This window comes from Micromonospora sp. NPDC047187, assembly GCF_040643355.1.
In the GTDB taxonomy this organism is placed as follows: Bacteria; Actinomycetota; Actinomycetes; order Mycobacteriales; family Micromonosporaceae; genus Micromonospora; species Micromonospora salmantinae.
On the sequence record NZ_JBEYUF010000002.1, the window covers coordinates 144,713 to 201,660 of the forward strand.

53 protein-coding genes (1 of these 53 cut by a window edge) are annotated in these 56,948 nt (G+C 71.1%); 39 read left to right on the top strand and 14 right to left on the bottom strand.

Annotated elements, in window-relative coordinates:
* Positions 1-50 precede the first annotated feature (50 nt).
* On the top strand, positions 51-881 hold the full coding sequence (locus tag ABZ794_RS05175; protein ID WP_210785263.1) for an SDR family NAD(P)-dependent oxidoreductase: 831 nt from the start codon (positions 51-53) through the stop codon (positions 879-881).
* 32 nt (positions 882-913) lie between these two features.
* The gene (locus ABZ794_RS05180; protein WP_210785264.1) at positions 914-2,005 is read left to right on the top strand and encodes a PLP-dependent cysteine synthase family protein; all 1,092 of its coding nucleotides are present in this window, start codon (positions 914-916) and stop codon (positions 2,003-2,005) included.
* 86 nt (positions 2,006-2,091) lie between these two features.
* On the opposite strand, the gene ABZ794_RS05185 is transcribed toward ABZ794_RS05180, so the two are convergent.
* The 4 genes from ABZ794_RS05185 to ABZ794_RS05200 form a co-directional block, all read right to left on the bottom strand.
* On the bottom strand, positions 2,092-2,721 hold the full coding sequence (locus ABZ794_RS05185; protein WP_238683247.1) for a putative glycolipid-binding domain-containing protein: 630 nt from the start codon (positions 2,719-2,721) through the stop codon (positions 2,092-2,094).
* A 93-nt stretch (positions 2,722-2,814) separates the two neighbouring features.
* Positions 2,815-4,647: a DEAD/DEAH box helicase gene (locus ABZ794_RS05190; protein ID WP_357514645.1), complete on the bottom strand. Its 1,833-nt coding sequence runs from the start codon at positions 4,645-4,647 to the stop codon at positions 2,815-2,817.
* A 353-nt stretch (positions 4,648-5,000) separates the two neighbouring features.
* Positions 5,001-6,485: a hypothetical protein gene (locus ABZ794_RS05195; protein WP_357514353.1), complete on the bottom strand. Its 1,485-nt coding sequence runs from the start codon at positions 6,483-6,485 to the stop codon at positions 5,001-5,003.
* A gap of 114 nt (positions 6,486-6,599) precedes the next feature.
* Positions 6,600-8,135 carry a C40 family peptidase gene (locus ABZ794_RS05200; RefSeq protein ID WP_357514355.1) on the bottom strand — a complete coding sequence of 512 codons (1,536 nt, stop codon included), beginning with the start codon at positions 8,133-8,135 and terminating at the stop codon, positions 6,600-6,602.
* 239 nt (positions 8,136-8,374) lie between these two features.
* Here ABZ794_RS05200 and mqnE point away from each other — a divergent pair, with 239 nt between their 5' ends.
* From mqnE to ABZ794_RS05215, 3 genes are all read left to right on the top strand, one after another.
* Positions 8,375-9,544, top strand: a complete 1,170-nt coding sequence (gene mqnE, locus ABZ794_RS05205) for an aminofutalosine synthase MqnE (protein ID WP_210785266.1) — start codon at positions 8,375-8,377, stop codon at positions 9,542-9,544.
* A 23-nt stretch (positions 9,545-9,567) separates the two neighbouring features.
* Positions 9,568-10,005, top strand: a complete 438-nt coding sequence (locus ABZ794_RS05210) for a hypothetical protein (protein WP_091395682.1) — start codon at positions 9,568-9,570, stop codon at positions 10,003-10,005.
* Between the two features lie 73 nt (positions 10,006-10,078).
* Positions 10,079-10,354: a DUF4229 domain-containing protein gene (locus tag ABZ794_RS05215; protein WP_210785267.1), complete on the top strand. Its 276-nt coding sequence runs from the start codon at positions 10,079-10,081 to the stop codon at positions 10,352-10,354.
* A 97-nt stretch (positions 10,355-10,451) separates the two neighbouring features.
* On the opposite strand, the gene ABZ794_RS05220 is transcribed toward ABZ794_RS05215, so the two are convergent.
* Positions 10,452-11,789, bottom strand: a complete 1,338-nt coding sequence (locus ABZ794_RS05220; RefSeq protein ID WP_210785268.1) for a C39 family peptidase — start codon at positions 11,787-11,789, stop codon at positions 10,452-10,454.
* A gap of 210 nt (positions 11,790-11,999) precedes the next feature.
* On the opposite strand from ABZ794_RS05220, the gene ABZ794_RS05225 reads away from it, so the two are divergent.
* The 4 genes from ABZ794_RS05225 to ABZ794_RS05240 all read left to right on the top strand — a co-directional run bounded on the left by ABZ794_RS05225 (position 12,000) and on the right by ABZ794_RS05240 (position 17,186).
* Entirely contained in the window at positions 12,000-13,877 is a 1,878-nt protein-coding gene (locus tag ABZ794_RS05225; RefSeq protein ID WP_357514358.1) for a M14 family metallopeptidase, read from the top strand.
* Between the two features lie 366 nt (positions 13,878-14,243).
* Positions 14,244-15,173: an ABC transporter substrate-binding protein gene (locus tag ABZ794_RS05230; RefSeq protein ID WP_210785270.1), complete on the top strand. Its 930-nt coding sequence runs from the start codon at positions 14,244-14,246 to the stop codon at positions 15,171-15,173.
* A 184-nt stretch (positions 15,174-15,357) separates the two neighbouring features.
* Positions 15,358-16,386 (top strand): iron ABC transporter permease, encoded by a 1,029-nt coding sequence (locus ABZ794_RS05235; RefSeq protein WP_238687154.1) that lies wholly within the window; start codon positions 15,358-15,360, stop codon positions 16,384-16,386.
* Positions 16,383-17,186: an ABC transporter ATP-binding protein gene (locus ABZ794_RS05240; protein WP_210785271.1), complete on the top strand. Its 804-nt coding sequence runs from the start codon at positions 16,383-16,385 to the stop codon at positions 17,184-17,186. The genes ABZ794_RS05235 and ABZ794_RS05240 overlap by 4 nt, the downstream gene beginning before the upstream one ends.
* 16 nt (positions 17,187-17,202) lie before the next feature.
* Here the strand turns inward: ABZ794_RS05240 and ABZ794_RS05245 are convergent, their stop codons facing one another.
* The 5 genes from ABZ794_RS05245 to ABZ794_RS05265 form a co-directional block, all read right to left on the bottom strand.
* A complete protein-coding gene (locus tag ABZ794_RS05245; RefSeq protein WP_091395664.1) occupies positions 17,203-17,967 on the bottom strand; it encodes a VOC family protein in 765 nt (254 codons plus the stop codon).
* Between the two features lie 94 nt (positions 17,968-18,061).
* A complete protein-coding gene (locus tag ABZ794_RS05250) occupies positions 18,062-18,799 on the bottom strand; it encodes an ABC transporter permease (protein ID WP_210785272.1) in 738 nt (245 codons plus the stop codon).
* 10 nt (positions 18,800-18,809) lie between these two features.
* Entirely contained in the window at positions 18,810-19,751 is a 942-nt protein-coding gene (locus ABZ794_RS05255; protein ID WP_238689194.1) for an ABC transporter ATP-binding protein, read from the bottom strand.
* Entirely contained in the window at positions 19,748-20,059 is a 312-nt protein-coding gene (locus ABZ794_RS05260; protein WP_091395655.1) for a transcriptional regulator, read from the bottom strand. The genes ABZ794_RS05255 and ABZ794_RS05260 overlap by 4 nt, the downstream gene beginning before the upstream one ends.
* Entirely contained in the window at positions 20,056-20,700 is a 645-nt protein-coding gene (locus tag ABZ794_RS05265; protein WP_210785469.1) for a transporter, read from the bottom strand. Before ABZ794_RS05265 ends, ABZ794_RS05260 begins: the two co-directional genes overlap by 4 nt.
* A 135-nt stretch (positions 20,701-20,835) precedes the next feature.
* Here ABZ794_RS05265 and ABZ794_RS05270 point away from each other — a divergent pair, with 135 nt between their 5' ends.
* From ABZ794_RS05270 to ABZ794_RS05285, 4 genes are read left to right on the top strand one after another with little or no spacing between them, the layout of a single operon-like run.
* Entirely contained in the window at positions 20,836-21,231 is a 396-nt protein-coding gene (locus ABZ794_RS05270) for a type VII secretion target (protein ID WP_210785470.1), read from the top strand.
* The gene (locus tag ABZ794_RS05275) at positions 21,228-22,154 is read left to right on the top strand and encodes a WXG100 family type VII secretion target (RefSeq protein ID WP_238689193.1); all 927 of its coding nucleotides are present in this window, start codon (positions 21,228-21,230) and stop codon (positions 22,152-22,154) included. The genes ABZ794_RS05270 and ABZ794_RS05275 overlap by 4 nt, the downstream gene beginning before the upstream one ends.
* 9 nt (positions 22,155-22,163) lie before the next feature.
* Positions 22,164-22,508 carry a YbaB/EbfC family nucleoid-associated protein gene (locus tag ABZ794_RS05280; RefSeq protein ID WP_210785472.1) on the top strand — a complete coding sequence of 115 codons (345 nt, stop codon included), beginning with the start codon at positions 22,164-22,166 and terminating at the stop codon, positions 22,506-22,508.
* The gene (locus ABZ794_RS05285) at positions 22,508-23,119 is read left to right on the top strand and encodes a hypothetical protein (RefSeq protein ID WP_210785473.1); all 612 of its coding nucleotides are present in this window, start codon (positions 22,508-22,510) and stop codon (positions 23,117-23,119) included. Before ABZ794_RS05280 ends, ABZ794_RS05285 begins: the two co-directional genes overlap by 1 nt.
* On the opposite strand, the gene ABZ794_RS05290 is transcribed toward ABZ794_RS05285, so the two are convergent.
* A complete protein-coding gene (locus ABZ794_RS05290) occupies positions 23,108-25,312 on the bottom strand; it encodes an AAA family ATPase (RefSeq protein WP_357514363.1) in 2,205 nt (734 codons plus the stop codon). The genes ABZ794_RS05285 and ABZ794_RS05290 overlap by 12 nt on opposite strands.
* Positions 25,313-26,011: 699 nt before the next feature.
* The gene (locus ABZ794_RS05295; RefSeq protein WP_210785474.1) at positions 26,012-27,262 is read right to left on the bottom strand and encodes an HNH endonuclease signature motif containing protein; all 1,251 of its coding nucleotides are present in this window, start codon (positions 27,260-27,262) and stop codon (positions 26,012-26,014) included.
* A 430-nt stretch (positions 27,263-27,692) separates the two neighbouring features.
* On the opposite strand from ABZ794_RS05295, the gene ABZ794_RS05300 reads away from it, so the two are divergent.
* The 3 genes from ABZ794_RS05300 to ABZ794_RS05310 are packed head-to-tail and all read left to right on the top strand — an operon-like array spanning position 27,693 to position 30,577.
* Positions 27,693-28,277 (top strand): winged helix-turn-helix domain-containing protein, encoded by a 585-nt coding sequence (locus ABZ794_RS05300; protein WP_357514365.1) that lies wholly within the window; start codon positions 27,693-27,695, stop codon positions 28,275-28,277.
* A gap of 42 nt (positions 28,278-28,319) precedes the next feature.
* On the top strand, positions 28,320-29,774 hold the full coding sequence (locus ABZ794_RS05305; RefSeq protein ID WP_357514367.1) for an MFS transporter: 1,455 nt from the start codon (positions 28,320-28,322) through the stop codon (positions 29,772-29,774).
* Positions 29,726-30,577, top strand: a complete 852-nt coding sequence (locus tag ABZ794_RS05310) for a menaquinone biosynthesis protein (protein WP_210785476.1) — start codon at positions 29,726-29,728, stop codon at positions 30,575-30,577. Before ABZ794_RS05305 ends, ABZ794_RS05310 begins: the two co-directional genes overlap by 49 nt.
* 60 nt (positions 30,578-30,637) lie before the next feature.
* On the opposite strand, the gene ABZ794_RS05315 is transcribed toward ABZ794_RS05310, so the two are convergent.
* Both ABZ794_RS05315 and ABZ794_RS05320 read right to left on the bottom strand, forming a co-directional pair.
* Positions 30,638-31,600, bottom strand: a complete 963-nt coding sequence (locus tag ABZ794_RS05315) for a hypothetical protein (protein ID WP_357514369.1) — start codon at positions 31,598-31,600, stop codon at positions 30,638-30,640.
* Positions 31,600-32,589 (bottom strand): hypothetical protein, encoded by a 990-nt coding sequence (locus ABZ794_RS05320; RefSeq protein ID WP_210785478.1) that lies wholly within the window; start codon positions 32,587-32,589, stop codon positions 31,600-31,602. The genes ABZ794_RS05315 and ABZ794_RS05320 overlap by 1 nt, the downstream gene beginning before the upstream one ends.
* 371 nt (positions 32,590-32,960) lie before the next feature.
* On the opposite strand from ABZ794_RS05320, the gene paaA reads away from it, so the two are divergent.
* The 23 genes from paaA to ABZ794_RS05435 form a co-directional block, all read left to right on the top strand.
* Positions 32,961-34,037, top strand: coding sequence for a 1,2-phenylacetyl-CoA epoxidase subunit PaaA (gene paaA / locus ABZ794_RS05325; protein WP_357514372.1), 1,077 nt, complete (start codon positions 32,961-32,963; stop codon positions 34,035-34,037).
* Positions 34,034-34,318: a 1,2-phenylacetyl-CoA epoxidase subunit PaaB gene (gene paaB, locus ABZ794_RS05330; RefSeq protein ID WP_238689472.1), complete on the top strand. Its 285-nt coding sequence runs from the start codon at positions 34,034-34,036 to the stop codon at positions 34,316-34,318. Before paaA ends, paaB begins: the two co-directional genes overlap by 4 nt.
* Positions 34,315-35,040, top strand: a complete 726-nt coding sequence (paaC, locus tag ABZ794_RS05335) for a 1,2-phenylacetyl-CoA epoxidase subunit PaaC (RefSeq protein WP_357514375.1) — start codon at positions 34,315-34,317, stop codon at positions 35,038-35,040. The genes paaB and paaC overlap by 4 nt, the downstream gene beginning before the upstream one ends.
* A complete protein-coding gene (paaD, locus tag ABZ794_RS05340) occupies positions 35,034-35,510 on the top strand; it encodes a 1,2-phenylacetyl-CoA epoxidase subunit PaaD (protein ID WP_357514377.1) in 477 nt (158 codons plus the stop codon). Before paaC ends, paaD begins: the two co-directional genes overlap by 7 nt.
* The gene (paaE, locus tag ABZ794_RS05345) at positions 35,507-36,616 is read left to right on the top strand and encodes a 1,2-phenylacetyl-CoA epoxidase subunit PaaE (protein WP_357514379.1); all 1,110 of its coding nucleotides are present in this window, start codon (positions 35,507-35,509) and stop codon (positions 36,614-36,616) included. The genes paaD and paaE overlap by 4 nt, the downstream gene beginning before the upstream one ends.
* 150 nt (positions 36,617-36,766) lie before the next feature.
* On the top strand, positions 36,767-37,957 hold the full coding sequence (gene mqnC, locus ABZ794_RS05350; RefSeq protein WP_196928716.1) for a cyclic dehypoxanthinyl futalosine synthase: 1,191 nt from the start codon (positions 36,767-36,769) through the stop codon (positions 37,955-37,957).
* 374 nt (positions 37,958-38,331) lie between these two features.
* Entirely contained in the window at positions 38,332-39,975 is a 1,644-nt protein-coding gene (locus ABZ794_RS05355; RefSeq protein ID WP_357514381.1) for a hypothetical protein, read from the top strand.
* A gap of 198 nt (positions 39,976-40,173) precedes the next feature.
* Positions 40,174-40,884 carry a demethylmenaquinone methyltransferase gene (locus ABZ794_RS05360; RefSeq protein ID WP_210785484.1) on the top strand — a complete coding sequence of 237 codons (711 nt, stop codon included), beginning with the start codon at positions 40,174-40,176 and terminating at the stop codon, positions 40,882-40,884.
* A gap of 86 nt (positions 40,885-40,970) precedes the next feature.
* Entirely contained in the window at positions 40,971-41,195 is a 225-nt protein-coding gene (locus tag ABZ794_RS05365; RefSeq protein ID WP_210785485.1) for a hypothetical protein, read from the top strand.
* Positions 41,196-41,334: 139 nt separating this feature from the next.
* A complete protein-coding gene (locus ABZ794_RS05370; protein ID WP_210785486.1) occupies positions 41,335-42,612 on the top strand; it encodes a geranylgeranyl reductase family protein in 1,278 nt (425 codons plus the stop codon).
* A 135-nt stretch (positions 42,613-42,747) separates the two neighbouring features.
* Positions 42,748-43,113: an NADH-quinone oxidoreductase subunit A gene (locus ABZ794_RS05375; protein ID WP_007454588.1), complete on the top strand. Its 366-nt coding sequence runs from the start codon at positions 42,748-42,750 to the stop codon at positions 43,111-43,113.
* Between the two features lie 14 nt (positions 43,114-43,127).
* Complete coding sequence (locus ABZ794_RS05380) at positions 43,128-43,805, top strand: NADH-quinone oxidoreductase subunit B (protein WP_124821345.1); 678 nt, start codon at positions 43,128-43,130, stop codon at positions 43,803-43,805.
* On the top strand, positions 43,802-44,539 hold the full coding sequence (locus tag ABZ794_RS05385; protein ID WP_112620361.1) for an NADH-quinone oxidoreductase subunit C: 738 nt from the start codon (positions 43,802-43,804) through the stop codon (positions 44,537-44,539). Before ABZ794_RS05380 ends, ABZ794_RS05385 begins: the two co-directional genes overlap by 4 nt.
* A gap of 55 nt (positions 44,540-44,594) precedes the next feature.
* Positions 44,595-45,920: an NADH-quinone oxidoreductase subunit D gene (locus ABZ794_RS05390; RefSeq protein ID WP_210785487.1), complete on the top strand. Its 1,326-nt coding sequence runs from the start codon at positions 44,595-44,597 to the stop codon at positions 45,918-45,920.
* Positions 45,917-47,116, top strand: coding sequence for an NADH-quinone oxidoreductase subunit NuoE (nuoE, locus tag ABZ794_RS05395; RefSeq protein ID WP_357514384.1), 1,200 nt, complete (start codon positions 45,917-45,919; stop codon positions 47,114-47,116). Before ABZ794_RS05390 ends, nuoE begins: the two co-directional genes overlap by 4 nt.
* Complete coding sequence (nuoF, locus tag ABZ794_RS05400; RefSeq protein WP_357514386.1) at positions 47,113-48,429, top strand: NADH-quinone oxidoreductase subunit NuoF; 1,317 nt, start codon at positions 47,113-47,115, stop codon at positions 48,427-48,429. Before nuoE ends, nuoF begins: the two co-directional genes overlap by 4 nt.
* Positions 48,429-50,936: an NADH-quinone oxidoreductase subunit G gene (locus ABZ794_RS05405; protein ID WP_210785489.1), complete on the top strand. Its 2,508-nt coding sequence runs from the start codon at positions 48,429-48,431 to the stop codon at positions 50,934-50,936. The genes nuoF and ABZ794_RS05405 overlap by 1 nt, the downstream gene beginning before the upstream one ends.
* Complete coding sequence (nuoH, locus tag ABZ794_RS05410; RefSeq protein ID WP_210785490.1) at positions 50,933-52,285, top strand: NADH-quinone oxidoreductase subunit NuoH; 1,353 nt, start codon at positions 50,933-50,935, stop codon at positions 52,283-52,285. The genes ABZ794_RS05405 and nuoH overlap by 4 nt, the downstream gene beginning before the upstream one ends.
* A gap of 1 nt (position 52,286) precedes the next feature.
* Positions 52,287-52,928 carry an NADH-quinone oxidoreductase subunit NuoI gene (gene nuoI / locus ABZ794_RS05415; protein WP_210785491.1) on the top strand — a complete coding sequence of 214 codons (642 nt, stop codon included), beginning with the start codon at positions 52,287-52,289 and terminating at the stop codon, positions 52,926-52,928.
* Positions 52,925-53,695, top strand: coding sequence for an NADH-quinone oxidoreductase subunit J (locus tag ABZ794_RS05420; protein ID WP_210785492.1), 771 nt, complete (start codon positions 52,925-52,927; stop codon positions 53,693-53,695). Before nuoI ends, ABZ794_RS05420 begins: the two co-directional genes overlap by 4 nt.
* Positions 53,695-54,012 carry an NADH-quinone oxidoreductase subunit NuoK gene (gene nuoK / locus ABZ794_RS05425; protein ID WP_210785493.1) on the top strand — a complete coding sequence of 106 codons (318 nt, stop codon included), beginning with the start codon at positions 53,695-53,697 and terminating at the stop codon, positions 54,010-54,012. Before ABZ794_RS05420 ends, nuoK begins: the two co-directional genes overlap by 1 nt.
* A gap of 12 nt (positions 54,013-54,024) precedes the next feature.
* A complete protein-coding gene (nuoL, locus tag ABZ794_RS05430) occupies positions 54,025-55,950 on the top strand; it encodes an NADH-quinone oxidoreductase subunit L (RefSeq protein ID WP_357514390.1) in 1,926 nt (641 codons plus the stop codon).
* Between the two features lie 64 nt (positions 55,951-56,014).
* A protein-coding gene (locus tag ABZ794_RS05435) for an NADH-quinone oxidoreductase subunit M (protein WP_112585696.1) crosses the window boundary here: on the top strand, positions 56,015-56,948 show its 5' portion. 602 nt of this gene lie beyond the right edge of the window; the window shows 934 of its 1,536 coding nt (coding positions 1-934); the start codon lies at positions 56,015-56,017; the stop codon falls past the right edge of the window.

Here is a 56,948-nt window from a genome sequence, read left to right on the forward strand (position 1 = left end):
CCGCCGCGTACCCCTGGTGTCGCCCGGGCGGCCGGCGGTAGCGTGCGCCGATGACCCCGCCGGCGCGTCCCGTGGCCGTGGTGACCGGCGCTGCCGGCGGCCTGGGCCGCGCCATCGCCACCGCGCTGCACACCGACGGTTGGTCGGTGCTGCTCACCGACCTCGACCCGGTGGCGGTGCGGAGCGCCGCTGCGCCGCTCGGCGGCTGGTCGGCCGCCCTGGACGTCCGGGACGAGGACGCCTGCGCCGCCGTCGCCGCGAACGCGGCAGGTCGGGGCGACCTCGCCCTCTGGGTCAACAACGCCGGAATCCTGGTCACCGGGGCGTCGTGGGAGCACGACGCCGCGACCCGCCGTCGGGTGCTCGACGTGAACACCCACGGTGCCATGAACGGCACCCTGGCCGCGCTGACAGTGATGCGCGGGCAGGGCCACGGCCACGTGCTCAACGTCGTCTCGTTGGCCGGGCTGGTCGCCGCGCCCGGCGAGACGGTGTACGCGGCCAGCAAGCACGCCCTGCTGGCGTTCAGCCTCGGCACCCTGTCCGACCTGCGGATGGCCGGGTACCGGCGGGTGCACGTCTCCTGCCTCTGCCCGGACGGCATCTGGACACCGATGCTGCACGACCGGCTGGACGACCCGGGGGCGGTGGCCTCGTTCACCGGATCGATGCTGACCGCGCAGCAGGTGGCGGCCCGGGCGGTCCGGCTGGCCCGCCGGCCACGTCCGGTGGTCAGCCTGCCCCGCTGGCGGGGAGCCCAGGTACGCCTGTTGGACGCACTGCCAAGGCTGGCTGTCGCACTCACCCCGCTCGTCCGGGCCGCCGGCCGCGCCGGTCAGCGCCGCCAACGCCGCAGGTCAACGCCACCGGACCCGCGCTGACCACCGCTGGCCCGCTTGCTAGGTTTCCGAGCGTGACTCATCTCGACCGGTGCGACGAATCCAGCCGAACCTGGGTGACCGAGGCGATCGCCGCTGTCGAGGCAGACGCGAACCGGTCCGCCGACACCCACCTGCTGCCGTTCCCGCTGCCCCGGGAATGGGGGATCGACCTCTACCTCAAGGACGAGTCGTCACATCCCACCGGCTCGCTGAAGCACCGGCTGGCCCGCTCGCTGTTCCTCTACGGGCTCTGCAACGGCTGGATCGGGCCGCGCACCACGATCGTCGAGGCGTCGTCGGGTTCCACTGCGGTCTCCGAGGCGTACTTCGCCCGGATGCTGGGCCTGCCGTTCATCGCGGTGATGCCCGCCTCCACCTCGCCCGAGAAGATTACGCAGATCGAGTTCCAGGGCGGTCGGTGCCACCTGGTGGACGACCCGGCGAGCGTGGTGGTCGAGGCCCGGTGGCTCGCCGAGGACTCCGGTGGGCACTTCATGGACCAGTTCACCTACGCCGAGCGGGCGACCGACTGGCGGGGCAACAACAACATCGCCGAGTCGATCTACGCGCAGTTGGAGCTGGAGCGGCACCCGATTCCCGCCTGGGTAGTGGTGGGCGCCGGCACCGGGGGCACCAGCGCGACCATCGGCCGCTACGCCCGGTACCGCAGGCTCGCCACCAAGCTCTGCGTCGTCGACCCGGAGAACTCGGCGTTCTACCCGGCCTGGCTGGCCGCCGACTGGTCGGTACGCACCGGGAAGGGGTCCCGCATCGAGGGGATCGGCCGGCCCACGGTGGAGGCGTCGTTCCTGCCCTCGGTGGTGGACCGGATGGTCCAGGTGCCGGACGCGGCGTCACTGGCCGCCATGCGCGCCGGATCGGCGCTGCTCGGCCGCCGGGTGGGCGGGTCCACCGGAACCAACCTGTGGGGCGCGTTCGGCCTGATCGCCGGGATGCTCGCCGAGCGTCGGACCGGCTCGGTGGTCACCCTGATCTGCGACCCGGGCGACCGGTACGCGGACACGTACTACGCCGACGACTGGGTGGCCGCCCAGGGCCTCGACCTGACCCCGCACCTGGCCACCATCGACCGCTTCCTGGCCAGCGGTGCCTGGCCCGCCTGAGGCGGCCAGCGGGACCTGCCTGGGGCCGTCAGCGGGGCCTGGTCCTCTGAGGCCGATCGGCCGGGCCTGGCCCGCCGGCCCGGTGATCAGCGCGGGTCGATCCGTTCGGCCAGCCCGGGGTAGCGCACCACGTAGCCGCTGTCGTCCAGGTCGATGTCGGCAGTGAAGGTGCCGCTGGCGAAGCGCACCCGACCCGGCCCGAGCCCGGTGTAGATCTGCTCGGCCGGCACCACCTCCAGGCCGGGCAGCAGCACCCAGGCGACGGTGATCCGGTGCGCCACGTCGGCCGGCTCGGCCGCCATCCGAAGCCGGTGGACCGGCAGGGTGTTGAACAGCGGCGAACCGCTCAGGTCGACGTCGAGCGCGTCGGCCAGCCGGTCCGGGTCGTCCGTACCCGGCAGACCGGCCCGGCGGTGACCGGCCGCGACCAGGGCCGCGTCCAGGTCGCCCTGCTCGGCGGTGGTCACCCGCCAGCGGCCGGCGGCCCGCTCCAGGGTCACCCGGCGCAGCCAGCCGAGACCCTCTGCCTCGACCTCGACCCGGGTGGTGGCCCAGTCCGGCGTGGTGGTCAGCTGGTAGCGGGCGGTCCACGGGATCGGGTCCACGGCGAGCAGAGTGCCCCGGGCCGCCAACCCGTGGCCGTCGTCGAGCAGGACCTGCTCGCTGCCGGCGGTGTCAGTCCGGGACCAGAAGATTGACTTCGGCATGGTCGGCATGAGCCGGACGTTACGCGACCTGCTCGGTATCGGCAGGGCATGCGCGAACGCCGCCGCGAAGCCTGGGCTTCACGACGGCGTTCGGTGGATCAATCAGTGGGTACGCGCTGCCGGTCGCCCGCCGAAACCGCGCCGATCGTCACGTGGGCGGTCCTCGCGGGGCCGGTCGTCGCGGGGCCGGTCGTCGCGGGGCCGGTCGTCCCGGACCCGGCTCTCCGGGCGGAACCCACCCCGAGCGTCCCGGTCGCCGAAGCGCCGCTCACCCTGCGGCCGGTCGCCGAAGCGCCGCTCGCCGGTGGGCCGGTCGCCCCGACCGTCGCGGTCACCGAACTGCGGCCGGTCGCCGAACCGCCGCTCGCCCTGCGGCCGGTCGCCGTGTCCCCGGGTGTCCCGATCGGCGTAACGCCGCTCGCCCTGCGGCCGGTCGCTGTAGCTCCGGTCGCCCTGCGGCCGGTCGCCGAAGCGGCGCTCGCCGGTGGGCCGGTCGCCGTAGCGGCGCTCGCCCTGCGGCCGGTCACCGTAGCTCCGGTCGCCCTGCGGCCGGTCACCGTAGCCCCGCTCGCCCTGCGGGCGGTCGCCGAAGCGGCGCTCGCCGGTGGGCCGGTCGCCGAAGCGCCGGTCGCCCTGCGGACGGTCGCCGTAGCGGCGCTCGCCTCCCGTGCGGTCACCGAACCGACGCGGGCCGCCGGAGCGGTCGTCGAACCGGCGCGACCCGCCGGAGCGGTCGCCGTAGCCCCGGGGCTCCGCCTCGACGCGGACCGGGACGCCACTGGGCTCGCGGGCGCCGACCAGCTCGGCCAACGCCGCGTCCCCGACCCGGACCCGGGTCTCGGCCGGCGCGACGCCGGCCTTCTCCATCATCGCCAGGGTGGTGCGGCGCTGCTTGGGCAGCACCAGCGTGGCGACAGCGCCCGACTCGCCGGCCCGGGCGGTACGCCCCGCGCGGTGCAGGTAGTCCTTGGGGTCCTTCGGCGGGTCGACGTGCAGCACCAGGGTGACCCCGTCGACGTGGATGCCTCGCGCCGCCACGTCCGTGGCGACCAGCACGTTCATCCGGCCCTCACGGAACTCGGCGAGCGTCTTGGTGCGCATCCGCTGGGTCTTGCCGCCGTGCAACCCACCGGCGCGTACGCCGACGGCCGCGAGCTGCTCGACCAGCCGGTCCACCCCGAGCTGGGTACGGGCGAAGACCATTGTCCGACCGTCCCGGGCGGCGATCGAGGCCGCCACCGGGAACTTCTCGTGCGGCGGGATCAACAGCATGTGGTGGTCCATGGTGGACACCGAGGCGGTGGACGGCGCCGTGGAGTGGGTGACCGGGTCGGTCATGAACCGCCTGACCAACGCGTCGACGTCACCGTCCAGGGTGGCCGAGAACAGCAGCCGCTGACCGTTCGCTGGCGTCTTAGCCAGCAGATCGGTCACCTCGGGCAGGAAGCCCATGTCGGCCATCTGGTCGGCCTCGTCGAGCACCGTGACCTCGACGTCGTCGAGCTGGCAGATGCCCCGCTCGATGAGGTCGCCGAGCCGGCCCGGGGTGGCCACGATGATCTCCACGCCGCGGCGCAGCGCGTCGATCTGACGGTCGTACGGAACGCCGCCGACGGCGGTCTTGAGGAAGATGCCGACGGACTTGCCCAGCGGCACCAGGGCGTCGTTGACCTGCATGGCCAGCTCGCGGGTGGGCACCAGGACCAGGGCGCGCGGACGCATCGGCCGGGCCCGGTTGCGGTTGGCCAGCCGGGCGATCATCGGCAGCCCGAAGGCGAGCGTCTTGCCCGAACCGGTCTGCCCGCGGCCCAGCACGTCGCGGCCGGCGAGCGCGTCCGGAACGGTGGCCCGCTGGATCTCGAACGGGCTGGTGATGCCCTGCTGCGCCAGCGCGCGGACCAGCGGCTCGGGCAGGCCGAGAGCGGCGAAGCTCATCGGCTCGGCGGTCTCGGTCGGCTCGGCCTGCGCGGTCGCCACCGGCGCGGTGCCGGCCTCGCTCGGGGGGACGTCGAGCTGCTCCCGGGCGGCGTCGGCCGCCGGGACTGAGTTGAAAACGGACGTAACGGTGCTGGGGTCAGCAGAGGTGGTCAACAAAAACCTTTCGAGCGGGGCGCATCTTCGCGATGGCCTGCCGCGGCTTTACCGCCGGATCGCCCGCAAGATCGCCCAGGGGCGCACACCACGCGCGCCGGGTCAGTGATCTCAGCCAGTGTACGGCGGTCTGGCGAAGCCGCCAGCCGGTTGACCGACCGTAGTGGGCGGACTCACCATCGCTGGCGCTCGCTGGCTCACCCCTTGAGCACGCTGCCCACCAGACCGTCCAGGGCGTCGCCGGCCAGCAGGACGACCATGACACTGATCGCCACCAGCAGCCCCAGAGCGGCGGCCAGGACGATCATCACCCGGGCGTTACTGGACCGCTCGGCCGGCGTGTCGGACCAACCCTGGGCCAGGATGTGCCCGGTCAGCGAGCCGGAGGTCTCCACCGCGTTGGCGGGTATCGCGACAGTGGTGAAGCCGGCGCCCTCGCCGTTGCCGTAGACGGTGCCGGCCAAATCGGTGCGACTGTCGTGCCGTCCACCACGGGCGCCGGCAGCGTCCCGTCCGGCGGAACCACCCGGTGGGCCGCTCGCCGGCGCTGTCATGCGGGAGTTTCCGGTGTTCCCGGTCGACGAAGAGGCCCCGGCGGCGGACGGTGGCCAGCTCGGCAGCGCTGGCGCGGGCACCACCGGTGGCGCGGAGGGAGCTGACCCGGCCCATCCGGCACCGGACGTCGGGCGGGTCGCCCCACCGGGGGACGGCCACCCGGCCGGCGGTGCGGAGACCGAAGCGCTGGCTCGTACGCCGGGCGTGTCGGTCATCGCGGGCGGCGGCGGAAACGGCGGTGCCGGCATCGGGCCGGGCGGCGCCGGTGGTGCCGGCACCGGCGGACCGGGTGGCGGCAGCGGCGGGCTCGGGACGGGCGGCGTCGGCGGGCCGGGGATGGGCGGCACCGGCGAGGGCGGCGGGGTCGGCGGGCCCGGAACGGGCGGAACCGGACCGGGCGGCGGCGTGGGTCGAGGACCCGGCGTCGGCACCGGGTCGGGCGGGTACGGACCCGGGGCCGGCGCGGGCTCCGGTTCCGGTGGCGACGGCTGGGTCGGCCCGGAGCCGGGTGGCGTGGGGTCCGGTTCCGGCTCCGGAGTCGACGGCGTCGGAGGCTGGGCCGGCTCGGCGCCCACCGGCGTGGCTCGATAGACGGCGGGCGCGCTCTCGCGACGGTCCGGGGTGCCCAGGGCGCTGGCAGTGCCCCGGCTGCTGCTCGGAACCGTGGCGCTGGCCCGGGCCGACGCGGAGGAGTCGCTTCGCTGGCCCGGCAACGACACGTCGGCCGGGCTGGCCGAGCCGGTCGCACGGTAGGTGGTCGCGGTGACCGGAGCGCTGGCCGGCAGGTCACTGCGGGAAGCCCCGGCGGTCCCGACGCTGGCACGTGCGCGGACCGGTGCGGCGGCCGGGCTCTGTCGCTCGTCGCCCGCCGATGCGTCGTCATCGGCGTCGGTCGAGGCGTCCGCGCCGACCACTGCCGTGCCGCTGCCGACCGTGCCGCTGACAGCCGGGGCGGCGTCGCTGTCAGCGGAGCCGGCGGCCGTCGAGCCGGTGTCGCTGCCTGTCGAGCTGGTGGCAGCCGGGCTGGCGTCGCTGGCGGCCACCGGGTCGGCGGTGTCCGGCCCTGGTGGACCGGCCTGGTCGACCACGGGGTCGACAGTCTCCGCCGGATCTCTCTGCTCGGCCATTTCCGCCCTCCGCGCCATGCTCGCACCCGGACCCGTGACGTCGGGTCGGATGTGCCTGGTTGTCACGGTGCCACAGATCTTCCCGAGCGGACAGCCGGAGCCGGTCGTGGCGGATCAGCCCGTGGCGCTGGGGCTGCCCGTCGCGCTGCCACTGGCCGTCGCGCTCGTGCTGGCCTTCGGCGTGGTCGTCGGAGACGCGCTGGCCGTCGCGCTCGTGCTGGCCTTCGGCGTCGTCGTCGGAGTGGTGGTCGGGGTGTTCGACGGCTTCGGCGTGGTGGTGAGGGTGGGGGTGGGCGTCGGCGTCGGGGTGGTCGTCAGCGTGGGCGTCGGCGTCGGCGTCGGCTTGGTGGGCTTCGTGGGCGTCGGCTTGGTGGTCTTCGTGGGCGACGGCGTCGGCTTCGGGGTCGAGACGGGCGGGGTCGGGTTGGTCACGACCGGTGCCGGCACCGCGCCGATCACCCGGGTGGCGGCGTACAACCGGGACCAGCGGACGACCGAGATCTTGACGACGTCGCCAGTGGTGGGCGCCTGCACCATCTTGCCGTTGCCGATGTACATGCCGACGTGGTGGATCGTCGTCCAGCTGCTGCCCGAGGCGAAGAAGAGCAGATCGCCGGGGAGTAGCGCGCTCTGCGGGACGGTACGGCCCCGGGTGGCGGCGTACTGGTCGCGGGAGACCCGGGGCAGGTCGAAGTAGTCGGCGCCAGGGGACCGGTACGCCGCCCACATCAGGCCGGAGCAGTCGAACTGGTTCGGCCCCTCCTCGGACCACTTGTACGGGTCGCCGAGCTGGGCGAGCGCGTACCGGACCGCGGCCAGTGCCCGGGGGTGCGCGGCCATGCCGCTGATGCTCTGGTTGGAGACGTAGCCGGCGCCGATCTGCTGCTCGGCGGCTTCCTGCTGACGTTCGATCTCGATCAGCGCGGCGGCGTTGTCCCGGCGCAGCTTGAGCAGGCTCGCCTCGGCGGTGCGGAGCGCCGTCTCACCGGCGGTGAACTCCGCCTCGGCGGCGACGAGCAGATCCTTGGCCTGGCTGTGCTTCTGGTACGCGGCCTGCTCGCCGGCGCGGGCCCGGGACAGCTCCCCGGCCACGCCTGTGGTGCCGCCGTCGACCTTCTCGCCACGGGTGATCGCCTGGAGGCGGCTGAGCCCGCGGATGTCCTGGGCGAAGTCGCCCGGCGGCAGCGCGGCGGCGGCCTTGACGGCCTCGGCGGCGGCGGTGTCGGCCGTCTGCTGGGCCCGGAGCAGGGCATCCTGTGCGGTTGCCAGGGCCTTGCCGGCCGCGTCGAGCTGCGCCTGGGCGTCGACGCGTTTCTGCCGACTCACCAGCAACGCCTCGCCGAGCGCGCCGACCTGGACCTCACCGGCGGAGATCGCGGTGGCCAGCGGACCGTTGCCGATGTTGACCACCGGAGGGGCGGGCACGCCGGCGACCGGCGCGCCGCCGGGCAGCTGAATCGAGCCGGTGACCGCCGGGCGCGAACCGGTGTCCGGCACTGTGGTCGGCACGCCGGGCTCCGCGTACGCGGGGGTGGCCAGCACGGCCGCGGCGATCGCGCCGAGCAGGGCGGCCCAGAGCTTCGGACGTAGGACCGGCGAGATCACCGGGCTCCGTCGTCGCTGCCGTCGCCCGCGCCCGCTGTAGACCATGCCGCTCCCCGTCCAACCGCTCGTCGCCGCGCTCGGTGGGCGCGACCGCCGGGACGGTACCAGTGTGTGTGTTCCGCCCCACCTTGTTACTACCGCACCGCGCCACTCATGTCGATGCGTTGTCGGGTTACGGGAGGCTGAGAGTCTGGTGAAGTGGGTCGCTGCCGGTGACCGTGCCGCCGGGCCCGTCGGCGCCGCGACGTACGCTCGATCCGGACCGCAGGTGGAAGGGACGTGCCATGGACGCCGGACTCAAGCGTGAGCTCGAAGCGAAGGTGTACGCCGGTGAGCGGCTGACCCGGGAGGACGGGGTCGCCCTCTACGAGAGCGACGACCTGACCTGGCTGGGGCGGCTGGCGCACCACAAGCGCACCGAGCTGAACGGCGACCGGGTGATGTTCAACGTCAACCGGCACCTCAACCTGACGAACGTCTGTTCGGCGTCGTGCGCGTACTGCTCGTTCCAGCGCAAGCCGGGCGAGAAGGACGCGTACACGATGCGCATCGACGAGGCGGTCCGCAAGGCCAAGGAGATGGAGGACGAGCAGCTCACCGAGTTGCACATCGTCAACGGCCTGCACCCCACGCTGCCCTGGCGTTACTACCCGAAGGTGCTGCGCGAGCTGAAGGCGGCGCTGCCGAACGTCAAGCTCAAGTGCTTCACGGCGACCGAGGTGCAGTGGTTCGAGAAGATCAGCGGCCTGAGCGCCGACGAGATCCTCGACGAGCTGATGGACGCCGGCCTGGAGTCGCTGACCGGTGGCGGCGCGGAGATCTTCGACTGGGAGGTCCGGCAGCACATCGTCGACCACGCCTGCCACTGGGAAGACTGGTCACGCATCCACGCCCTGGCGCACAGCAAGGGCATGAAGACCCCGGCGACGATGCTGTACGGCCACATCGAGGAGCCCCGGCACCGCGTCGACCACGTGCTGCGGCTGCGCGAGCTGCAGGACGAGACCGGCGGCTTCGCGGTCTTCATCCCGCTGCGCTACCAGCACGACTTCGTCGACTCGGCGGACGGCAAGATCCGTAACCGGATCCAGGCGCGCACCACGATGGCCTCGCCGGCCGAGTCGCTGAAGACGTTCGCCGTCTCCCGGCTGCTCTTCGACAACGTGCCGCACCTGAAGAACTTCTGGGTGATGCACGGGCTGTCGGTGGCGCAGCTCTCGCTGAACTTCGGCGTGGACGACCTGGACGGCTCCGTCGTCGAATACAAGATCACCCACGACGCCGACTCGTACGGCACCCCGAACACGATGCACCGGGACGACCTGCTGCACCTGATCTGGGACGCCGGCTTCCAGCCCGTCGAGCGGGACACCCGCTACAACGTGGTCCGGGAGTACGACAAGGCCCCGTCGCTGGCGCAGCGGCGCGCCGAGCCGCAGCAGGTCTGGGCCTGAGCCACCACGTACCCTCGCAGTCGATGACCGAGCAACGAGGACCTGAGCAGCAGAGCGGCTTTCCCCGCCGGGACGCCGAGGGCCGCATCCGTACCCTGGGCGATCTGCTCGGGGTGTGCCTGGCCGGCCTGGTCATCGGCGTGCTCGCGCTGGTGCTGTTCGACTGGGCGTTCGCCTCGATCGGCGCCGGCGACTTCGGGCACACGAACGGTTGGCTGGCGGTGATCCTGCCGGCCTGGCTGTTCTGGGACGACTTCCGGGCCTGGGAGTTCGGCGCGGCCCGGGTGGTGGCCGCGGTGGTCGCCGCCGCCGTCGGGGTGTTCGCCGGGCTGCTGATCGCCGGTCTGGGCGCGGGGTTGCCGCCGCTGCTCTCCGGCGCGTTGGCGGCCGGGGCGTTCACAGTGGCGTACGCGGCCCTCTGGTTCCCGGGTGTCCGCTGGCTGGCCCGCCGGACCGGCTGACCACGACCGCCCGTCGGGCGGTTCGACCCTTCCGCCGGCAGCGGCGGGCGACGGAGAGAACGGAGTGGTGCAGGTGAGCGCCGCGCTGAAGTACACGCTGGGCCGGATCGGGCTGTTCGTCGCCGTGCTCGCGGGCCTCTGGCTGATCGACATGAACGTGTTCCTGAAGCTGATGCTGGCGCTGGTGTTCTCCGCCGCGCTCTCCTTCTTCCTGCTGCGCGGGTGGCGGGACGAGATGGCCGGGGAGATCGCCGAAGCAGCCGAGCGCCGCCGCACCGAGAAGGAACGCCTCCGCTCCGCCCTAGCCGGCGAAGACGACCAGCCCCCCACCGACCAGCCCTCCCGTTGACCAAGAGGTTTGCGTCACGGAATCGGCTTCCGGTGACGCAAACCTCTTGATCACCCGCGTTCGGCGGGGCCGAGCGGGTGGGGCCGGGCCGGGTGGCCTACCAGTTGGTGGAGCCGGGGACCTTGGGCCAGGGCTTCGCGGTGGGCTTGATCAGGTACGCGATGCCGCCGGAGCCGCCGGAGACGCCGCCGCTGGCGTTGGTGCGCTTGGTGCGCAGCCAGATCTGCTCGAACTGCGCACGCTTGTAGACGTTGCGCACCACGTCGTTGCTGGACGAGGCCGGGTCGTTGACGATCACGTCGCCGTCGGCGGTGAAGCCGACCACCACGAAGAGGTGCCCGGAGGTGCCGTAGTTCGCCCCGTCCAGCTCACTGGCGAGGAAGGACTGGCTGGTCACGACGGGGATGCCGGCGGCGATGAAACGCTCCAGCTCGTCCAGCGAGTGCAGCCGGGTCACCCGGCCCTCCAGCCCGGGGAAGCTGGCCGCGTACGCGGTGTTGAACGGCCAGTTGCCCGCGCCGTCGTACGCGTAGTCGTAGGTCATCCGGGCGGCGTGGTTGACCGTCGGGTCGGGGTAGGTCGGGTCCACCCAGGAGGTGTCGGCCGCCGACGGTTTGCGTCCCCAGTACTCGACCACCATCTCCGTCGAGGTGGGTGAGCACCACGCCTCGCCGCCGCCGTCGTACTCGGGGTAGTGCCCGGAGTGCACGTTCTGCGAGTAGCGCGGCACCGGCAGTTCCCGACCCCAGGCGATGTGCCCGGCGCTCGGCGGCACCGTGAACCGGTCCGGCACCGTGGAGCTCATCGCGCCCAACATCCGGACCACCGGGGCGGCGCTCTGCCCGGGTGTGCGGTAGAGGGTCAGCTTGAGCTGGTACGAACGCAGCAGCACCCCGGCGGCGGCGTCGTCGATGCTGAAGGTGTCGGTCCAGATCGTCGACCAGGGGTCGCCCTGCCGGTTGACGCTGGTCCGCAAGATGTCGGTGTCGCCGGACGCCCAGCGACCCAGGACGTACCACGGGGTCTGGTCGCCGCTGGTGTAGCTGCCCTGCATCTCCACCTGGATCCAGGTGCCGGCGGGGGTCTCCGCGTTCCAGGAGGCGATCAGCTCGGTGGCGTCGAACCCGACCCGGGTCACCGGCGAGGTCCAGGTGCCGTACTCCCAGGTGCGGGTGGCGCCGGTGTGCGGGTCCGCGTACTCGATGGTGCCGGCCGGACGGGCCAGGGTGACGCCCGCTCGGGCGCCGGGCACGACGCGGGTGCCGTCCCGGCTGCCCCGGTGCCAGTCGGCGGGCCCGGACCAGTCCTGGTAGGTGATCTGCTCGTCGTGGGCGGGGGCGGGCGGGTGGACCGCCAGCGCGGGCGCGGCGCTGGTGAGCAGGGTGAGCGTGGTGACGCCGGCGAGGGCGGCCGCGCGCAGGCGGGATCTGGCCATTGGTGCTCCGCGGTGTCGAGGGGGCATCGTCGCTGGTCAGTTTTCCGCTTGGAGAGAAGTTTCGCCAGACGTTGACTGATGGAAAATCATTGCCGCCACGATGATCCACCTGGGATGGCCAACGCAGCGACCAATATTGATATGACCATGTGACAGGTGGTGAAGTGTCCTTCACCGAGCGGGATCTCCCGCCCATCGAGGAGGTAGTCCATGGCCCTCCGCACGCCCACCCCCCTCCGCCGTGTCCTGGTGCTCGCTGTCATCACCGGGCTGGGCATCGTCACCGTCGCCGCCGGCCCGGTCGCCGCCCGACCGGCACCGGACCGCACCGCTGAGCAGGCCGCCGCCGGCTACCGGGTGCTCGGGCCCCGGACCCTCGCCGACCGCAACGCGGTGGCCCGCACCGGAGCCGCCATCGACTACTCCGAACACGGCGTGCTGCACATCTCGGCCACCGCGGGCGAGGCCGCCGCGATCGGCAAGCTCGGCTTCCGGCTGGAACCGCTCGCCCCGCCACCCAACGCCGAGCGCGGTGCCGGCGACTTCGGCGCGCTGGCCTTTCCGCCGGCCGACTCGAACTACCACGACTACGCGGAACTGACCGCCGTCGTGAACCAGGTCGTCGCCGACCACCCGGCGATCGCCCGCAAGATCAGCATCGGTTCGTCGTACGAGGGCCGCGACCTGATGGCCGTGAAGATCTCCGACAACGTCGGCACCGACGAGAACGAGCCGGAGATCCTGTTCAACTCCCAGCAGCACGCCCGTGAGCACCTGACCGTCGAGATGGCGATCTACCTGCTCAACCTCTTCACCGACGGCTACGGCAGCGACTCCCGGATCACCAACATCGTCAACGGCCGGGAGCTCTGGATCGTCCCGACGGTCAACCCGGACGGCAGCGAGTACGACATCGCCACCGGGTCGTACCGCTCCTGGCGCAAGAACCGGCAGCCCAACAGCGGCTCGTCAAACGTCGGCACCGACCTGAACCGCAACTGGTCCTACAACTGGGGATGCTGCGGCGGCTCGTCCGGCAGCACCTCGTCGGAGACCTACCGGGGGCCGTCGGCGTTCTCCGCGCCCGAGACGCAGGCGCTGCGCACCTTCGTCAACGGCCGGGTGGTCGGCGGTGTCCAGCAGATCAAGGCCAACATCGACTTCCACACGTACTCGCAGTTGGTGCTCTGGCCGTACGGCTACACCACAGCGAACACCGCGACCGGGATGAACGCGGACCAGTACAACACCTTCGCCACCATCGGTCAGCAGATGGCGGCCACCAACGGCTACACGCCGGAACAGTCCAGCGACCTCTACATCACCGACGGGGACAGCATCGACTGGATGTGGGCCACCCACAACATCTGGGCGTACACGTTCGAGATGTACCCGGGTTCGTCCGGTGGTGGCGGCTTCTACCCGCCCGACGAGGTGATCCCGGCGCAGACCTCGCGCAACCGGGAGGCGGTGCTGCTCCTCAGCGAGTACGCCGACTGCCCGTACCGGGCCATCGGCAAGCAGTCGCAGTACTGCGGCGGCGGTGGCGGCACCACTGTCTGGTCGGACACCTTCGAGACCGCCACCGGCTGGACCATCAACCCGGCCGGCACCGACACCGCCACCCTCGGCGGGTTCGAGCGGGGCGCCGCCCAGGCGACCACGTCCTCCGGGGCCAAGCAGCTCACCCCGTACGCCGGGTCCAACGACCTGGTCACCGGCCGGCTCGCCGGCGCGGCGGCCGGCGACTACGACGTGGACGGCGGCGTGACCAGCGCCCGGTCCCCGGCGGTGAGCCTGCCGTCGTCCGGCACGCTGACCCTGTCGCTCGCCTGGTACCTGGCGCACGGCTCGAACGCCTCGTCAGCGGACTACCTGCGGGTGAGCGTGGTGCACAACGGCGGCACCACGGCGCTGCTCACCCAGGCCGGCGCGGCCAGCAACCGCAACGGGAGTTGGGCGGTAGCCAACCTCAACCTCACCCCGTACGCCGGCCAGTCGGTCCGCGTGCTCGTCGAGGCGGCGGACGCGTCCGGAGCCAGCCTGGTGGAGGCGGCTGTGGACAACGTCACCATCACGTCCTCCTGATCGGGTGGGGCCCCGTCCCGCCCCGGCGGGGCCCCACCACCCGCTCCGAAACCCCAGGATCTCGGACATAAGCCTCCCGGCCCCGCCTGGTGCGGGTGTCCGAGGTATCGACGACTGCCGACCGGCCCTTGATCGATCCGGCACGTCCTGGCGGTGCGCTACCGTCATAGCGACCAGTCCGCAGCGAAGCCGGTGCGAAACCCGGCGCTGTCCCGCAACTGTGATGCCCCACCGGTAGGTGGGGACGAGCCAGGTCGCCTACGGATCGGTCGCGAAACGCGCTCTCGAGGAAGGGCGCCTCGTGGGCGGGCGTACGAAAGTCCCTGTCGGCGAAGCACCACACTCCTCGACCGACAGGAGGCCCCCATGTTCAGACGTACCCCTCGGCTCTTCGCGGCGACCCTCGCGGTCACCGCACTCGCCCTCGGCGCCTGCGCCGAGAAGGCCGACGACCAGCCGAAAGCCGGCACCGCTGCCGCCGCCTACCCGGTCACCGTCGGCGCGCTCACCCTCGACAAGCGCCCCGAGAAGATCGTCGTGCTGTCGCCCACCGCCACCGAGATGCTCTTCGCGATCGGTGCCGGCCCGCAGGTGACCGCCGTCGACGACCAGTCGAACTACCCGGCCGACGTGCCCAAGACCGACCTCTCCGCCTTCCAGCCGAACGCCGAGGCGATCGCCGGTAAGAACCCCGACCTGGTGGTGCTCTCCGACGACCGCAACAAGATCGTCGAACAGCTCGGCAAGCTGAAGATTCCGGTGTACCAGACCCCGGCGGCGGTCACGCTCGACGACTCGTACCGGCAGATCACCGAGCTGGGCACGCTGACCGGGCACGCCGACCAGGCCACCGACGTCGCCACCCGGATGAAGGACGACATCGCCAAGCTGGTCAAGGACCTGCCGCAGCGCGCCGAGAAGCTCACCTACTTCCACGAACTGGGCCCGGAGCTGTACAGCGCCACCAGCAAGACCTTCATCGGCTCGCTCTACAGCCAGGCCGGTCTGACCAACATCGCCGACCCGGCCGACGCGGACGGTAAGAACTTCGGCTACCCGCAGCTGTCCCAGGAGTTCATCGTCAAGGCCGACCCGGACTTCGTCTTCCTGGCCGATGCCAAGTGCTGCCAGCAGAGCGCCGACACGGTCAAGGCGCGCAGTGGCTGGGCCGGCCTCACCGCGGTGAAGAACAACCAGGTCGTCGCCCTCGACGATGACATCGCCTCCCGCTGGGGCCCACGGGTCGTGGACCTGCTCCGGGTCATCATCGGCGCGGTCGCCAAGGTGCCCGCGTGACCGTCGTCCGTCGGTGACCGGGCCGCGACAGGTGTCCGATCCGGCACCAACCGGTCGGCCGGCCGAGCCGCCGCCGTCGTCCCCGCGGGCCGAGCCACGTTCCGCGGCCCGGCCCGCCGGGCTGCCGTCCTCCGGGGCCCGGCGGGCTGGGCTGCCGTCCGGGGCCAGGCCCGCCGGGCTGCGCATGCGGTGGCTGGTCGCCGGGTTGGTCGCGGTGCTCGTCGCGCTCGTCGTCGGGGTGTCCCTCGGCCCGGTGAGCCTGCCCCCGGGCAGCGTCGCCGCCGAGCTGCTCAACCTGTTTCCCGGGGTGCACCTCGACAGCGGGCTGACCGAGCGTGAGATCGCGATCGTCACCGAGCTGCGCCTGCCCCGGGTGGTGCTGGGCCTGCTCGTCGGCGGTCTGCTCGCCCTCGCCGGTGGTTGCTACCAGGGCGTGTTCCGCAACCCGCTGGCCGACCCGTACCTGCTCGGTGTGGCCGCCGGCGCCGGCCTCGCGGTCACCGCGGCGATCGCTCTCGGCGGCGCCGGCCGGCAGGGCACGCTCTCCGGGTTGCCGATGACCATTCCGCTGGCCGCGTTCGCCGGTTCGCTGCTCGCCGTCACCATGACCTACGTGCTCGGCGCGGCCGGTGGGCGACGCGGGTCACCGGCCATGCTGATCCTGGCCGGGGTGGCGGTTTCCGCGTTCCTCTCCGCCGGGCAGACGTACCTCCTGCAACGACACGCCGACAGCATCCAGCCGGTCTACTCCTGGTTGCTCGGTCGGCTGGCCACCGCCGGATGGCACGACGTGCTGCTGGTGCTGCCGTACGCCGCGCTGACCACAGTCGTGGTGCTGCTGCACCGCCGCGAGCTGGACGTCCTCGCGGTCGGCGACGACGAGGCGAGAAGTCTGGGCCTGCACCCGCAGCGCACCCGATACCTGTTGATCGCCGCCGCCTCGCTGGGCACCGCCGCGGCGGTCTCCGCGACCGGTCTGATCGGCTTCGTCGGCATCATCGTGCCGCACACCGTCCGGCTGCTCGCCGGGTCCAGCTACCGGGTGATCCTGCCGATGTCACTGCTGTTCGGCGGCGCGTTCCTGGCGCTGACCGACGTGGTGGCCCGCACCGTCGCCGCTCCGTCCGAGCTGCCGATCGGAGTGGTGACCGCCCTGCTGGGCGGCCCGTTCTTCGTCCTCGTGCTGCGGACCGCCCGGCGAGTGCTCACGTGAGCCGCGAACCCGCCGCCGGCACGCCGGCCGTCGAGGTGCGTGGGCTGCACGTCGCCCTCGGTGGCACGCCGATCCTGACCGGCGTCGACCTCACCGTCGCCGTCGGCGAGTGGGTCACAGTGATCGGCCCGAACGGCGCCGGCAAATCCACCCTGTTGCGGGCCGTCGGCGGCCTGCTGCCCGCGCCGAAGGCGATCACTCTCTTCGGTACGCCGAGTGCCGCGCTGCGCCGTCGGGACCGCGCCCGGATAGTGGCCACTGTGGCACAGTCCCCGGTGGTGCCGCCCGGCATGTCGGTGCTGGACTACGTGCTGCTCGGCCGCACCCCGTACATTCCGACCCTGGGCCGGGAGTCGACAGCCGACGTCGACGCCGTGCACGAGGTGCTGGGGCGGTTGGACCTCGCCGGCTTCCACCGTCGCGAGCTGGCCACCCTCTCCGGCGGCGAACGGCAGCGGGTGTTCCTCGCCCGCGCGCTCGCCCAGGGCGCGACGCTGCTGCTGCTCGACGAGCCGACCAGCGCGCTCGACATCGGCCACCAGCAGGACGTGCTCGAAGTCGTCGACCAGCTACGCCGCGAGCACGGCCTGACCGTGCTGGCCACGATGCACGACCTCTCGCTGGCCGGTGAGTACGCCGACCGGATGGTGATGCTCGCCGCCGGTCAGGTGGTGGCCGCCGGGACTCCGCCCGAGGTGCTGACCGAGGAACTGCTCGCCACCCACTACCGGGCCAGCGTCCGGGTGGTCCCCGGCGCCCACGGCCCCCTGGTGGTCCCCGTGCGTCCCACCCGCCCCTGAGCATGCAGACGCTGGGTCAGGGGCCCAGGTCGATGACGGAGAAGAGGGCACCCTGGGGGTCGCGGAGGGCGGCGAAGCGGCCCGCCGGGATGTCGCGGGGCGGGACCAGGATCGTTCCGCCCAGCTCGGCGGCGCGGGCCGCGGCGGCGTCCGCGTCGGCCACCGCGAAGTACACCGTCCAGTACGCGGGCAGGTCGGCCGGGAAGTCGTCGGCCAGCGGCGGCATCATCCCGGCGACGATCTGGGTCCCGAGCCGCCACCCGGTGTACGTCATCGCGCCCACCGCCTGGTCGTCGGGCTGCCAGCCGAACACCAGCTCGTAGAAGACCTTCGCGCCCTCGGGGTCGGGGGTGACCAGCTCGTTCCAGCTCATCGCGCCCGGCACGTTGAACACCTCGGCACCGGCCATGGCCAGTGGCTGCCAGACGCTGAACGTGGCGCCGGCCGGATCGGCGAAGACTGCCATCCAGCCCCGGTCGAAGACCTCGAACGGGGGTACGACGACCTGCCCGCCGGCCCGCTCGACCCGGCCGGCGACCAGTTCTGCGTCGTCGGTGGCGAGGTACGTCGACCAGATCGGAATCTGGTCCGGTATCGCGGGCGGGCCGGCGCCGGCCACCGGCTTACCGTCGAGCAGGAAGACCGTGTAACCGCCCGCCTCGGGCTCCGGGGTGACCTGGCCGGTCCACCCGAACAGCTCCGGGTAGAAGCGCCGCGCGTCGGTCAGGTCCGGGGTGGCCAGGTCGGCCCAGCAGGGCGTACCCGGCGGGACGGTGCTCACGTCAAGACCCCTCTCGGCCCGGGCGGCCACGGCGGCCCCCTGCCGGAATCCTGGCACCGTCCCGCCGCGGCCCGGGGCGGAAACGGACGAATCGTCAGCTGAACCGGCGACCCTCGTCCCGCCGGTAGGCCCAGCCGGCGAGTGCGGCGAGCAGCACCACCCAGACACCGAGCATGATCAGTGCCAGCGGCTCCACGTCGTAGTCGGCCACCGACGCCCACATCAGTTCGGCAGCGCCCCGGGTGGGCAGGTACGGCGCGATCGTCTCGATGAAACCGGGCGCGTCGCCCGGCGCGGAGAGCAGGCCGCCGCCGAACGCGAGCGGCAGGAAGAGCACCTGCGCCACCACGATCGCCGCCTTGCTCGGCAGCGAGTAGCCGATGGCGAGCCCCATCAGCGTGAACGGCACCGAGATGACCGCCACGGTGCCGAGAGCCAGCAGGAACGCTGCCGGGGTGACCTGGGCCGCGGTCAGCGTCGCGCCGATCACCACGACCGGGATCAGCGAGAGGTAGGTCAGCGCCAGACCGGCCAGCACCCGGCCGGCGAACCGCGGCGCGGGCCCGGCCGGCAGGGTCCGGGTGTACGGGTTCCAGGGCTGGTCGCGGTCCTCGGCGACACCGACGCCGTACTGGAAGATGTTGGCGCTCATCACCGAGAAGGTGATCATCGACGCGGTGGCGTAGGTGGCACCGACCGCGTCGTCACCGGCGAACGGCACCACGAAGAAGATCATGGCGGCGGCCGGAAAGAACGCGCTGCCGAACACTGCCACCGGGATCCGGATGATCTCCAGGAGTTGGTAGCGGGCGTGGACCAGGGCGAGCTGCACTGTCGCCTCCTCAGACTGTGGTGGGTCGGCCGCCGGCAGCGGCGGTGGTGGGTCGGTCGGTGCCGGCGGGCACGTCTCCGCTGGTCGCTTCTCCGCTGGTGATGGCGAGGAACGCCTCCTCCAGCGAGGTCGGCCGTACCTCCAGGTCGGTGAACGGGGTCTGGGTGGTGACCAGCGCGCGGACCAGCTCGTCGGCGTCGGTGGTGAGCAGGTGCAGCCGACCGTCGACCCGTTCGGTGCGCACCACCCCGGGCAGGTCGGGCAGGCTGTCGGCGATCAGGCTGACCCGGCGGACGCCCACGATGCCGCGCACCGCGTCCACTGTGTCGTCGGCGAGCACCCGGCCCTGCCCGATGACCACCACCCGGTGGGCGAGCGCCTCCACCTCCTCCAGGTAGTGGCTGCTCAACAGCACGGTGCCGCCGTCGTCGTGGAATGCCCGGATCGCCGCCCACAGGGTGTGCCGGGCGGCCACGTCCAGGCCCGTGGTGGGTTCGTCGAGCAGCACCAGCCGGGGCCGGCCGACGAACGCCAACGCCACCGCCAACCGGCGGCGTTGCCCGCCGGAGAGCCCACCGGTCTGCCGCCGGGCCAGGTCGGCGAGACCGAAACGGTCGAGCAGCTCAGCCCGGGGCACCGGGTCGGGGTAGTGCGCGGAGACGAAGTCGACCACCTCGCCGACGCGCAGCGTGCCGGGCAGGCCGGTCTCCTGCGGGGTGACCCCGATCTGCCGACGGCTCGCCGGGTCGCGGGGGTCGCGACCGAACAGCTCGACCCGTCCGGAGCTGGGGCGGCGCAGGCCCACCAGCAGGTTCATCAGGGTGCTCTTGCCGGCGCCGTTCGGCCCGAGCAGGCCGACCAGCTCACCGGCCCGGACCTCCAGGTCGACACGATCGAGGGCGAGGACGTCGCCGTACCGGCGGCTGGCCTGTTCGGCGCGGGCGAGGGTCATGGCTGCTCCTTCGACGGGGCGGGGTCGAGCAGGGCGCGGATCGCTTCGGTGTACTCCTCGAACGCCAGCCGACCTCGCCGGCTGAGCCCGACCAGGGTCGCCGGGGTGCGCCCACGATGGGTCTTGCTGATTTCCACGTAGCCGGCGTCCTCGAGTTTGCGCAGGTGCACCGAGAGGTTGCCGGCGGTCATCGCGAGCAGTTCCTGTAGGCGGGGGAAAGCGATCTTGTCGCCGACGTTGAGTGCGGAGAGGCTGGCGACCACCCGCAGCCGGGCCTGCGCGTGGATGACCGGATCCAGCTCGGTCACGGCTGCTGCCGCTGTCGCTGTCGCCGCCGGGCGAGCGCGCCGGCCACCAGCATTCCGCCGCCGCCGGCCACCGCCACGACGAGCGCGTGCCAGCCCGGCCCGGCGATCGCACCGATCAGGTTGATCACACTGATCCAGACGCCGAGGCGGAACAGGTCCTGGTCCAGCCAGACCGCCCCGCCGGCCATGTGCAGCGCACCGGTCAGCCCGACGGCGGTCGCCGACCAGAGCAGCGCCGCCAGGTCGTGCGGCAGGTGCTCGGAGATCCGGCCCAGCCCCGCGTAGACGCTCACCGAACCGAGGGCCCAGGCGTACCCGTACCACTGCCCCCGACGGGCGGAATCGCCGCTCACCTGGTCGTAGGCCCGCACGCTGACCACCGCCTGGGTCGCTCCGGCGGCCGCGAGCAGTACGAAGAGGACGGTCAGCGGCAGCCAGCTCGGCAGGTGGACCAGCGCCCGGTCACCCGGGGGGAATCGCAGGAAGAACAGCCCGAAACCGACCAGCCAGGCGACACTCCACGGCCAGTAGAGCAGGCGGGCGTCGGGGTCGAGCCGGCGTGCCGTCGCCGACCGCTGGTCCTGGATCAGCCGGAGCGCCGCCGCGGCGTCAGTGGGTGGTGAGTCATCGTCGGGGTCCACGCAAACTACTTTAAGACACAAAGTCGAGGTGGGTGACCCCGCCATCACCGACGGGACCCCCCGATAACGGCGAGCAGTGCCTATGGTGGTCAGTCGTGACGGCTGATCCGTCGCACAGGCCACAGGGGAGGGTTCGTGTCAAGCCCGAGCAATGAGCTGGAGGTCCAGCCGGAGGCTCTGACGGCGTTCGCCGCCGGGGCCAAGGATCGGGCGGCCCGTTTCCGCGAGCTGCACCGCGCCTTCGGTGACGGGCACGTGCCACGGCACGCCTTCGGAGTGATGCCGGCGTCCTTCAACCTCGCGGCGACGTACGCCGAGCAGTTCGAGGCGTGCCTGCAAGGGCTCGCCGACGGCGCCGAGATGATGGCGGACATCGCCGAGGGGCTCACCGACACCGCCGCCGCCTACACCGGCACCGACGCGGCCAACACCGACCTGTTCGTGCCCGGCCGCCCGCCCGCTCCCGACGTCATCGCGCCCGGCCCCTGGTCGGGTGGCATCGGCGCTCCGAACGGTTCGGTGCCGGCGTGAGCACCGAGGCGTTGCAGCGCAACAAGACCTACTTCGAGCAGATCGTCTCGGGCACGCCCGAACCCTTCAAGCCGCTCTCCAACGCGGTGCTCTGGCCGTTCGAGCAGCTGCTGGAGCTGGTCGCCGGCGAACCGGACGACCTGATGCGGGCGGCGCAGCTCTGCCTGGACACCGGCGCGGCGGTACGGGAGATCGCCGGTGACCAGATCGCCGACCGGGCCCGGTTGCGCGGCGCGTGGACCGGCGACGCCGCAGAGGGCTTCCATGCCTCGATGGAGTCGGTGGAGGCGGCGATCGAGGAGCTGGCCCAAGGGCTCGACGGCACCAAGGACGTGCTGGTCGAGGCGGCGAACGCGGCGGTGGACGCGTTCAATCTGCTGGTCGAGCTGATCCTCGAGTTCCTGCTCTGGTTCCTCACCGAGGTGATCATCGCGGCGGTGGCCGCGGCGCTGAGCGCCGGCGTCTCGTTGGCCGCCACCGTGGTCCGGGTGCTGGCCCGGCTGGCCACCACAGTGGGTCGGATGGTCAAGATCGTCGCCCGGTTCGCCGAGGTGCTCACCCGCCTCGCCGCCCGGCTGGGCAAGGTCGCCGGCCAGCTTCGCAAGTACGCGGACACCGTCATGGAGCTCAAGCAGCGGAAGAAGCAGTACAAGCTGCTCAGCAAGGGCGGCTGGACGCCCGAGGGGCGTGCCTTCCAGGTCGAGAAGTTCAAGACCCTCTTTCCGGGCAAGTTCGTCATCAACCAGGTCTCGCCGGTCAACATCCCCGGTTTCGGCGGCGCTCTGCTGGACACCGGCGTGGGCCTGCACGACATCTCCGACGGGCAGAAGGACCGCAACTACCTGGTCGACGGCACGTACAGCGAGGACCTGGGCCCGTACACAGCGGGTGTGCAGAATGTCTTCGACTCCATCCTGAACTGAGAGGCAGCCATGACCTTCCCCGCCCTGGACCGAATCGAGGCGCTGGCTCGCAACCTGGACGGATGGCAGCGGCAACTCGCCGACCGGATGGCGGAGTTGGAGCAGACCAGCGCCGAGGGCGTGAGCGACTCCGGCCTGGTACGGGTCACCGCCGCGGCCGACGGCAAGATCGTTTCTACCGAGCTGAACGCGCGGGCGATGCGACTGGACTCCTACAGCCTGGCCGAGGAGTTCACCGCAGCCGCCAACCGGGCGCAGGAGGCCGCCGCGGCCCAGGTCCGGGAGTTGGTCGGCGAGGTCATCGGCGATCCAGGAGCCGGTCCGCGTCGGTCCGCCGACCACGAGGGGCGCTGATGACGGCCGACGAAAGTCAGGCACGGTACGTCGAGGGGATCACTCGACTGCTGGGGGCCGGCGAACAGGTGCGCGCGGTGGCCCAGGTGCGAGCGGGCGGCGGGCTGACGCCGGCGCCGCCCTCGCAGCCGTCGGCCCCGCCCGCCACCGGTGGCCCGGGCGTCCTGGGTGTCCTGCTCAACGTGCTGTCACCGAACATCACCTTCGGTCGGGCGGACAACGCCGTCGACTGGCTCTTCTTCGGTGTCGGAGGTCGAGGCGAGCCAGATTCCCAGGCATCCGTGCTGCACCATGCCCTGACGGTGGCGACGAAGGGCTCCGGCCTCCGAACCCTCGTGCTGGGGGTCACCGACCAGCGGCTGCTGCTCGGTGCGACCGCACCAGTCGGGCTGCTCTCCGGCTCCGCGGCGGACGAACAGGCGCAGGCCGACGTCGAACTGCTCGGGTCCGTCCCGCGAACGACCGTCGCCGCCCGGGTCGGCAGGTACCGGTTGAACTGGAAGCGGCTGAGGATCGACTTCACCGACGGGTCGTGGCTGTCGTTCCACGTGCCGCTGGCCGACTCCAGCCGCCCGCTGCGGGAGGTCGCGGCAGCCCTGTCAGCCGGCTGACCCGCCGACGAGCGGGGCAGGCAGCGGCGCGACGTGCAGCACCGCCAGCCGGGACACCGCCCGGGTGAGCACCACGTACAACCGGTGCAGCCCCCGCGGCTCGGCCGCGACGATCGCGGCCGGCTCAACCACCACCACATGGTCGTACTCAAGGCCCTTGACCAGCGTCGCCGGCACCACGGTGACCCGCTCCGCGGCCGCCACGTCGTCGGCGGTCGCGGTCTCGACACCGGCCTCGGCCAGCGCCGCGCGCAGGCCGTCGACCGCGTCGTCCGCGGCGATCACACCGACCGAGCCGTCGTGCGCGAGCGCCGCGCGCACCTCGGCCACCGTCGCCGAGGTCAGGTCGGTCACCGTACGCACGTCCAGGCCGCCGTCGTGGCGCAGCGACTCGGCCGGCGGTACGTCCACCGCGAGCGCCGGAAGCAGCAGGTTCGCGAATGCGACGACTGCCGCGGGTACCCGGAAACCGACTGTCAACGGGACCACCACCGCGTCCGGCTTGCCCAGGTGGGCGAGGGATTCCCTCCAGTCCGTCGCCGCCCACGGCGCGGTGCCCTGGGCGAGGTCACCGAGGAGCGTGACCGAGCCGTGCTCGCTGCGCCGAGCGATGGCCCGACACTGCATCGGGGAGAGATCCTGCGCCTCGTCCACCACCACGTGCCCGAATCCGGAGAGCCGTTCCAGCAACCCGGTCGCCTCGTCGATCAGCACCGCGTCGGCGGCGGTCCAACGGGTCGCCTTCGGCGTTCGGGCTGGCTTCACCCAGCTCAACTGCGCCTGCTCGGCGTCGCTGAGCAGCCCGTCCGCCGCCGCGGCGAGCCGGGCCGGATCGGAGAACAAGCCGTGCACCAGCCCTTCCGGGGTGAGCGCCGGCCAGACCGCGTCCAGGAAGTCGAGCACGGGCCGGCAGCGGCTCATCCGGCGCAGCCAGGCATCGCTGGGCGACTCCGCACGCCGCGCCTCGGCCTGCCGTTGCAGCAGACTCACCACCCGCGCCTGGACACGTTCCCGACCCGTGCCGTACGGCAGCCCCTCCCGGCGGGTCTCCTCGACGATCCGGTGCAACGGCTCCACCCCGATCCGCCAACGGAACGAGCCGTCCGACACGGTGATCGACTCGGTCGGGGTGCCGATCTGCCCCTGCACCGCGCGCCGCAGCACGCTCGCCATCCGTACGTCGTGTTTGAGCGCGGCCACCGCCGGCGCCTCGACCGCCCGAACCGCCACCCGGGAGATCAACTCCTCTACCGTGGCCTGCTCGACCTCGACCTCGCCGAGCGCCGGCAGCACTGCCGCGATGTACGACAGGAACGCCCGGTTCGGCCCGACGATCAGCACACCCGCCCGCCGCAACCGCTCCCGATGCAGGTAGAGCAGGTACGCGGCCCGGTGCAGACCCACCGCCGTCTTTCCCGTACCCGGCGCGCCCTGCACACAGATCGAGTCGGCGAGGTCAGCCCGGACCAGCTCGTCCTGCTCCGGCTGGATCGTGGCGACGATGTCCCGCATCGGCCCGACGCGTGGGCGCTCGATCTCGGCGGTGAGGATCCGACTGGTCGTACCGAGCTCTTCGCCCCGGTCCAACCGCTCATCCTCGAAGCTGGTCAGCACACCATTGCTGAAACCGAACCGCCGCCGAACCGCCACCCCCTGCGGATCCCGCACACTCGCCCGGTAGAACGAGCGGGAGACCGGTGCCCGCCAGTCCAGCACCAACGGCTCACCACGCTCATCGGTGACATGCCGCCGCCCCACGTGATACCGCCGACCGTGATGATCGCCGCTGGCGTCGGGCGCGGTCGTGTCGTTGGCGGGCCTGTTGGCTGTGGGCCTGTCGCTCGTGCTGCTGTCGTCCGTGGGCCTGCGGTTGGGGCTGCCGCTGTCCGTGGCGCTGCTGTCGGTGGTGCTGCTGTTGTTTGGGGCGGCGGCGAAGTCGAGGCGGCCGAAGAAGAGCGGAGTGGTCGGGTCGTCGGCCAGCTCGGCGACCCGGCGGGCCAGGGTGCGGCCGAGCGTCTCGGCCGCGTACGCGTCGCCGGCCACCTGGTCACCGGTGGCGAAGAGAGACTCGGCCCGCTCCCGCATCCGACCCAGCGCCGCCCGCGAGGTGGTGAGGTGTGCGCGTTCGGCGGCCAGGTCCGCGTCGAGGTCGGTGTCGGTGTCGAGCTGGGTGTCGAGGTCAAGTGCGGGCATGCTGACGTCCCATCGTTCACATCTGCTGCGCGCTCGCGTGTCCGGGGGCGGATGGCCGGCCGCCCGGCGCGAAGACGTCCGTTCCGGTGCAGCTCACCTCGGCCGTCAAGCGGGCTGCAACCCTACGCTCCTCAAACCGGCGCATCCAGCGAATTACCGACGCGACCACCCGTCCGAGACGGCGTGTCGCCCGGTCGGGTGTCGCTGGGCGACCACGCCCTGCCCCGCGCCGTGCTTTTTCATACCGCGACCGCCGCGACGCCGGTGACCGACTCGGCTTTCAGGGAGTCGCGGTGTCTGGGCCGGTGCAACGCCCCGGTTCTCAGGAAGCCGAGTTGATCACCGGGAGACACAGCTTGGACGGCAGGGACAGCAGGGTTGTCGCGGTGGCCGGTGGCAAGCCGCGGTAGCAAGGCACGGTGGTGAGGCTGAGGTGGTGAGGCGGTCGCGGTGGCGGTGGCGGTGGCAAGCCGCGGTAGCAAGGCACGGTGGTGAGGCTGAGGTGGTGAGGCGGTGGCGGTGGCGGTGGCGACTGCGGTGGCGGTGGCTGGCAAGGCGCGGTGGCGAGGCCGTGGCGGTGGTGAGGCCGTGGCGGTCGCGGTGGCGACTGCGGTCGCGGCGGCAAGGCGCGGTGACGGTGGCGACCGCGGCGGCGGTCGCCAGACGCAGGCGCGGGCGGCGTGGGCGTGGTTGGCGGCATCAGCAGCGCAGGTGGTAGAGGTTGCGACGAGGGGTGCGCAGTGGGTCGAGCCAGCTGGGCGGGAGGAATTCAGGTCGACCGTCCGCCGAGAGACGGACCGTCCAGTCGCCGCGGTGGATGAACCGGTGGTGGTAGCCGCAGAGCAGCACCGCATTGCCCAGCGCCGTCCCCCCACCGTCGGCCCAGTGTCGGATGTGGTGACCGTCGCACCATCTCGGCGGCCGATCACAACCAGGAAAGGCGCAACCGCCGTCCCGCAGGACCAGCGCGCGCCGCAACGGGCCGGTGAAGAGCCGGCGCTGCCGGCCGACGTCCAGGACCTGACTGTTGCCGTCCAGCACGACCGGCAGCACGCCCGCATCGCAGGCCAGGCGGCGGACCGCCCCGGGGGTGAGGCGCGTGCCGGTCTCCAGTGTTCCGGCGCGTACGCCGTTGACCAGTTCCTCCAGCGAAACGGTCACCACCAGCTGAGGACGGTCGCCGCCGTTGTCGGGCAGCTGGCCGGTGCGTAGCGCCAGTCGGCAGATCTCGCCCAACGCGTCGGCGCGGCGCTGACCAGGACTGCGGTCATCCTGCTCACCGGTTGGGGTGCAGAGCGGATCGATGGCCTCGCGCAGCAGGCTCGCGGTTTCGGTGTCGAGGTTGCCGCTGAGGCGTACCTGGCCGTTTCGTTGCTCGGAGAGCGTGACGTGCCGGCGGGCCTCGGCTCGCTCGGTGGCCCGCTCCAGAGCCTTCAACTCAGCCTGGTCGGCCAACTCCGGGGCGACGTGCGCGAGGACGCGCTCGCCGAGCCGGCTCAGGCTTGTCGGATCGAAACGGTCGGCCCAGGTGACCAGTAGTTGGGTGGCCTTGTCCGCCACCTCGGGACCGGCTTCGACCGGGAGGGCGGCGATCGTCTCGGCCACCACCCGACCCTGCTCGACGGTGATGGCACCGCTGAGCAGCGCGTCGCGCACCGCTGGCGGGGCGGCGTCGATGGTGGCGGCGAGCTGGACCAGCTGGCGGGCGCTGCGACCCGAGAGCCGCAGCCGCTCCCGAAGCCAGACCGCAGTGGACGAGGCGCCCTGGGTGACCGCCAGCCCGCGACCGTCCAACTCATGGACCAGACCGAGTTGAACGGCGGCCAACCGCTGCGCCAACACCTGAGTCGCGTCGAGAGAAGCAAGCAACTCGTCATCGGAGAGCGCCCAGAACGCGGTCTCGGCGCAGTCGTCAACTGCCCCATCCACCTGCGCCAACGCCTCCAACATGAGAGCAGAATAGAACTGGTGTACGACACTTTGGAGTCGTCCTGATCAATGAGTGCAATTAATTTCGTCGATCATCGTGAGCTGCCCGCTTGTCGTGCCGCCAAGCCGCGCCGCCAATCCGCTCCGCGCTCGCCGCGCTCGCCGAGCCGCCGCGCCGCCGAACCGCCGCGCCGCCGAACCGCCGTGCCGCGAAGTCTCCCCGCCGTGCCCTGCCGTGCCCTGCCGCGCCCTGCCGCGCCCCGCCGCGCCGCGCCGCGCCGCGCCGCAGAGACGCAAACCCGCGCTCGCCACTCAGGCCACCCCGCCAAGCCGTGCCCGCCGGCAAATCCGCCTGCCCGCGGCCGAAGGTAAAAGCGTGGCCGACGCGCGGTGGTCCGAGCGGGACGCGGGGGTGATGGCAGGTTGGCGGGGCTGCCGGGATCATGGGCGTATGACCGAGGCCCGCTCCGATTCACGCCGGATGACGATCAGCGACCCCCAGGTGATGCGGGCGATGGCTCATCCGGCTCGAATCGCGATCATGGAGCACCTGAACAGTCGCGAGAGTGGTGGGACTGCCACCGAGTGTGCCGAGATCGTTGGGTTGTCGCCGAGCGCAACCAGTTACCACCTTCGGGCGCTGGCGAAGTTCGGCCTGGTTGAGCAGGCGCCGAGCCGGGGGGACGCGCGCGAGCGGTTGTGGCGTGTGCCGAGTGTGAGTGTGCTGGTCGAGGCGGGTCGTGATGCCGGGCCTGAGGCGCGTGCGGCCGAGCAGGCGCTGGTGGAGGCGCATGCGGTCCGGGCCATGGAGCGGACCCGGGACTGGTTGCGGCGCGCCGGGGACGAGCCGGCCGAATGGTACGACACCGCTCTGTTCACCGACACGCTGTTGCTCCTCACCGCCGACGAGTTGGCCGAGTTGAACGAGGCGGTGCTGGCGCTGCTCCGGCCGTATCACCCGCGGCGGCGGCAGGGTGCCCCACCGGCGGGGGCGCGCACGGTCGCGGTGCAGTACCGGACGGTGCCGTTGGCATAGCCAGGCTTGCATCAATCAGTTGTGAAGCATTATTTTCGAAGTATGTCCTTCACAACGGACGAGTCGCGCTGGTCGGACGTCTGGCTCGCCGCCGCTGCTCGAGGCACCACGATCTGCGGCGACTTCCTCGCCGCGACCGCGCTGGCGCTGGCGCTACAGGGTGCCGGTGCCGGCGGTCTGGCCGTATCGGGGCTGCTGTTGTCCGCCACCCTGCCCCTGGTGGTACTCGCCCCACTCGCGGGCCGACTCGCCGACCGGACGGACAGCCGTACCCTGCTGGTGACCATCGGGTTCGGGCAGGCCGCAATCTGCGCGCTCCTCGCCGTCATCGAGCAACCGGTACTGATGGTAGGGCTCGTCGCCCTGCTGGCCTGCGGGCTCGCGGTCACCCAACCCTGCCTCGCCGCGCTGCTGCCGGCGATGGTCCGCCCGGCCGACCTGCCGCGAGCCAGCGCGATCAGTCAGACCGCCGTCTCGCTCGGTGCGCTCGGCGGCCCGGTGCTGGCCGGCCTGCTGGTGGGACAGTTCGGCACCCGCGTACCGCTGCTTCTCGATGCCGCGACCTACCTGGCGCTCGTGGTCGCGGGCCTACTGCTGCGGACCCGACGCGGCGGCCGGCGGCCCGCCGCCGTGGGCAGCGAGGCCGCCGTGGGCAGCGAGGCCGCCGTGGGCAGCGAGGCCGCCGTGGGCAGCGAGGCCGCCGTGGGCAGCGAGGCCGCCGCCAGCCCGGCCACCACCGTGAGCAGCCCGGCCGTTTTGGGCGGCGTGGCAACCCCTGGGGGTACGGAGATCGGCTGGCGGCTGCGCCGCGATCCGCTGATGCTCGTCATGGTGGTGAGCACCGCCGTGGTGATCGCGGCGATCGGCGGCATCAACGTGATCGAGGTCTTCTTCATCCGGGAGACGCTGGGGGGCTCGGCGACCACGTACGGCCTGGTGAGTGCCGCATGGATGGCTGGCATGCTGCCGGGGACCTGGCTCGCCGTACGACTTGCCGGGCGGCTCGACGACGACGGCGCGTTGGTACGGGGGGTGCTGGCCACTCTGGCCGTGTGCAGCCTGATGGTGTTGCTGGCGGCGACGGTGCCGGCCGCAGGTGTGTTGGTGCCGCTCTGGCTGGTGGGGGGTGCGGCCAACGGTGGCGAGAACGTCTTCGCCAACCTGCTCACCGCTCGGCGGGTACCGGAGGCGATGCGCGCCCGGGCGTACGCCAGCTACGGCGCTGCGGTGCAGGGTGGCTCGATGGCCGGCTTCCTGATCGGCGGGGCGTTGCTCGCGGTCGTTCCGCCTCGGCCGCTGATCGCCGGTGCCGGTGTGGTCGGGCTGCTGGTGGTGCTGGTGTTCGTGCCGGTCGTGACCCGGGCGGTACGACGGTCGTCAAATGCGGGCTTGGCCACTCCGCGCCGGCCCGCCGAGCCGGAGCCAGCCGCCGGCGATACGGTCGGGCCATGGCTGAGCGCATCGCACGCCCGCGGGTCGGGCACATCCAGTTCCTGAACTGCCTGCCGATCTACTGGGGTCTGATGCGTTCCGGTGCCCTGCTCGACGTGGACCTGCACAAGGACTCGCCGGACCGGTTGAGCGCGGCGCTGGTCGCCGGCGACCTCGACATCGGCCCGATCACGCTCTTGGAGTATCTGAAGCACGCCGACGAGCTGCTGCTCCTGCCGGACCTGGCGGTGGGCAGCGACGGGCCGGTGCTCTCGGTCAACATGGTCTCCACCCGGCCGCTCGCCGAGTTGGACGGCGCCCGGGTGGCGCTCGGTTCGACCTCGCGGACCGGGGTCATGCTGGCTCAATTGCTGCTCGCCGAGCAGTACAACGTGCGGCCCGAGTACTTCCGCTGCCCGCCGGATCTGACCCAGATGCTGCTGGAGGCCGACGCCGCCGTGCTGATCGGGGACGTGGCGCTGCGGGCGTACTACGAGGCACCGCAGAAGGGCCTCACTGTCACCGACCTCGGGCAGGCGTGGCGGGAGTGGACCGGGCTGCCGATGGTCTTCGCCGTCTGGGCGGTTCGCCGCGATTTCGCCGCCGCCCACCCGGGCCTGGTGAAGGAGGTGCACGAGGCTTTCCTGCGCTCGCGGGATCTCTGCCTGGCGGAGTTGGACCAGGTCGCCGAGGCGGCTGCCCGGTGGGAGACCTTCGACGCGGAGACGCTGGCCACGTACTTCCGGACCCTCGACTTCTCCCTTGGCGACCGGCAGGTCGCCGGGCTGCGCGAGTGGGCCCGACGGGCGGCGGCGATCGGCGAGGCCCCGGCGTTGCCGGACGGCGGCCCGGAGTTCTTCGCCGGCTGACCGCTGCCAGCCGGGCCGGCAAAGCCAACCGGCCCGGCGAAGCGCCGAGGCGCCAGGGGCTCAGGTGCCGGGGCGGAGCAGTGCCTCGGTGATCTTCTGGCAGTTCTTCATGCCGTAGTCGTAGCCCATGTTGATCGGGTACTTGACCATCACGCCCATCGTCCAGGTGTCACCGATGGCCAGGCAGTTGATGTGCATCTCCTGCTCCCTAATCCGGTCGATCCACCCGTTCTTGATGGCGATCTTCTTCTGCTCGGCCGCCGGGAAGGCCTTGCGGATACCGAAGTCGCCGGCACCGCGAACCAGTTTCATCTCGTTGAGCAGCCACTTGGTCCACTTCGGCCCGGCGGCGGTGCCGGTGACGATGCAGTTGCCCATCCGAGCCGTGTCCCGGGGGGAGAGCGCCGTCCGGCTCCAGCCGCCGTCGGGGGCGACGCTGCTGTCGGTCAGTTTGCACATGGAGATGAGCCGCTTGATCGAGGCGTCCCGGTCGACCTGGTTGTAGAACTGTTCGGCCCGGGTGTTGTCGCTGTCCCGGATGATCCGCGTCGCGTCGGCGAGCTTCGCGTCGCTCGGGGTCTGGCCGGCGTCGGCCGCGCGACGCAGGTAGTCGGCGACGATCCATGCCTTGATCATCGAGGCGGTGGTGCTGGTCTCGCCCATGTTCTTCGAACCGATGATCTTCCCGGTTCGGCGGTCGAGGACGCTCCAGGAGTACCAGCCCTCGATGTTCAGATCGAGGTCCTTGGCCACGAAGGGCAGCGGCTCCAGCGACGGGCTGGGCTTCGGTGACGGCGAGGACGGCTGGCGGGCGCTGCGGTCGGTGCCGGCGCCGGTGGGGCGGTCGCTGGTGCCGGAGCCCGCGTCGCCCCACTTGGCTGCGGCGGACGACTCGAACGGCGAACCGGGCAGCAGCCGCAGCGACACCAGGACCAGCCCGATGAGGATGACCGCGACGGCGATCAGCCGAATCGGTGAAGCCTCGCCGCCGTTGCGCCGGTCGACCCGACGGTTACCGGCCATCAGAGCTTTCCGACCGGCTGCTGCGGCACCTTGAGCGCGGCGCCCGGCTGCGGGGTGACCAGTTGGGTGGCCACACTGGCGCAGACCTTCGCGCCGTAGTCCAGGCCGGTCCTGATCGGGTAGCGCAGCATCACCGCGAGGCTCCACTTGCTGGTGACGGCGAGGCAGTTGACGTGCCAGTTGCCGTCGCCGTAGATCGGGGTCCAGCCGTTCTTCATGCTGACCGGCCCCTGAGCGGTGATCGACTTCGGTAGGCCGTCGATGATCCCCCAGCGGCCACCGCCGGACTCGGTCTTCTGGTCCTTGGTCGCGGTGGTGCCCCTGACCTTGCTCATCTGATCCAACACCCACTTGGTCCACTTCGGGCCGGCAGCCTTACCGTCGGCGATGCAGTCGCCGACCCGGACCGCGTCGCGGGGAGACATCCGGGTATAGCTCCAGTAGCCGGTGTACGGCTTGGTGTTGCCGCGCTTGGTGTCGGTCAGCCCGCAGATCTTGATCGCCCGCTGGATCACCGCGTCGGGAATGCTGCTGGTCGAGGGCTTGTATGAGCCACCCGCGGCGGCGTGGACCTTGTTCGCCGCCCCGTCGTTGCTGTCGACGATGGCGAGTCGAGCCGCCTCCTTCAGCGCTGCGGGCGGCTCCTTGTCGCCGAGCTGCCGCAGGTAGTCGGAGACGATCCACGCTTTGATCATCGATTCGGTGGAGCTGGTCGCAGTCATGTTCGGCGACCCGGAGATCTTGCCCGTCTTCCGGTCCAGCAGAGCCCACGAGAAGAACTCACCCTTGAAGCTCACCGACACCGGGCCGGCCGCCAGGGTGGGTGGCGGCGGTGGGGTGGGTGCGGGCGCGGCGACGCTCGCCGTGCTTCCGCCGCCGCCTCCGCCGCTGCCGTCGCTGGCGAGTCGGGCGTACGCGGTGGGGACCAGTAGGACGCCGCCGAGCACGACCGCCGTGATGGCGAGCACCAGGGTCACGCGAGATCGCATGAGTGGCTGAACTCCAGGTGTCAGGGCCGGGGGGACCGGCTTGCCGTCGGGACGTATCGGGTGCGATCGCCGAGGCCGGGGGAGGTGGCCTCTGTGGAGATGTCGATGTCGGCAGCCGATCGGTTGACCGGCAGAAGTCTACGTCCGGACCGGCAGACCGCCAGGGTTCGACACTAGGCAACCTGCGATAAAGGCGGGATATGGGGCCGGTATGAGGTTTTTGCAGGGATTCACCTTTGTTTCGTGGCCTAAGTCACGACGACAGGGCGACCTCCAGGTAGCACAAAGCAGTCATTCGATTACGGATGGGATGCTCGGATTCCTGTTACACCCCCTGGCGCAACGTGGCGCAAGCTGTAACACTTAGCCTCATGTATGGCAACGACTTCTCCGCCCCGAACGGCACCCCGGACGAGGCGCCCGGCGGCCTGCTGGGCGAGGTCGAGGCCGCCGAGGCCGAGCTGCGGGCGGCGGCGGCGCGCGGGCGGCGTGGCGGGCCCGCGCCGGACGAGGACCTGGCGGCGTACTTCGCCGAGGTGGTCGACGCCGAGCAGAAGATCGAACCCCGCGACTGGATGCCCGACGCGTACCGGCGGACGCTGATCCGGCAGATCGCCCAGCACGCCCACTCCGAGATCATCGGCATGCAGCCGGAGGGCAACTGGATCAGTCGGGCGCCGTCGCTCAAGCGCAAGGCGATCCTGCTGGCCAAGGTGCAGGACGAGGCGGGCCACGGCCTCTACCTCTACGCCGCCGCCGAGACCCTCGGCATCAGCCGCGACGAGCTGGTCCAACTGCTGCTCGACGGCCGCCAGAAGTACAGCTCGATCTTCAACTACCCCACCCTGAGCTGGGCCGACGTTGGCGCCATCGGCTGGCTGGTGGACGGCGCGGCGATCGTCAACCAGGTCCCGCTCTGCCGCTGCTCCTACGGCCCGTACGCCCGCGCGATGATCCGGGTCTGCAAGGAGGAGTCGTTCCACCAGCGGCAGGGCTACGAGATCCTGCACACCCTGGCGCACGGCACCCCCGCGCAGCAGGCGATGGCCCAGGACGCGGTGGACCGTTGGTGGTACCCGTCGCTGGCCATGTTCGGCCCGCCGGACGGCGACTCCACGCACTCCGCCCAGTCGATGGCCTGGAAGATCAAGCGCTTCTCGAACGACGATCTGCGCCAACGCTTCGTCGACATGTGCGTCCAGCAGGCCGAGATCCTCGGGCTTCGCATCCCCGACGCGGACCTGCGCTGGAACGACGAGCGGCAGGCGTACGACTACACCCAGCCGGACTATGACGAGCTGATGCAGGTGATCTCGGGCGACGGGCCGTGCAACCGGGAGCGGATGGCCCACCGCCGGGCCGCGCACACCGACGGCACCTGGGTACGCGAGGCCGCCGCGGCATACGCCGCGAAGCGGGCAGGACAGAAGGAGACGGTCGCAGCATGACGCAACACACTCCGCTCTGGGAGGTCTTCGTGCGGGCCCGGCGCGGGCTGTCGCACACGCACGTCGGCAGCCTGCACGCGCCCGACGCCGCGCTTGCCCTGCGCAACGCCCGCGACCTCTACACCCGCCGCCAGGAGGGCGTGTCGATCTGGGTGGTGCCGGCCGGTGCGATCACCGCGTCCAGCCCGGACGAGAAGGACTCCTTCTTCGACCCGGCCGCCGACAAGGTCTACCGCCACCCCACCTTCTACGAGGTGCCGGACGGGGTGGCCCACCTGTGAACGGGCCCTTCGACTTCACCCTCGCGCTCGCCGACGACGCGTTGGTCACGGCCCAGCGGTTGGCCGAGTGGACCACCCGTGCCCCGGAGATGGAAGAGGACATCGCGCTGGCCAACATCGCCCTCGACCAGCTCGGCGCGGCGCGCCTGCTGCTGTCGTACGCGGGCGAGCTGGAGGGCGCCGGCCGCGACGAGGACGCGCTGGCGTACCTGCGCGACGACCGCGAGTTCCGCAACGCGCTACTGGTCGAGTTGCCCAACGACGACTTCGCGGTGACGATGGCGAAGCTGTTCTTCCTGGCGGCGTACCAACTGCCGCTCTACACGGCGCTGGCCGGCTGCGCGGACGAGCGGTTGGCCGCTATCGGCGCGAAGGCACGCAAGGAGTCGGCGTACCACCTGGACCATGGCGCGCTGTGGGTGAAGCGGCTCGGTGACGGCACCGAGGAGTCGCATCGCCGGATGCAGGCGGCCGTCGACAAGGTGTGGCCGTACACCCACGAGTTGTTCGCCGCGGACCCGGCGGCACCGGTCGACCCGGCCACCCTGCGGCCGGCGTTCGACGAGGTCGTCGGCCCGGTGCTGGCCGAGGCGACGCTCATCCAGCCGGACAGCGCCTGGGCCCCGGCCGGTGGGCGGGCCGGTGTGCACACCGAGCACCTGGCCTACCTGCTCGCCGAGATGCAGGTGCTGCACCGCGCCCACCCCGGAGCGAAGTGGTGAACCCCAGGGAGGCGGCCGCGTCGGTGGTGGACCCGGAGATCCGGGTCATCACCATCGACGAGCTGGGCATCCTGCGGGCGGTCGAGGAGGATCCGGCCAGTGGCCGGGTCACCGTCACCATCACCCCGACCTACACCGGCTGCCCGGCGATGGATGTGATCCGGGCCGACATCCGCCGCGCGCTCACCGCCGCCGGCCACCCGGACGCGCAGGTCCAGACCGTCTACAGCCCACCGTGGAGCACCGACTGGATCTCCGAGCGTGGGCGGACCAAGCTCGCCGCCGCCGGGATCGCCCCGCCGACCCCGGTGCCCGCCGCTGGCGTCGTGTCGCTGACGCTCACGGTCCGCTGCCCGCAGTGCGGCTCGCCGGAGACCGAGCAGGTCAGCCGGTTCGGCTCCACCGCGTGCAAGGCGTTGTGGCGGTGCCGTTCCTGCTCCGAACCCTTCGACCACCTGAAGGCGCTGTGACTGTCACCATCACCCGCCCGGTTCGCCGCCGGCCGGTCTTCCACCCGTTGTCCGTCGCCGCCGTCGACCGGCTCACCGACGACTCCGTGGCGGTGACCTTCGCCGTACCCGAGGAACTGCGGGAGACCTTCGCGTTCCGCGCCGGTCAGCACCTCACCGTGCGGCGAGCCGCGGAGGACGGCGCGGACGTGCGCCGGTCGTACTCGATCTGTTCCACCCCCGACGACCTGGCCCGGCGCGGCCGGTTGCGGATCGGGGTGCGGGAGATCCCCGGCGGCGCCTTCTCGGCGTTCGCCTGCGGGGCGCTGCGCGGCGGCGACACCGTCGAGGTGCTGCCGCCGCTGGGCACCTTCACCACGGCGTTCGCGCCGGACCGGGTGCGGCACTACGGCGCTGTCGTCGCCGGCTCCGGCATCACCCCGGTGCTCGGGCTGGTCGCGACCGCCCTGGCCGTCGAGCCGGCCAGCACCTTCACACTGGTGTACGGCAACCGCACGGCGAACACTGTGATGTTCGCCGAGGAGTTGGCCGACCTGAAGGACCGTTACCCCACCCGGCTGCACCTGGTGCACGTCCTCTCCCGGGAACAGGGCGAGTCGCCGCTGCTCTCCGGTCGGATCGACGCCGAACGGCTGGGCCGGTTGCTGGGCACCATCGTGCCGGACGACCTGATCGAGGAGTGGTTCCTCTGCGGCCCGTACGGCATGGTGGTCGACGTCCGGGACGTGCTGACCGCACGTGGGCTGCCCGAGTCGGCGGTGCACACCGAGCTGTTCCACGTCGACACGCCGCCGGAGCCGGTGCGCCGGCCGGTCGACCAGGCGGGCGCCGGGGCCGAGGTGACCATCGTGCTGGACGGCCGGTCGTCGAGCTTCACCATGGGTCGCGAGGAACGGGTGCTGGACGCCGCGCTGAAGGTGCGGGGTGAGTTGCCGTACGCCTGCAAGGGTGGCGTCTGCTCGACCTGCAAGGCGAAGGTCGTCGACGGCGCGGTCACGATGGCCCGCAACTACGCGTTGGAGCCCGACGAGCTGGCCGCCGGCTACGTGCTGACCTGCCAGTCCAGCCCGACAACCGACAAGCTCACCGTCGACTACGACGCGTGACGACGCCGCCCGCGCCGATCTTGCAGTTTTGGTTGTCGAGATGAGTGGGATGCCCCTTATGTCGCGACAGAAAGTGCAAGATCGCGGAGACGGTGCCAGCCCTGAGCACCCCTCCGGGCCAGGGCGCGGGACCGGCGTAGGCTCGGGGGCGTGACGGTGAGCCGGGAGATCGACGACATCCTGCAGCGCGGCGCGGACGGCGGGCGGATCACGCCCGAGGAGGCGCTGCTGCTCTACACCGAGGCGCCCTTCCACGCGTTGGGCGAGGCGGCGGACGCGGTGCGTCGGCGACGCTACCCGGACAACGTCGTCACCTACCTGATCGACCGCAACATCAACTACACGAACGTCTGCGTGACGGCGTGCAAGTTCTGCGCCTTCTACCGCGCGCCCAAGCACAAGGAAGGGTGGACCCACCCGACCGAGGAGATCCTTCGCCGGTGCGGCGAGGCGGTCGAGCTGGGCGCCACCCAGGTGATGCTCCAGGGCGGGCACCACCCGGACTACGGAGTGGAGTACTACGAGGAGCTGTTCTCCTCGGTCAAGCAGGCGTACCCACAGCTGGTCATCCACTCGATCGGCCCCAGCGAGATCCTGCACATGGCCAAGGTCTCCGGGGTGAGCCTGGACGAGGCCATCGCCCGGATCAAGACCGCCGGCCTGGACTCGATCGCCGGCGCCGGCGCGGAGATGCTGCCCGAGCGGCCCCGCAAGGCCATCGCCCCCCTCAAGGAGTCGGGCGAGCGCTGGCTGGAGGTCATGGAGCTGGCCCACCGGCAGGGCATCGAGTCGACCGCCACCATGATGATGGGCACCGGCGAGACGCACGCCGAGCGGATCGAGCACCTGCGCATGATCCGCGACGTGCAGGACCGCACCCGCGGTTTCCGGTCGTTCATCCCGTGGACGTACCAGCCGGAGAACAACCACCTCAAGGGCCGCACCCAGGCGACCACCTTGGAATACCTGCGCCTGGTCGCGGTGGCCCGGCTCTTCTTCGAGACCGTGCCGCACCTGCAGGCGTCCTGGTTGACCACCGGCAAGGACGTCGGGCAGCTCTCGCTGCACATGGGCGTCGACGACCTCGGCTCGATCATGCTGGAGGAGAACGTCATCTCCTCCGCCGGTGCCCGGCACCGCTCCAACCTGCACGAGCTGATCGGCATGATCCGCTCCGCGGACCGGATCCCGGCGCAGCGTGACACTCTCTACAACCGGCTCGCCGTGCACCACACGCCGGCCGACGACCCGACCGACGAGCGGGTGGTCTCGCACTTCTCCTCGATCGCGCTGCCCGGCGGCGGCGCGGGCCGATCCCTGCCCCTGGTGGACGTCAGCTGACTGTCGACACCCGGCCGTTCGGCTGATCGACGCTCATGCTCCCGCCGGATCACCCCGGCGGTACGGGTGGTCCCCGCCGCCGCAGCGTCAGCCTGTCCGCTGCGGGGCTGGTGGAGATGATCGTCGGCCGCTAGCGTCCCGGCTCATATCCGTCACCACCGTCGACGGACGAGGCTGTCCTCCATCGGCCCGCTGCGGGTCGTTCATATAACGCACGGCAGTACGGGCGGGATGGGTGACCATCCCGCCCGTACTGTCTGCCCAGCTCGGACCGGACGGATGAAAACGGCTCCGCCTGCTGGTGTGGAAGATCGGCCTCCGATAACGTCCGCTCGTTCCGCAACCATTCTTTCTTCCCTACCCCCGGGGGACTGATGACAGCGTTCCACCGCTCGACGCTGGTGCGCGCCAGTGTCGTGGCGCTGCTCGCGGCCGGCGGCATCGCCGCCGCGGCCGCACCAGTGCTTGCGGCCGAGGAGGCCGATCTGGCCCTGGTGCCGCTCAGCTACAACCTGGCCAAGGGTGTGACGGAGGCCAAGAGCAAGCCGTTCAAGTTCTCGGTCGACAACACCCGGAGCAAGGAAGACGCCAAGGGCGTCAGTTACACAGTGGACACCAGCAAACTGAAGACGAACAAGGTTCGGGTAGTGGTACCCGACGGCTGCCGGGTGAACGGCAAGAAGTTCACCTGCCGCCTCGGCGACCTGGCCGCCGGCACCAGCGAGGACTTCGGTATCCCGGTCTTCTCCACCGGTGGTAAGGGCGCCGCCGGCACTCTGGTGGTCACCATCCGCTCGGCCACCGAGGACCCCAACGAGGAAGACAACAAGGTCGAGCACGACATCACCGTCACCGAGCCCGGGTACGACCTGACCAGTTGGGTGCAGGACGTCAACGCGAACGTCGTGGTGAACGGCGTCAACGGCGACGACCCCGACCTTCGGCCGGTGCGGCCGGGCGAGACGGTGCCGGTCGACTGGGCGGTCTACAACGACGGCAGCCGCAAGGCCACCGGCCTCGCCTACGTGCTGACCCTCCCGGCGGGCGTCACCTTCGACACCCTGCCGGACACGTGCACCACGCAGACCTTCGGCGTCACTCAGGCGCTCTGCCAGGACGACGGCGCGGTGATCCGGCCCGGTGACTACTACACCGCGGACATCAAGGTGACCGTCGGCAAGGACGTCACCGAGCCGGTGCTGCGGGTCGGCGAGCTTGTGGCACACGGCCTGGACGCGGCGGCCGGCAAGCCCGAGGAGCAGCCGCGGCGGGCCAACACCGCCCAGCGGAAGGCCTTCACCGAGATCGACGAGGGCGACAACCAGGCGATCTTCGACGTCTTCGTCGACCTGGCCGTCGACCCGACGCCGACGCCCACGCCGACGGCCACCCCGACGGGATCGCCGACCCCGACGCCGACGGTCACCCCGACCCCGACGCCCACGGTCACCCCGATGCCGACGCCGACGGTCACTCCGACCGAGTCGCCGACGCCGACGCCGACGGTCACCCCGACCGAGTCGCCGACGCCGACGGCCACTCCGACGGAGTCGCCGACCCCGACCCCGACGCCGACGGTCACCCCGACGGAGACGCCGACCCCGACCCCGACGCCGACGGCCACTCCGACCGAGTCGCCGACGCCGACGGTCACCCCGACCGCGACGGTCAGCCCGACCGTGACGCCGACCGCGACGGTCAGCCCGACCGCGACGCCGACCGGGACGGCCAGCCCGACCGTGACGCCGACCGCGACGGTCAGCCCGACCGTGACGGCCACGCCGACGCCGATCCCCAGCAGTACGACGACGCCGGGCACTACCGTCTCGCCGGGTACCGGTGGTGGCCCCGCCGGTGGTGGCTCGGGCGGTGGCGGCCTGCCGGTGACCGGTGTGCAGGTCGGCCTGATCGGTGGGATCGGCGTGGTCATCCTGCTGGTGGGTGGGGCGCTGCTGGTGCTCACCCGTCGCCGCAAGGTGGTCCTGGTCTCGCCGGCCGACGAGAAGTCGACCGACTGACACCGGTGCCCTGACCGGCGGCGCGCCGGCGAGGCGCGACCGCGACGGGTGCGATGGCGACAGGCGTTCTGACCGAGGTGTCACGGACGCGGGTACGACGCGAGGGCGGGGTGGGCGACCACCCCGCCCTTTCGCGTACGGGGTTCGTGCCGCCCACCCAGCGAACGTCGGTTGGCGGGCGGCTGGCAGAGTGAGGGGGTGAGCCGTACCCCGCAGGGCCAGCGCGCCAGTCTGGACAAGCAGCCGCACGAGGTCGCCGCGATGTTCGACGGCGTGGCAGAGCGTTACGACCTGACCAACACGGTGATTTCGCTGGGCCAGGACCGTTCCTGGCGGCGGGCCACCCGCGCGGCGCTCGGGCTGCGGCCGGGCGAGCGGGTGCTGGACGTGGGCGCGGGCACCGGCGTCTCGACGCGCGAGCTGGCCCAGTCCGGGGCGTACGCGGTCGGGGCCGACCTGTCGCTCGGCATGCTGCACACCGGCAAGAGGGCGCGGCCCGAGGTGCCGCTGCTGGCCGGAGACGCGCTGCGGCTGCCGTTCGCCGACGCCAGCTTCGACGCGGTGACCATCTCCTTTGCGCTGCGCAACGTCAACGACACCGACGCGGCGCTGCGTGAGTTGGCCCGGGTGACCCGGCCGGGCGGCCGGTTGGTGGTCTGCGAGTTCAGCACCCCGGTCAACCCGGTCTTCCGGACGGTCTACCTGTCGTACCTGATGCGGTCGCTGCCGGCGGTGGCCCGCACGGTGTCGAGCAACCCCGAGGCGTACGTCTATCTCGCCGAGTCGGTCCGGGCCTGGCCGGCGCAGTCCGCGCTGGCCGGCCGGGTGGCCGCAGCCGGGTGGGGGCGCGTGGCGTGGCGCAACCTGACCGGTGGCGTGGTGGCCCTGCACCGGGGGATCCGCGAGTAGCGAGCGGACCGCACCGACCGCTACGGACATTATTCAGGTTCCGTAAATATCGGACTTGGTCCACTTTGCCCGGTACGCTCGATCGCATGACCGGAGCACACCCGGCGGACCCGGTGGCCGCCACCGACGACGACGCGGCCGAACTCATCTCTCAGTTGCGCGACTTGGCCGGGGCCGACCCGGTGGAGGTCCGGCAGGTGGTCGCCGAGGTGTTGGCCGCACTGGACCGGGCGGCGGGTGGGGCGCTCCGCGAGCATCTGCCGGAGACAATTCGGGTCGACGCGGGCTTGGACGCCTCCAGCCCGGCCTGACACCTGACCGCTGTGGACGGTGATGAGCTGTCACATCGGCGAGTTAGGTACCCCTGATCCTGCGCTGGTATGACGCCGGTCATACACTCGTCCCGTCTGGCTTGTGAAGCATTTCACGAGCGTGCGGGAGGAGGCGCGAATGACCGCGGTGGAACATGACGCCGACGTCATTGTCGTGGGCGCCGGTCCCGGTGGGTCAGCGACTGCGTACCACCTGGCCCGGCACGGCGTACGGGTGCTGTTGTTGGAGAAGACCGAGTTCCCCCGGGAAAAGGTCTGCGGCGACGGGTTGACCCCGCGCGCCGTGCGCCAGCTCGTCCGGATGGGTGTGGACACCTCGCCCGAGGCGGGCTGGCTGCACAACCGCGGCCTGCGGGTCATCGGCGGCGGGGTGCGCCTCGAACTGGACTGGCCGGAGCTGGCCAGCTTCCCCAACTACGGTCTGGTGCGCACGCGGCTGGACTTCGACGACCTGCTCGCCCAGCGGGCGGTGGCCGCCGGCGCGAAACTGCGGACCAACGTCAACGTGCTAGGCCCGGTGCTCGACGGCGACGGCCGCGTCACCGGCGTCGAGGCGGAGGTCGGGCCGGGCAAGGAGCCCACCACCTTCCACGCCCCGCTGGTCGTCGCGGCGGACGGCGTCTCCGGCCGGTTCCCGCTCGCGCTCGGGCTGGCCAAGCGGGAGGACCGGCCGATCGGCGTCGCCGTCCGCCGCTACTACCGCTCGCCGGCCAAGCACGAGGACAACTACCTGGAGTCCTGGCTGGAGCTGCGCAGCAAGGACAGCGGCGACAACCTGCTGCCCGGGTACGGCTGGATCTTCGGCCTCGGTGACGGGCGGGTCAACGTCGGGCTCGGCGTGCTCAACTCGTCCTCGGCGTTCGGCAAGACCAACTACCGCCGGCTGCTCACCGACTGGCTCGCCAACACCCCGGAAGACTGGGGGATGACCGACGAGACCAACGCCGACGGCCCGATCCTCGGTGCCGCGCTGCCGATGGGCTTCAACCGGGTGCCCCACTACACCCGGGGTGTGCTGCTGGTCGGCGACTCGGGCGGCATGGTCAACCCGTTCAACGGCGAGGGCATCGCGTACGCGATGGAGTCCGGCGAACTGGCCGCGGAGGTCATGGTCCAGGCCCTCGCCCGCCCGGCAGGGCCGGAACGCGAGCGCGCGCTGCTGGCGTACCCGAACGAGCTGAAGGCCCGGCTCGGCGGCTACTACCGGCTGGGCGGCATCTTCGTGAAACTGATCGGCCGCCCCGAGATCATGCGGATCGCCACCAAACACGGCATGCCGCACCCGACGCTGATGCGTTTCGTGCTCAAGCTGTTGGCCAACCTGACCGACCCGCGCGGCGGGGACGCGATGGATCGGGTCATCAACGCGATGACGAAGGCCGCCCCAGCCGTATAAGTAGGACGGCATCGGCGCTGGTCACGGCACCGATGCCGACAAAGATCGACCCCCGCCGACTGCCACTGCGAGGGACGTGAATAGTGTGATTTTCGTCAAGCACCGAGGGCAGGGAAGGACGAGCAGGAGAAAACGATGTCGCTCTCGCCTTACGCACCGATCATCGGGCTGTTCGCCCTCGCCGCGGCGTTCTCGCTGTTTTCCGTTGGCGCCGCCCGCTTCGCCGGTCCCCGTCGCTACAACAAGGCCAAACTCGAGGCTTACGAGTGCGGCATCGAGCCCAGCCCGCAGCCGGTCGGCGGCGGGCGGTTCCCGATCAAGTTCTACCTGACGGCGATGCTCTTCATCGTCTTCGACATCGAGATCATCTTCCTCTACCCCTGGGCGGTCTCGTTCGACGCTCTGCCGATCTTCGGCTTCGTGGAGATGGTCCTGTTCATCGTCGCGGTCTTCGTTGCGTACGCCTACGTGTGGCGGCGCGGCGGCCTGGACTGGGACTGAGGAAGGAACGTCAGATGGGCATCGAGGAGAAGCTTCCCGCCGGCGTCCTGCTCACCTCGGTGGAGAAGCTGGTCAACTGGTCTCGGAAGTCGTCCGTGTGGGGCGCCACCTTCGGCCTGGCCTGCTGCGCCATCGAGATGATGGCCGCCGGTGGTCCGCACTACGACATGGGCCGCTGGGGCATGGAGGTCTTCCGGGCGTCGCCCCGGCAGGCCGACCTGATGATCGTGGCCGGCCGGGTGAGTCAGAAGATGGCGCCGGTGCTGCGCCAGATCTACGACCAGATGGCCGAGCCGCGCTGGGTGCTCTCGATGGGCGTCTGCGCCAGCAGCGGCGGCATGTTCAACAACTACGCGATCGTGCAGGGCGTCGACCACGTGGTGCCTGTCGACATGTACCTGCCCGGCTGCCCGCCCCGGCCGGAGATGCTCATCGACGCGATCCTCAAGCTCCGCGAGAAGATCATGTATGAGCCGCTGGGCCCGAACGGCCGCAAGATGCTGGCGGCCCGCCAGGAGCGCGGCGACGTTCCGATCGTGCCCTACGGCTCGATGCCCTCCTCGTACCGCAGCGACAAGGCCCGGCGCGCCGAGTGGACCCGGGCGGTCCGCGAGGGCCGCGAGGAGCAGCTGCGCATCGAGAACTGGATGAACGCTCAGAACCACCTCCACCCGCAGGCAGGCCCGAAATGACGTCACCCACGGACAAGCCAAACGACGGCGGAGTGCCGCTGCCGGTGGTGCCGGCCGGCGCCACCAGTGGTGCCCCCGCCGAGTTCCCGCCGGCCAGCCCGGCCGGTCGCGGGATGTTCGGCAACCAGGGCACCGGCGACGTGTCCGGCTACGGCGGCCTGGTCCGCCAGCGCCAGCCCATCGAGGAGGCGTCCCGGCCGTACGGGGGTTACTTCGACGAGGTCCGCGACGCGCTGGAGGAGGCGTACCCGGCCTTCAACGACGCGATCGAGAAGGTCGTCGTCGACCGGGGTGAGCTGACCCTGCACGTACGCCCGGAGCGGATCGCCGAGGTGTGCCAGGTGATGCGGGACGACCTGGCGCTGCGGTTCGAGCTGTGCTCCTCGGTGTCCGGTGCGGACTACCTGGGCGCCGACGAACGCCGGCTGCACGTGGTCTACCTGCTCACCTCGATGACGTACCGGCGGCGGGTCCGGCTGGAGGCCGCGGTCTCCGTCGAGGCCCCGCACCTGCCCAGCGTGACCGCCATCTACCCGACGGCGGACTGGCAGGAGCGCGAGGCGTACGACATGTTCGGCATCGTCTTCGACGGCCACCCCAACCTGACCCGGATCCTCATGCCGGACGACTGGGAGGGCCACCCGCAGCGCAAGGACTACCCGCTCGGCGGCGTCCCCGTCGAGTACAAGGGCGCGGAGATCCAGCCGCCGAACGAGCGGAGGTCGTACCAGTGAGCGCGAGGAGTGCAGCGGGTCGGAGCCCCGCAGTCGCGATCGGAGGGCCGGCACTGTGACGACGTCGAACTACGCCAGCGAGCGCGAAACCGACGAGGGTCGGGTCTTCACCGTCACCGGTGGGGACTGGGACACGATCGTCTCGGGCACCGACCCGATCAACGACGAGCGCATCGTTGTCAACATGGGTCCGCAGCACCCGTCCACGCACGGGGTGCTGCGGCTGATCCTGGAGCTGGAGGGCGAGACGGTCCGCGAGGCCCGCTCGGTCATCGGCTACCTGCACACCGGCATCGAGAAGAACCTCGAATACCGCAACTGGGTCCAGGGCTCGACGTTCGTCACCCGGATGGACTACCTCGCCCCGATCTTCAACGAGACGGCGTACGCCCTCGCGGTCGAGAAGCTGCTCGGCATCACCGACGACATCACCGAGCGGGCCACCACGATCCGCGTGCTGATGATGGAGCTCAACCGGATCTCGTCGCACCTGGTCTGGCTGGCCACCACCGGCATGGAGCTGGGCGCGATCTCGATCATGCTGTACGGCTTCCGCGAGCGGGAGTACATCCTCGACATCTTCGAGACCATCACCGGCCTGCGGATGAACCACGCGTACGTGCGGCCGGGCGGTGTGGCGCAGGACGTGCCGGACGACGCGATCGTCAAGATCCGCGAGTTCCTCAAGATGATGCCGAAGAAGCTCAAGGAGTACGAGGACCTCCTCTCCGGCCAACCGATCTGGACCGAGCGGACGAAGAACGTCGCGGTGCTGGACGTCACCGGCTGTGTGGCGCTCGGCATCACCGGCCCCGTGCTGCGCTCCGCCGGCCTCGCCTGGGACCTGCGCAAGACCATGCCGTACTGCGGCTACGAGACGTACGAGTTCGACGTGCCGACCCACCCCGACGGTGACGTGTGGGGTCGCTACCAGGTCCGGCTCGCCGAGATCCGGGAGTCGATGAAGCTGGTCGAGCAGGCGCTGGACCGGCTCCGTCCGGGCCCGGTGATGGTCGCCGACCGCAAGATCGCCTGGCCGGCGCAGCTCGCCATCGGCGTGGACGGCATGGGTAACTCGCTGGAGCACGTCGCGAAGATCATGGGTCAGTCGATGGAGTCGCTGATCCACCACTTCAAGCTGGTGACCGAGGGCTTCCGGGTCCCGCCCGGCCAGGTGTACGTCGCCATCGAGGCGCCCCGCGGCGAGCTGGGCGTCCACGCGGTCTCCGACGGTGGCACCCGGCCCTACCGGGTGCACTACCGGGAGCCGAGCTTCGTCAACCTGCAGGCCCTCCCGGCGATGGCCGAGGGCGGTCTGATCGCCGACGTGATCGCCGGCGGCGCCTCGTTGGACCCGGTGATGGGTGGGTGTGACCGATGACGACGACTTTCACTGACGAGACCCGGGAGCGGGCGCGCGACATCATCGCCCGTTACCCGGCGGACCGGTCCCGCTCGGCGTTGCTGCCGCTGCTGCACCTGGTGCAGGCCGAAGAGGGGTACGTCTCCCCGGCCGGGGTCGCGTTCTGCGCCGAGGTGCTGGGGCTGAACAAGGCCCAGGTCGGCGCGGTGGCCACCTTCTACACGATGTACAAGCGCAAGCCGACCGGTGACTTCCTGGTCAGCGTCTGCACCAACACGATGTGCAACGTGCTCGGTGGCCAGGAGGTCTACGACACCCTCGCCGAGCACCTCGGCGTCGGGCACGACGAGACCACAGCGGACGGCACGATCACGCTGGAGCACGCCGAGTGCCTGGCGGCGTGCGACTACGGCCCGGTGATGACCGTCAACTACGACTTCTTCGACGGCGTGGACGCCTCCACCGCTGTCGGTGTGGTCGACGAGCTGCGGGCCGGCGGTCGGCCGATGCCGACCCGGGGTGCGCGGCTCTGCACGCTCAAGGAGATGGCGGTGCAGCTCGCCGGTTTCGCCGACGAGCGCGACGGTGCGGTCGCCGACGGCGGGCCGGGCGAGCCCACCCTGCGCGGGCTGCGGCTGGCCCAGCAGCACGGCGTCTCGGTGCCGGGCTTCGACCCGAACACCCCGATCCGCAGCAAGGCCGAGGCCGACAAGGCCGCCGCCGAGGCGAAGGCGAAGGCGGAGGCCGCCAAACCGGCGCCCGTCGAGGCCAGCGCGGCGCCGGTCAAGGGTGGCGACGGGGCGTCCGCCCCGACGGGGGCGGCCGGGGTCGCCGGGCCGGCGAAGCCGGCAGAGACCACCGAGCCGGCGAAGCCAGAGGCCGCCAGTGGCAGCACCACGCGGGACGTCAAGGCACCGGACGACAAGTCGCCGCAGGTGCGTACCGCCGAGACCCGGCAGCCGGACGCAAGCACGGCAGTGCCGGACGCCCCTGGCACGAAGGTCCCGACGGACGGCACCGGCACCGCGCCCGCGGCTGGCGACGCGCGGTCGGCCGAGGCCGCCGGCGTGGCGGCCAACGCGCCGGCCGGCGACGGCAAGCCCGCCGGCGACGAGGCCGGGGCGCAGGAGCGCAACCTCACCGAAGCGAAGGCTGGGACGGACGCCGACGGCGCCGGACCGGCGGACGCGAACGAAACGGGGGCCCAGAAGTGACCACTCCCCGCCCGGAGACGCTGGCCAAGCTGACGCCGGTGCTGACCAAGCGCTGGCTCTCGCCGGACGCCTGGCGCATCGGCACGTACGAGCAGTTGGACGGCTACGCCGCGCTGCGCAAGGCGCTCAAGGCCCACCCGGACGACCTGATCCAGTTGATCAAGGATTCCGGGCTGCGGGGCCGTGGCGGCGCCGGCTTCCCCACCGGCCTCAAGTGGGGCTTCATTCCGCAGGGTGACGGCAAGCCGCACTACCTGGTGGTCAACGCCGACGAGGGCGAGCCGGGCACCTGCAAGGACCTGCCGCTGATGACCCACGACCCGCACGCGCTGGTCGAGGGCGTCATCATCGCGTCGTACGCGATCCGGGCCGCCCGCGCCTACATCTACATCCGGGGCGAGGCGGTGCACGCCGCGCGTCGGCTGCGCAACGCGGTCCAGGAGGCGTACGACAAGGGTTACCTGGGCCGGAACATCCTGCGCAGCGGCTACAACCTGGAGCTGGTGGTGCACTCCGGCGCCGGGGCGTACATCTGCGGCGAGGAGACGGCGCTGCTGGACTCGCTGGAGGGGTTCCGGGGTCAGCCCCGGCTGCGCCCGCCGTTCCCGGCCACCCACGGCCTGTACGCGAGCCCGACGGTGGTGAACAACGTCGGCACCATCGCCAGCGTGCCGCCGATCGTGCTCGGTGGGGCCGACTGGTGGAAGAGCATGGGCACCGAGAAGTCCTCCGGGCCGATGATCTACTCGCTCTCCGGCCGGGTCGCCAACCCGGGCCAGTACGAGTGCTCGATGGGTGTCACGCTGCGCGAGCTGCTGGAGCTGGCCGGCGGCATGCAGCCCGGTCACAACCTGCGGTTCTGGACCCCGGGCGGCTCGTCCACCCCGCTGCTCGCCGCCGAGCACCTGGACGTGCCACTGGACTTCGAGGGGGTGGCGGCGGCCGGCTCGATCCTCGGCACCACTGCCACCCAGATCTTCTCCGACCAGGACTGCCCGGTCTACGCGACGTACCGGTGGCTGGAGTTCTACCACCACGAGTCGTGCGGCAAGTGCACCCCGTGCCGTGAGGGCAACTACTGGATGGTCCGGGTCTACCGGCGGATCCTCGCCGGTCAGGGCACCCACGAAGACCTGGACACCCTGCTGGACACCTGCGACAACATCCTCGGCCGCTCGTTCTGCGGTCTGGGTGACGGCGCGACCAGCTCGGTCACCTCCTCGCTGCAGTACTTCAAGCAGGACTACCTCGACTACATCGAGGGTCGGACCGCACCCAAGCTGTCGGAGAAGACCCTGGTAGGGGCGCACTGATGACCGACGTAGCCAAGCAGACCGAGACCGTCACCCTCACCATCGACGGCGTCGAGGTCACCGCCCCCAAGGGGACGCTGCTGATCCGGGTCGCCGAGCAGATGGGCACCGAGATCCCCCGGTTCTGCGACCACCCGCTGCTGGCCCCGGCCGGCGCGTGCCGGCAGTGCCTGGTCGAGGTGGAGGGCCAGCGCAAGCCGGTCGCCTCCTGCACCCAGACCGTCGCCGACGGCATGGTCGTGCGTACCCAGATCACCTCCCCGGTTGCCAAGAAGGCGCAGGAGGGGGTGATGGAGCTGCTGCTGCTCAACCACCCGCTGGACTGCCCGATGTGTGACAAGGGCGGCGAGTGCCCGCTCCAGAACCAGGCGATGTCCACCGGCCGCACGGACTCGCGCTTCCACGAGCACAAGCGGGAGTACGAGAAGCCGATGGCGATCAGCAGCCAGGTGCTGCTGGACCGCGAGCGGTGCGTGCTCTGCCAGCGGTGCACCCGGTTCTCCGAGGAGATCGCCGGCGACAAGTTCATCGACCTGATGGGCCGGTCGTCCGCCGAAGAGATCAACATCTACCGGGACGACGCGTACGGCGAAGAGGGCGACGCCGGCGACGTTCCGTTCAACTCCTACTTCTCCGGCAACACGGTGCAGATCTGCCCGGTGGGCGCGCTGACCGGTGCCCAGTACCGCTTCCGCGCCCGCCCGTTCGACCTGGTCTCCAGCCCGAGCGTCTGCGAGCACTGCTCGGCCGGCTGCGGGCAGCGCACCGACTGGCGGCGCGGCAAGGTCCTGCGTCGGCTGGCCGGCGACGAGCCGGCGGTGAACGAGGAGTGGAACTGCGACAAGGGCCGCTGGGGCTTCCAGTACACCCGGGCCGCCGACCGGCTGACCACCCCGCTGGTCCGCGACGAGCACACCGGTGAGCTGCGCGAGGCGTCCTGGAGTGAGGCGCTCACCGTTGCCGCCGAGGGGCTGCACATCGCCCGGGAGAGCGGGCAGGGCACTGCGGTGCTCACCGGCGGTCGGCTGACCGTCGAGGACGCCTACGCCTACGCCAAGTTCGCCCGGGTCGCGTTGAACACCAACGACATCGACTTCCGGGCCCGCCCGGTCTCCCGCGAGGAGGCCGACTTCCTGGCCAGCTCGGTGGCCGGGGTCACCGACGTCACCTACACCGACGTGGAGAACGCGCCGGCGGTGGTGCTGGTGGGCCTGGAGCCCGAGGAGGAGTGCCCGATCCTCTTCCTGCGGCTGCGCAAGGCGTACCTGAAGAAGACCCTGACGGTGTACGCGCTGGCGCCCTTCGCCACCCGCGGCCTGGAGAAGCTCGGTGCCAAGCTGGCCCGGGTGGTGCCGGGCGAGGAGGCCAGCGTGCTCGCCGAGCACGCCACGGTCAGCGAGGCGCTGAGCGCACCGGGCGCGATCCTGATCGTCGGCGAGCGGCTGGCCACCGTACCGGGTGGGCTCTCCGCCGCGGCCGACGTGGCCCGGCGTACCGGCGCGAAGCTGGCCTGGGTGCCGCGGCGCGCGGGTGACCGCGGCGCTGTCGACGCGGGCTGCCTGCCCAACCTGCTCCCCGGTGGACGCCTGGTCACCGAGCCGGCCGCCCGGGCCGAGCTGGGTGAAGCGTGGGACATCCCGGCCGGGGTGATCCCGAGCCAGGCCGGTCGGGACACCGACGGCATCCTGACCGCGGCCGCCAACGGGCAGCTCGGCGCGCTCGTCGTCGGCGGTGTCGACCCGGCCGACCTGGCCGACCCGCGACTGGCCGAGTCCGCCCTGGACGCGGTGCCGTTCCTGGTCAGCCTGGAGCTGCGCGCCAGCGCGGTGACCCGGCGGGCGAACGTGGTGCTGCCGGTCGCCCCGGTGGCCGAGAAGGCCGGAAGCTTCCTGGACTGGGAGGGCCGGCTGCGCCCGTTCGAGGCGGTGCTGAACACCGCCGCGATGACCGACGGCCGGGTGCTCGACGCGCTGGCCGCGCTGCTAGACGTACGCCTCGGCACGGCCGACGTGCTGAGCGTCCGTCGTGAGCTGGGCACGTTGCCGGCGACGCGGATGTCCCGGCCGGCCGCGCCGTCGGTCGCACCGGGCCCGGTGCCGCAGCCGAACGCCGGGGAGGCCGTGCTGGCCACCTGGCACCAGCTGGTGGACCTCGGCACCCTGACCGAGGGCGACGAGAACCTCGCCGGCACCGCTCGCCCGCCGGTGGTCCGGCTGGGTAAGGGCACCGCCGAGGCGCTCGGTGTGGTCGACGGTGACGCGGTCACTGTCGGCACCGACCGCGGGGCGCTGACCCTGCCGGCGGAACTCACCGAGATGCCGGACGGCGTGGTCTGGCTGCCGACCAACTCACCCGGCTCGACAGTGCGGCGCAGCCTCGGGGCGACGTCCGGCGCGGTCGTCCGGATCTCCGTCCCCGCACCGAGTACGGCCATCCCGGCCGGACGCGTGGCGGCTGACGAGACCGGTCTCCCGGGTCCGCTCCTCAACTCCGGGGGTAACCAGTGAGTCCGATCTACCTGGCCCAGGATCCGACGCTGGCCGACTTCGGCCGGGATCCGTGGTGGCTGGTTCTCGGCAAGATTGTCTTCGCGTTCGCCTTCGGTCTGCTGGCCACCCTGCTCGGCGTCTGGTTCGAACGGCGCGTGGTCGGTTACATGCAGGTGCGGCCCGGCCCCAACCAGGTCGGCCCGTTCGGCCTGCTGCAGACCCTCGCCGACGGCCTGAAGATGGCCTTCAAGGAGGACATCCTCCCGAAGGCGGCCGACAAGGTCGTCTACTTCTTCGCCCCGACCATCTCGGTGATCTGCGCGGTCACCGCCCTGTCGGTGGTGCCGTTCGGCCCGATGGTGAGCATCTTCGGTCACCACACGCCGTTGCAGGTCACCGATGTGCCGGTGGCGGTGCTGCTGCTGCTCGCCTGCTCCTCGATGGGCGTCTACGGCATCGTGCTGGGTGGCTGGGCCTCCGGCTCGACGTACCCGCTGCTGGGTGGTCTCCGGTCGAGCGCCCAGATGATCTCCTACGAGGTCGCCATGGGGCTCAGCATCGTGGCGGTCTTCATGACCGCCGGCACGATGAGCACCAGCGGGATCGTCGCCGCTCAGGGCGACGGCACCCAGCTGACCATCTTCGGCCAGACCGTCCCGGCGCCGGGCTGGTACGCGATCCTGCTGCTGCCGAGCTTCATCATCTTCTTCATCGCCACTGTGGGTGAGACCAACCGGGCGCCGTTCGACCTGCCCGAGGCCGAGTCCGAGCTGGTCGCCGGCTTCATGACGGAATACAGCTCGCTGAAGTTCGCGCTCTTCATGCTCAGCGAGTACGTCGCGATGGTGACCATGTCCGCGGTCACCACCACGCTGTTCCTGGGCGGTTGGCGAGCGCCCTGGCCGATCACCATCTGGGAGGGCGCCAACTCCGGTTGGTGGCCGATGCTCTGGTTCTTCGGCAAGGTGATCGCGCTGGTCTTCGTCTTCGTGTGGTTGCGTGGCACGCTGCCCCGGCTGCGGTACGACCAGTTCATGCGGCTCGGCTGGAAGGTGCTGCTGCCGATCAACCTGGTCTGGATCCTGGTGCTGTCGGGCCTGCGCTCCATCGAGGACTGGGACACCCGCGGCAAGGTGATCGCCGTCGGCATCCCGGCCGGCATCCTGCTGATCGCCACGATCTTCTGGCCCAGCCGGAAGCCGAAGCCGAAGCCGACGACGCAGGAACAGGTCGACAACCGGCCGCACGGGAGCTTCCCGCTGCCGCCGATGGATCTTCAGGTACCACCGAGCCCGCGCATCACGCGCGTGGTCGCCGAGCGGGAGCCGGCCAACATCGTTGCCGGCTCGGACTCCAGGGAGGTGTGACGTGGGCGCGATCACCGGAACGTTCAAGGGATTCGGTGTCACCTTCTCGCACATGTTCAGGAAGGTCGTCACGACCGACTACCCGTTCAAGCCGCCGGTGTCGGCGCCGCGCTACCACGGGCGGCACATCCTCAACCGGCACCCGGACGGCCTGGAGAAGTGCATCGGCTGCGAGCTGTGCGCCTGGGCCTGCCCGGCGGACGCGATCTACGTCGAGGGTGGCGACAACACCGACGAGCAGCGCTTCTCGCCGGGTGAGCGGTACGCCAGCGTCTACCAGATCAACTACGCCCGCTGCATCTTCTGCGGGCTGTGCATCGAGGCATGCCCGACCCGGTCGCTCACCATGAGCAACGAGTACGAGTTGGCCCGGGACAACCGGCAGGACCTGATCTTCACCAAGGAGCAGTTGCTCGCGCCGTTGCTGGAGGGCATGGAGCAGCCTCCGCACCCGATGCGGCTGGGTGACAGCGAGAAGGACTACTACGTCGGCGCGCTGGACAACCCGGGCACCTCCGCCGGTGCGGAGACGTCCCCGATGGGCCCCGGCCGCTACCAGGTCGAGGAGCACCCCGGCGTGACGTTCCCGGGCGCCGAGCAGGCCGCCCAGCGCGTGGCGGCCGGCAAGGGAGAAAAAGCATGACCACGTCTACGGTGCTCGCCGCGGCGGGTTCGGTCCCCACCGGCGAGGCGGTCACCTTCTGGATCCTCGCCCCGCTCGCGCTGATCGGCGGGATCGGGATGGTGGCCGCGCGCAACGCCGTGCACTCGGCGCTGTGGCTGGTGCTGACAATGCTCTGCCTGGGCGTCTTCTACGTGCTCCAGGCCGGTCCGTTCATCGGCATGGTGCAGATCATCGTCTACACCGGCGCGATCATGATGCTGTTCCTCTTCGTGCTGATGCTTGTCGGTCGGGACTCCACTGACTCGCTGATCGAGACGCTGCGCGGCCAGCGCGTCGCCGCGATCGTGCTCGGCCTGGGCTTCGCCGGCCTGGTCGGCACCGGCCTCTACCAGGCGCTCGACCGGACCAACACGGTCGGCCTGGACCAGGTCAACGCCGAGGGGAACGTGCAAGGCATCGCCCGACTGCTGTTCACCAAGTACGTCTTCGCATTCGAGCTGACCTCGGCGCTGCTGATCACCGCGGCGGTCGGTGCCATGGTGCTGGCCCACGTCGAGCGGCGTAAGCAGGACAAGGTCGACCAGGTGTCGACGATGAAGGCACGCTTCGCCCCGGGCAACTACCCCGGCCCGAAGCCGGGCCCCGGCGTCTTCGCGACCTCCTCCTCGGTGGCCACCCCGGCCCGGCTGCCCGACGGCCGCCTGACCGACCGCAGCACCCCGGCGATCCTTCCGCAGCGCGAGCTGACCGCCGAGGAGACCTCGCTGAAGGGGACGGACAAGTAATGGGAACGTTCTTCTCGGTCGAGCCGACCTACTACCTCGTGCTCGCCGCGGTGCTGTTCACCATCGGCGCCGCCGGGGTGCTGGTCCGGCGCAACGCGATCGTGCTGTTCATGTGCGTGGAGCTGATGCTCAACGCGGCCAACCTGACGCTGGTCACCTTCAGCCGGATCAACGGTGACCTCAACGGCCAGATCATGGCGTTCTTCGTGATGGTGGTGGCGGCGGCCGAGGTCGTGGTCGGGCTCGCGATCATCATGTCCATCTTCCGGACGCGACGCTCGGCGAGTGTCGACGACGCCAACCTGCTCAAGTACTAGAGGGGTCCACCGGTGGAAGAGACTGTGGAATACGCCCAGGCCACGGGGCTGCTTGGGGGCGTCTGGCTGCTGGTGGCGATCCCGCTGGTCAGCGCGGCCATCCTGCTGCTGCTCGGCCGCCGGGCCGACCGCTGGGGGCACTGGTTGGGTGTCGCCGCCATCGGCGCCGCGTTCGTGCTCGGCCTGAGCTTCTTCTTCCAGCTGCGTGGCCTGGAGAACAAGTCGGTCGAGCTGAGCCTCTGGGACTTCATCGCCGTCGGTGATCTACGCGTCGACTTCGGCCTGCTCTTCGACCCGCTGGCCGCGGTCTTCGTACTGCTGATCACCGGGGTGGGTTTCCTGATCCACCTGTACGCGGTGGAGTACATGTCGCACGACGCGGGCCGTCGTCGGTTCTTCGCGTACTTCAACCTGTTCGTCGCGGCGATGCTGCTGCTGGTGCTCGGCAACAACTACGTGATGCTGTACTTCGGCTGGGAGGGCGTCGGTCTGGCGTCGTACCTGCTGATCTCCTTCTGGACCGAGCGGCCGAGCGCGGCCACCGCCGGCAAGAAGGCGTTCCTGATGAACCGGGTCGGCGACGCCGGCCTGGCCATCGGCATCTTCATCATGTTCGCCACCCTGGGCACCACCCAGTACGACGAGGTGTTCAACGGTGTCGGCGCGCTGACCGGCACCACGGTGCTGGTCCTCGGCCTGTTGCTGCTGCTCGGGGCTGCCGGCAAGTCCGGCCAGTTCCCGCTCCAGGCGTGGTTGCCGGACGCGATGGAGGGCCCGACCCCCGTGTCGGCGCTCATCCACGCCGCCACCATGGTCACCGCGGGCGTCTACCTGATCGCCCGGTCCAACCCGATCTTCTCGGCCAACTCGACGCTGCAACTCGTGGTGGTCAGCGTCGGCGCGCTCACCCTGCTGATCGGCTGCATCATCGGTGCGGCCAAGGACGACATCAAGCGGGTGCTCGCCTGGTCGACGGTGAGCCAGATCGGCTACATGTTCCTCGGTGTCGGCCTCGGCGGCGCGGCGTACGCGCTGGCCATCGTGCACCTGCTGGCGCACGGCTTCTTCAAGGCCAACATGTTCCTGGGCGCCGGCTCGGTCATGCACGGAATGAAGGACCAGGTCGACATCCGCCGCTTCGGTGGGCTGTCCAAGTACATGAAGATCACCTGGTTGACCTTCATGATGGGCTGGCTGGCCATCATCGGCATGTTCCCGTTCTCCGGCTTCTTCTCCAAGGAGCCGATCATCGTGGCCGCCTTCGAGCGGGAGGACTGGACCGCCTGGCTCTTCGGCGGTGCGGCACTGCTCGGCGCCGGGCTCACCGCGTTCTACATGACGCGGCTGTTCGTGCTCACGTTCCACGGGCCGCAGCGGTGGACCGAGGACATCGAGCACCCGCACGAGTCGCCGAAGCTGATGACCATCCCGCTGATCCTGCTGGCGGTCGGGTCGGTCGGCGCCGGCTTCCTGCTCGCCACGTCCGTTCCGGACTGGCTGACGGAGACCGCCGGGCTGGGCGGCGAGCACGCGGAGCACGAGGCGGTCCTCTCGCACACCGTGATCACCATCCTGTCGCTGCTGGTCACCGTGCTCGGTGCCGGGCTCGCCTGGTTCCTGTTCCGGGCAGGCACTGCCACCGCGCCGCAGCCGGCCGGCGTGCTGGTCACCGCCGCCCGGCGCAACCTCTACACCGACACGGTCAACGAGGCGGTCTTCGAGAAGCCGGGCATCTTCCTCACCCGGGCGCTGGTGTACCTCGACAACCGGGGCATCGACGGGCTCGTCAACGGGCTCGCCGCCGCGGTCGGCGGGGGCTCGGGCCGCCTCCGTCGGATGCAGACCGGCTTTGTCCGCTCGTACGCCACCTCGATCCTGGCCGGTGCGCTGCTGGTGATGGCGGCGTTCCTGGCGGTGCAGGCGGGGTGGTTGGCGTGATCGACCTCAATACGCCCGCCCCCGCCGGCGGACCACGCATCCACGACGGAGGTAAGGCCGCATAATGTCCAACTTCCCGTTCCTCTCGGTGCTCACCGTGGCGCCGCTGGTGGGCGCCCTGGTGGTGGCCTTCCTGCCGCGCCACCGCCCGGAGCTGGCCAAGCAGGTGGCGTTCGCCTGGTCGCTGCTCGTGCTGGTGCTGTCGGTGGTGATGTGGGTCAGCTTCAACGCCGGCGGTGACCGGTTCCAGTTCCGCGAGTCGTACTCCTGGATTCCGAACTGGGGGGTCAGCTTCACCTTCGCCGCCGACGGCATCGCGCTGGTGATGCTGATGCTGATCGCGGTGCTGGTGCCGCTGGTGATCCTGGCGTCCTGGCACGACGCCGAGTCGTCGAAGCGGTCGGTGCCCGTCTACTTCGCGCTGCTGCTGGTCCTCGAGTGCACGATGATCGGCGTCTTCGCGGCCGCCGACGTCTTCCTGTTCTACGTGTTCTTCGAGGTCATGCTGGTGCCGATGTACTTCCTCATCGGCAGCTACGGCGGCCACCAGCGGCAGTACGCGGCGGTGAAGTTCTTCCTCTACTCGCTCGTCGGCGGTCTGTTCATGCTGGCCGCGGTGATCGGCCTGTGGGTGGTCGGCGGCAAGACCTTCGACTGGCAGGCGCTCTCGCAGGTCGACATCAGCACCGGCACCGAGCGGTGGCTGTTCCTCGGCTTCTTCCTCGCGTTCGCCATCAAGGCGCCGTTCTTTCCGTTCCACACCTGGTTGCCCGATGCCGGTGGCGCCGCCCCGGCGGGCGCGGCGGCGCTGCTCGTCGGCGTGCTGGACAAGGTCGGCACCTTCGGCATCCTGCGCTACTGCCTGCCGCTGTTCCCCGAGGCGTCGAAGTGGTTCGCGCCGTGGGCACTGGCCCTGGGTGTGATCGGCATCGTCTACGCCGCGCTGCTGGCGGTCGGCCAGAACGACCTCAAGCGGCTGGTGTCGTACACCTCGATCG

Coding starts and splice junctions, on each gene's coding strand:
- ABZ794_RS05295 (WP_210785474.1), bottom strand. CDS start 27,262: ATGTTGGAGGCGTTGGCGCAGGTGGATGGGGCAGTTGACGACTGCGCC.
- ABZ794_RS05355 (WP_357514381.1), top strand. CDS start 38,332: ATGACAGCGTTCCACCGCTCGACGCTGGTGCGCGCCAGTGTCGTGGCG.
- ABZ794_RS05405 (WP_210785489.1), top strand. CDS start 48,429: ATGACCGACGTAGCCAAGCAGACCGAGACCGTCACCCTCACCATCGAC.
- ABZ794_RS05185 (WP_238683247.1), bottom strand. CDS start 2,721: ATGCCGACCATGCCGAAGTCAATCTTCTGGTCCCGGACTGACACCGCC.
- ABZ794_RS05220 (WP_210785268.1), bottom strand. CDS start 11,789: ATGGCCAGATCCCGCCTGCGCGCGGCCGCCCTCGCCGGCGTCACCACG.
- ABZ794_RS05175 (WP_210785263.1), top strand. CDS start 51: ATGACCCCGCCGGCGCGTCCCGTGGCCGTGGTGACCGGCGCTGCCGGC.
- paaA (WP_357514372.1), top strand. CDS start 32,961: ATGTATGGCAACGACTTCTCCGCCCCGAACGGCACCCCGGACGAGGCG.
- ABZ794_RS05420 (WP_210785492.1), top strand. CDS start 52,925: ATGACCACGTCTACGGTGCTCGCCGCGGCGGGTTCGGTCCCCACCGGC.
- ABZ794_RS05255 (WP_238689194.1), bottom strand. CDS start 19,751: ATGACCCTCGCCCGCGCCGAACAGGCCAGCCGCCGGTACGGCGACGTC.
- ABZ794_RS05235 (WP_238687154.1), top strand. CDS start 15,358: ATGCGGTGGCTGGTCGCCGGGTTGGTCGCGGTGCTCGTCGCGCTCGTC.
- ABZ794_RS05210 (WP_091395682.1), top strand. CDS start 9,568: ATGACCGAGCAACGAGGACCTGAGCAGCAGAGCGGCTTTCCCCGCCGG.
- ABZ794_RS05305 (WP_357514367.1), top strand. CDS start 28,320: ATGTCCTTCACAACGGACGAGTCGCGCTGGTCGGACGTCTGGCTCGCC.
- nuoE (WP_357514384.1), top strand. CDS start 45,917: ATGACGACGACTTTCACTGACGAGACCCGGGAGCGGGCGCGCGACATC.
- ABZ794_RS05300 (WP_357514365.1), top strand. CDS start 27,693: ATGACCGAGGCCCGCTCCGATTCACGCCGGATGACGATCAGCGACCCC.
- ABZ794_RS05370 (WP_210785486.1), top strand. CDS start 41,335: ATGACCGCGGTGGAACATGACGCCGACGTCATTGTCGTGGGCGCCGGT.
- ABZ794_RS05280 (WP_210785472.1), top strand. CDS start 22,164: ATGACCTTCCCCGCCCTGGACCGAATCGAGGCGCTGGCTCGCAACCTG.
- ABZ794_RS05230 (WP_210785270.1), top strand. CDS start 14,244: ATGTTCAGACGTACCCCTCGGCTCTTCGCGGCGACCCTCGCGGTCACC.
- mqnE (WP_210785266.1), top strand. CDS start 8,375: ATGGACGCCGGACTCAAGCGTGAGCTCGAAGCGAAGGTGTACGCCGGT.
- ABZ794_RS05225 (WP_357514358.1), top strand. CDS start 12,000: ATGGCCCTCCGCACGCCCACCCCCCTCCGCCGTGTCCTGGTGCTCGCT.
- ABZ794_RS05320 (WP_210785478.1), bottom strand. CDS start 32,589: ATGCGATCTCGCGTGACCCTGGTGCTCGCCATCACGGCGGTCGTGCTC.
- ABZ794_RS05315 (WP_357514369.1), bottom strand. CDS start 31,600: ATGGCCGGTAACCGTCGGGTCGACCGGCGCAACGGCGGCGAGGCTTCA.
- ABZ794_RS05195 (WP_357514353.1), bottom strand. CDS start 6,485: ATGGCCGAGCAGAGAGATCCGGCGGAGACTGTCGACCCCGTGGTCGAC.
- nuoK (WP_210785493.1), top strand. CDS start 53,695: ATGGGAACGTTCTTCTCGGTCGAGCCGACCTACTACCTCGTGCTCGCC.
- ABZ794_RS05190 (WP_357514645.1), bottom strand. CDS start 4,647: ATGAGCTTCGCCGCTCTCGGCCTGCCCGAGCCGCTGGTCCGCGCGCTG.
- ABZ794_RS05365 (WP_210785485.1), top strand. CDS start 40,971: ATGACCGGAGCACACCCGGCGGACCCGGTGGCCGCCACCGACGACGAC.
- ABZ794_RS05375 (WP_007454588.1), top strand. CDS start 42,748: ATGTCGCTCTCGCCTTACGCACCGATCATCGGGCTGTTCGCCCTCGCC.
- ABZ794_RS05200 (WP_357514355.1), bottom strand. CDS start 8,135: ATGGTCTACAGCGGGCGCGGGCGACGGCAGCGACGACGGAGCCCGGTG.
- ABZ794_RS05385 (WP_112620361.1), top strand. CDS start 43,802: ATGACGTCACCCACGGACAAGCCAAACGACGGCGGAGTGCCGCTGCCG.
- ABZ794_RS05310 (WP_210785476.1), top strand. CDS start 29,726: ATGGCTGAGCGCATCGCACGCCCGCGGGTCGGGCACATCCAGTTCCTG.
- ABZ794_RS05290 (WP_357514363.1), bottom strand. CDS start 25,312: ATGCCCGCACTTGACCTCGACACCCAGCTCGACACCGACACCGACCTC.
- ABZ794_RS05285 (WP_210785473.1), top strand. CDS start 22,508: ATGACGGCCGACGAAAGTCAGGCACGGTACGTCGAGGGGATCACTCGA.
- paaB (WP_238689472.1), top strand. CDS start 34,034: ATGACGCAACACACTCCGCTCTGGGAGGTCTTCGTGCGGGCCCGGCGC.
- ABZ794_RS05380 (WP_124821345.1), top strand. CDS start 43,128: ATGGGCATCGAGGAGAAGCTTCCCGCCGGCGTCCTGCTCACCTCGGTG.